This is a genomic window from Kitasatospora sp. NPDC059646, assembly GCF_042734615.1.
Lineage (GTDB): Bacteria > Actinomycetota > Actinomycetes > Streptomycetales > Streptomycetaceae > Kitasatospora.
The window spans coordinates 213,146-259,110 of sequence record NZ_JBHWDS010000002.1; the positions used below are offsets into that span (position 1 = coordinate 213,146).

Annotated in this window: 45 protein-coding genes and 3 tRNA genes (1 of these 48 cut by a window edge); 12 read left to right on the forward strand and 36 right to left on the reverse strand. The window is 73.2% G+C overall.

The window, feature by feature from the left end:
* Nucleotides 1-929, forward strand: partial view of an adenosine deaminase gene (locus ACFV1L_RS02300; protein ID WP_380362115.1) — the 3' portion only. It extends 139 nt beyond the left edge of the window; only the last 929 of its 1,068 coding nucleotides appear in the window; the start codon falls outside the window, past its left edge; the stop codon is at nucleotides 927-929.
* Nucleotides 930-1,088: 159 nt separating this feature from the next.
* Here ACFV1L_RS02300 and ACFV1L_RS02305 read toward each other — a convergent pair whose 3' ends face one another.
* The 6 genes from ACFV1L_RS02305 to ACFV1L_RS02330 all read right to left on the reverse strand — a co-directional run bounded on the left by ACFV1L_RS02305 (nucleotide 1,089) and on the right by ACFV1L_RS02330 (nucleotide 3,590).
* Nucleotides 1,089-2,129, reverse strand: a complete 1,041-nt coding sequence (locus ACFV1L_RS02305) for a UDP-N-acetylmuramate dehydrogenase (RefSeq protein ID WP_380362116.1) — start codon at nucleotides 2,127-2,129, stop codon at nucleotides 1,089-1,091.
* A 54-nt stretch (nucleotides 2,130-2,183) separates the two neighbouring features.
* Nucleotides 2,184-2,612 carry a MaoC family dehydratase gene (locus ACFV1L_RS02310; protein WP_380362118.1) on the reverse strand — a complete coding sequence of 143 codons (429 nt, stop codon included), beginning with the start codon at nucleotides 2,610-2,612 and terminating at the stop codon, nucleotides 2,184-2,186.
* Nucleotides 2,609-3,070: a MaoC family dehydratase N-terminal domain-containing protein gene (locus ACFV1L_RS02315; protein ID WP_380362120.1), complete on the reverse strand. Its 462-nt coding sequence runs from the start codon at nucleotides 3,068-3,070 to the stop codon at nucleotides 2,609-2,611. The genes ACFV1L_RS02310 and ACFV1L_RS02315 overlap by 4 nt, the downstream gene beginning before the upstream one ends.
* Before the next feature lie 84 nt (nucleotides 3,071-3,154).
* Nucleotides 3,155-3,319, reverse strand: a complete 165-nt coding sequence (gene rpmG, locus ACFV1L_RS02320; RefSeq protein ID WP_006604855.1) for a 50S ribosomal protein L33 — start codon at nucleotides 3,317-3,319, stop codon at nucleotides 3,155-3,157.
* Nucleotides 3,320-3,402: 83 nt separating this feature from the next.
* A tRNA-Met gene (locus tag ACFV1L_RS02325) sits at nucleotides 3,403-3,475 on the reverse strand.
* Between the two features lie 42 nt (nucleotides 3,476-3,517).
* A tRNA-Thr gene (locus ACFV1L_RS02330) sits at nucleotides 3,518-3,590 on the reverse strand.
* A 307-nt stretch (nucleotides 3,591-3,897) separates the two neighbouring features.
* Between ACFV1L_RS02330 and ACFV1L_RS02335 the strand changes: the two genes are divergently transcribed.
* The gene (locus tag ACFV1L_RS02335) at nucleotides 3,898-5,163 is read left to right on the forward strand and encodes a hydrolase (protein ID WP_380362122.1); all 1,266 of its coding nucleotides are present in this window, start codon (nucleotides 3,898-3,900) and stop codon (nucleotides 5,161-5,163) included.
* A gap of 62 nt (nucleotides 5,164-5,225) precedes the next feature.
* Here the strand turns inward: ACFV1L_RS02335 and ACFV1L_RS02340 are convergent.
* Nucleotides 5,226-5,306 (reverse strand) — tRNA-Tyr (locus ACFV1L_RS02340).
* A 215-nt stretch (nucleotides 5,307-5,521) separates the two neighbouring features.
* On the opposite strand from ACFV1L_RS02340, the gene ACFV1L_RS02345 reads away from it, so the two are divergent.
* Nucleotides 5,522-6,010, forward strand: a complete 489-nt coding sequence (locus ACFV1L_RS02345; protein WP_035863595.1) for a YajQ family cyclic di-GMP-binding protein — start codon at nucleotides 5,522-5,524, stop codon at nucleotides 6,008-6,010.
* Between the two features lie 105 nt (nucleotides 6,011-6,115).
* On the forward strand, nucleotides 6,116-6,718 hold the full coding sequence (locus ACFV1L_RS02350; RefSeq protein ID WP_380362123.1) for a hypothetical protein: 603 nt from the start codon (nucleotides 6,116-6,118) through the stop codon (nucleotides 6,716-6,718).
* Between the two features lie 21 nt (nucleotides 6,719-6,739).
* Here ACFV1L_RS02350 and ACFV1L_RS02355 read toward each other — a convergent pair whose 3' ends face one another.
* Complete coding sequence (locus ACFV1L_RS02355; RefSeq protein WP_380362125.1) at nucleotides 6,740-7,177, reverse strand: hypothetical protein; 438 nt, start codon at nucleotides 7,175-7,177, stop codon at nucleotides 6,740-6,742.
* A 125-nt stretch (nucleotides 7,178-7,302) separates the two neighbouring features.
* Here ACFV1L_RS02355 and mug point away from each other — a divergent pair, with 125 nt between their 5' ends.
* Entirely contained in the window at nucleotides 7,303-7,884 is a 582-nt protein-coding gene (mug, locus tag ACFV1L_RS02360) for a G/U mismatch-specific DNA glycosylase (protein WP_380362126.1), read from the forward strand.
* On the opposite strand, the gene ACFV1L_RS02365 is transcribed toward mug, so the two are convergent.
* The 15 genes from ACFV1L_RS02365 to ACFV1L_RS02435 form a co-directional block, all read right to left on the reverse strand.
* On the reverse strand, nucleotides 7,870-8,640 hold the full coding sequence (locus tag ACFV1L_RS02365) for a phosphotransferase enzyme family protein (protein WP_380362128.1): 771 nt from the start codon (nucleotides 8,638-8,640) through the stop codon (nucleotides 7,870-7,872). The two genes, mug and ACFV1L_RS02365, sit on opposite strands and share 15 nt — an antisense overlap.
* An 82-nt stretch (nucleotides 8,641-8,722) precedes the next feature.
* A complete protein-coding gene (locus ACFV1L_RS02370) occupies nucleotides 8,723-9,121 on the reverse strand; it encodes a YccF domain-containing protein (protein WP_380362130.1) in 399 nt (132 codons plus the stop codon).
* A gap of 123 nt (nucleotides 9,122-9,244) precedes the next feature.
* On the reverse strand, nucleotides 9,245-9,667 hold the full coding sequence (locus tag ACFV1L_RS02375; RefSeq protein WP_380362132.1) for an SHOCT domain-containing protein: 423 nt from the start codon (nucleotides 9,665-9,667) through the stop codon (nucleotides 9,245-9,247).
* Nucleotides 9,668-9,779: 112 nt separating this feature from the next.
* Nucleotides 9,780-11,486 carry a cytochrome c oxidase subunit I gene (ctaD, locus tag ACFV1L_RS02380; RefSeq protein ID WP_380362188.1) on the reverse strand — a complete coding sequence of 569 codons (1,707 nt, stop codon included), beginning with the start codon at nucleotides 11,484-11,486 and terminating at the stop codon, nucleotides 9,780-9,782.
* Between the two features lie 104 nt (nucleotides 11,487-11,590).
* Nucleotides 11,591-12,448 (reverse strand): zinc metalloprotease HtpX, encoded by an 858-nt coding sequence (gene htpX, locus ACFV1L_RS02385; protein WP_380362134.1) that lies wholly within the window; start codon nucleotides 12,446-12,448, stop codon nucleotides 11,591-11,593.
* 105 nt (nucleotides 12,449-12,553) lie between these two features.
* Nucleotides 12,554-14,053, reverse strand: coding sequence for an NADH-quinone oxidoreductase subunit N (locus tag ACFV1L_RS02390; protein ID WP_380362189.1), 1,500 nt, complete (start codon nucleotides 14,051-14,053; stop codon nucleotides 12,554-12,556).
* Nucleotides 14,054-14,085: 32 nt separating this feature from the next.
* Nucleotides 14,086-15,612: a NuoM family protein gene (locus ACFV1L_RS02395; RefSeq protein ID WP_380362135.1), complete on the reverse strand. Its 1,527-nt coding sequence runs from the start codon at nucleotides 15,610-15,612 to the stop codon at nucleotides 14,086-14,088.
* A 43-nt stretch (nucleotides 15,613-15,655) separates the two neighbouring features.
* On the reverse strand, nucleotides 15,656-17,620 hold the full coding sequence (locus tag ACFV1L_RS02400) for an NADH-quinone oxidoreductase subunit L (RefSeq protein ID WP_380362137.1): 1,965 nt from the start codon (nucleotides 17,618-17,620) through the stop codon (nucleotides 15,656-15,658).
* Nucleotides 17,617-17,973 carry an NADH-quinone oxidoreductase subunit NuoK gene (nuoK, locus tag ACFV1L_RS02405; protein WP_380362139.1) on the reverse strand — a complete coding sequence of 119 codons (357 nt, stop codon included), beginning with the start codon at nucleotides 17,971-17,973 and terminating at the stop codon, nucleotides 17,617-17,619. The genes ACFV1L_RS02400 and nuoK overlap by 4 nt, the downstream gene beginning before the upstream one ends.
* Before the next feature lie 2 nt (nucleotides 17,974-17,975).
* The gene (locus ACFV1L_RS02410) at nucleotides 17,976-18,593 is read right to left on the reverse strand and encodes an NADH-quinone oxidoreductase subunit J (RefSeq protein ID WP_380362140.1); all 618 of its coding nucleotides are present in this window, start codon (nucleotides 18,591-18,593) and stop codon (nucleotides 17,976-17,978) included.
* On the reverse strand, nucleotides 18,590-19,150 hold the full coding sequence (locus tag ACFV1L_RS02415) for a NuoI/complex I 23 kDa subunit family protein (RefSeq protein WP_380362190.1): 561 nt from the start codon (nucleotides 19,148-19,150) through the stop codon (nucleotides 18,590-18,592). Before ACFV1L_RS02415 ends, ACFV1L_RS02410 begins: the two co-directional genes overlap by 4 nt.
* Nucleotides 19,147-20,106 (reverse strand): NADH-quinone oxidoreductase subunit NuoH, encoded by a 960-nt coding sequence (gene nuoH, locus ACFV1L_RS02420; RefSeq protein WP_380362142.1) that lies wholly within the window; start codon nucleotides 20,104-20,106, stop codon nucleotides 19,147-19,149. The genes ACFV1L_RS02415 and nuoH overlap by 4 nt, the downstream gene beginning before the upstream one ends.
* On the reverse strand, nucleotides 20,103-21,353 hold the full coding sequence (locus ACFV1L_RS02425) for an NADH-quinone oxidoreductase subunit C (RefSeq protein ID WP_380362143.1): 1,251 nt from the start codon (nucleotides 21,351-21,353) through the stop codon (nucleotides 20,103-20,105). The genes nuoH and ACFV1L_RS02425 overlap by 4 nt, the downstream gene beginning before the upstream one ends.
* Nucleotides 21,350-21,982 (reverse strand): NADH-quinone oxidoreductase subunit B, encoded by a 633-nt coding sequence (locus ACFV1L_RS02430; protein WP_380362145.1) that lies wholly within the window; start codon nucleotides 21,980-21,982, stop codon nucleotides 21,350-21,352. Before ACFV1L_RS02430 ends, ACFV1L_RS02425 begins: the two co-directional genes overlap by 4 nt.
* On the reverse strand, nucleotides 21,973-22,380 hold the full coding sequence (locus tag ACFV1L_RS02435) for an NADH-quinone oxidoreductase subunit A (RefSeq protein ID WP_380334388.1): 408 nt from the start codon (nucleotides 22,378-22,380) through the stop codon (nucleotides 21,973-21,975). Before ACFV1L_RS02435 ends, ACFV1L_RS02430 begins: the two co-directional genes overlap by 10 nt.
* Nucleotides 22,381-22,653: 273 nt before the next feature.
* Here ACFV1L_RS02435 and ACFV1L_RS02440 point away from each other — a divergent pair, with 273 nt between their 5' ends.
* On the forward strand, nucleotides 22,654-23,805 hold the full coding sequence (locus ACFV1L_RS02440) for a sensor histidine kinase (protein WP_380362146.1): 1,152 nt from the start codon (nucleotides 22,654-22,656) through the stop codon (nucleotides 23,803-23,805).
* Between the two features lie 72 nt (nucleotides 23,806-23,877).
* On the opposite strand, the gene ACFV1L_RS02445 is transcribed toward ACFV1L_RS02440, so the two are convergent.
* The gene (locus tag ACFV1L_RS02445; protein ID WP_380362192.1) at nucleotides 23,878-24,927 is read right to left on the reverse strand and encodes a S1C family serine protease; all 1,050 of its coding nucleotides are present in this window, start codon (nucleotides 24,925-24,927) and stop codon (nucleotides 23,878-23,880) included.
* A 175-nt stretch (nucleotides 24,928-25,102) separates the two neighbouring features.
* Here ACFV1L_RS02445 and galE point away from each other — a divergent pair, with 175 nt between their 5' ends.
* The gene (gene galE, locus ACFV1L_RS02450; protein WP_380362148.1) at nucleotides 25,103-26,077 is read left to right on the forward strand and encodes a UDP-glucose 4-epimerase GalE; all 975 of its coding nucleotides are present in this window, start codon (nucleotides 25,103-25,105) and stop codon (nucleotides 26,075-26,077) included.
* Between the two features lie 18 nt (nucleotides 26,078-26,095).
* Here galE and ACFV1L_RS02455 read toward each other — a convergent pair whose 3' ends face one another.
* Entirely contained in the window at nucleotides 26,096-28,387 is a 2,292-nt protein-coding gene (locus ACFV1L_RS02455) for a serine/threonine-protein kinase (RefSeq protein ID WP_380362150.1), read from the reverse strand.
* 307 nt (nucleotides 28,388-28,694) lie between these two features.
* Between ACFV1L_RS02455 and ACFV1L_RS02460 the strand changes: the two genes are divergently transcribed.
* Nucleotides 28,695-29,336: a TetR family transcriptional regulator gene (locus ACFV1L_RS02460; protein ID WP_380362151.1), complete on the forward strand. Its 642-nt coding sequence runs from the start codon at nucleotides 28,695-28,697 to the stop codon at nucleotides 29,334-29,336.
* 188 nt (nucleotides 29,337-29,524) lie between these two features.
* On the opposite strand, the gene ACFV1L_RS02465 is transcribed toward ACFV1L_RS02460, so the two are convergent.
* From ACFV1L_RS02465 to ACFV1L_RS02490, 6 genes are all read right to left on the reverse strand, one after another.
* Nucleotides 29,525-30,469 carry a beta-ketoacyl-ACP synthase III gene (locus tag ACFV1L_RS02465; RefSeq protein WP_380362153.1) on the reverse strand — a complete coding sequence of 315 codons (945 nt, stop codon included), beginning with the start codon at nucleotides 30,467-30,469 and terminating at the stop codon, nucleotides 29,525-29,527.
* 95 nt (nucleotides 30,470-30,564) lie between these two features.
* The gene (locus ACFV1L_RS02470) at nucleotides 30,565-31,473 is read right to left on the reverse strand and encodes a L,D-transpeptidase family protein (RefSeq protein ID WP_380362155.1); all 909 of its coding nucleotides are present in this window, start codon (nucleotides 31,471-31,473) and stop codon (nucleotides 30,565-30,567) included.
* 194 nt (nucleotides 31,474-31,667) lie between these two features.
* Nucleotides 31,668-32,831, reverse strand: a complete 1,164-nt coding sequence (gene mqnE, locus ACFV1L_RS02475; RefSeq protein WP_035863635.1) for an aminofutalosine synthase MqnE — start codon at nucleotides 32,829-32,831, stop codon at nucleotides 31,668-31,670.
* A 53-nt stretch (nucleotides 32,832-32,884) separates the two neighbouring features.
* The gene (locus ACFV1L_RS02480) at nucleotides 32,885-33,850 is read right to left on the reverse strand and encodes a threonine/serine dehydratase (RefSeq protein WP_380362157.1); all 966 of its coding nucleotides are present in this window, start codon (nucleotides 33,848-33,850) and stop codon (nucleotides 32,885-32,887) included.
* Nucleotides 33,851-33,913: 63 nt separating this feature from the next.
* Nucleotides 33,914-34,375 (reverse strand): Lrp/AsnC family transcriptional regulator, encoded by a 462-nt coding sequence (locus ACFV1L_RS02485; RefSeq protein ID WP_030462120.1) that lies wholly within the window; start codon nucleotides 34,373-34,375, stop codon nucleotides 33,914-33,916.
* 117 nt (nucleotides 34,376-34,492) lie between these two features.
* Nucleotides 34,493-35,179, reverse strand: a complete 687-nt coding sequence (locus ACFV1L_RS02490; protein ID WP_380362159.1) for a UbiX family flavin prenyltransferase — start codon at nucleotides 35,177-35,179, stop codon at nucleotides 34,493-34,495.
* Nucleotides 35,180-35,237: 58 nt separating this feature from the next.
* On the opposite strand from ACFV1L_RS02490, the gene ACFV1L_RS02495 reads away from it, so the two are divergent.
* Together ACFV1L_RS02495 and ACFV1L_RS02500 are read left to right on the forward strand one after the other, a co-directional pair.
* Nucleotides 35,238-35,978 carry a cyclase family protein gene (locus ACFV1L_RS02495; RefSeq protein ID WP_380362161.1) on the forward strand — a complete coding sequence of 247 codons (741 nt, stop codon included), beginning with the start codon at nucleotides 35,238-35,240 and terminating at the stop codon, nucleotides 35,976-35,978.
* Nucleotides 35,979-36,057: 79 nt separating this feature from the next.
* Nucleotides 36,058-36,768, forward strand: coding sequence for an MOSC domain-containing protein (locus tag ACFV1L_RS02500; protein ID WP_380362163.1), 711 nt, complete (start codon nucleotides 36,058-36,060; stop codon nucleotides 36,766-36,768).
* 15 nt (nucleotides 36,769-36,783) lie between these two features.
* Here the strand turns inward: ACFV1L_RS02500 and ACFV1L_RS02505 are convergent, their stop codons facing one another.
* The 5 genes from ACFV1L_RS02505 to ACFV1L_RS02525 form a co-directional block, all read right to left on the reverse strand.
* Complete coding sequence (locus ACFV1L_RS02505) at nucleotides 36,784-37,161, reverse strand: VOC family protein (RefSeq protein ID WP_380362164.1); 378 nt, start codon at nucleotides 37,159-37,161, stop codon at nucleotides 36,784-36,786.
* 70 nt (nucleotides 37,162-37,231) lie between these two features.
* On the reverse strand, nucleotides 37,232-39,940 hold the full coding sequence (locus ACFV1L_RS02510) for an RNA repair domain-containing protein (protein ID WP_380362166.1): 2,709 nt from the start codon (nucleotides 39,938-39,940) through the stop codon (nucleotides 37,232-37,234).
* Nucleotides 39,941-41,644: an RNA ligase family protein gene (locus ACFV1L_RS02515; RefSeq protein WP_380362168.1), complete on the reverse strand. Its 1,704-nt coding sequence runs from the start codon at nucleotides 41,642-41,644 to the stop codon at nucleotides 39,941-39,943. It lies immediately after the preceding gene.
* Nucleotides 41,645-41,798: 154 nt separating this feature from the next.
* Nucleotides 41,799-42,701 carry a menaquinone biosynthesis prenyltransferase MqnP gene (gene mqnP / locus ACFV1L_RS02520; protein WP_380362170.1) on the reverse strand — a complete coding sequence of 301 codons (903 nt, stop codon included), beginning with the start codon at nucleotides 42,699-42,701 and terminating at the stop codon, nucleotides 41,799-41,801.
* Nucleotides 42,698-44,149 carry a menaquinone biosynthesis decarboxylase gene (locus tag ACFV1L_RS02525; protein WP_380362171.1) on the reverse strand — a complete coding sequence of 484 codons (1,452 nt, stop codon included), beginning with the start codon at nucleotides 44,147-44,149 and terminating at the stop codon, nucleotides 42,698-42,700. Before ACFV1L_RS02525 ends, mqnP begins: the two co-directional genes overlap by 4 nt.
* A 73-nt stretch (nucleotides 44,150-44,222) precedes the next feature.
* Between ACFV1L_RS02525 and ACFV1L_RS02530 the strand changes: the two genes are divergently transcribed.
* Together ACFV1L_RS02530 and ACFV1L_RS02535 are read left to right on the forward strand one after the other, a co-directional pair.
* Entirely contained in the window at nucleotides 44,223-44,636 is a 414-nt protein-coding gene (locus ACFV1L_RS02530) for a PLD nuclease N-terminal domain-containing protein (protein ID WP_380362173.1), read from the forward strand.
* Between the two features lie 351 nt (nucleotides 44,637-44,987).
* A partial coding sequence (locus tag ACFV1L_RS02535) for an acyl-CoA carboxylase subunit beta (protein ID WP_380362194.1) occupies nucleotides 44,988-45,965 on the forward strand: 978 nt, incomplete at its 3' end.

Here is a 45,965-nt window from a genome sequence, read left to right on the forward strand (position 1 = left end):
ACCCGCCGAAACTGCGGGCGACCGACGAGCGCGGCTGGTTCCGGTTCCAGCGCCTGTACGACACCGCGCGCTCCTGCCTGCGCGACGAGTCGGACATCCGCCGCCTGGTCCGGGAGACCGCCGAGGACGAGCGGGCCGACGGCTCCCGCTGGCTGGAGATCCAGGTCGACCCGACCTCGTACGCGCCGCTGCTGGGCGGCCTCACGCCGACCCTGGAGCTGATCCTGGACGCCGTCCGGGAGGCTTCCGAGGCGACCGGGGTGGGCATCCGGGTGCTGGTCGCGGCGAACCGGATGAAGTCGCCGATGGACGCCCGCACGCTGGCCCGCCTCGCCGTCCGCTACACCGACCGGGGCGTCATCGGCTTCGGCCTGTCGAACGACGAACGGCGGGGCCTGGCACGGGACTTCGACCGCGCGTTCGCGATCGCCCGGAACGGCGGGCTGCTGGCCGCGCCGCACGGCGGGGAGCTGGCCGGGCCGGGTTCGGTCCGCGACTGCCTGGACGACCTGGGTGCCGGGCGGATCGGCCACGGCGTGCGGGCCGCCGAGGACCCGCGGCTGCTGCAGCGGCTCGCCGACCGGCAGGTGACCTGCGAGGTCTGCCCCGCCTCGAACGTCGCGCTCGGCGTCTACGAGCGGCCCGAGGACGTCCCGCTGCGCACCCTGTTCGAGGCCGGGGTGCCGCTGGCGCTGGGCGCCGACGACCCGCTGCTGTTCGGCTCCCGGCTGGCCGACCAGTACGCGCTGGCCCGCGAGTCGCACGAGTTCACCGACGCCGAACTGGCCGAGCTGGCCCGGCAGTCCGTCCGCTCGTCGCGGGCTCCGGAGCACGTCGCCAAGGAGCTGCTGGCGGACATCGACGCCTGGCTGGTCGAGGAGCCGAACCCGACCGTCCCGGCCCCGGCCGGCGAGCGGGTTTCGCTCTGAGGGTCTGTCGTCGAACCCGCGCCGCAGCCCCTCAGCGTCCGGTGCGTGCTCTCGGCGTGCCGGGTGCAAGGCCTCGTAGCGGGTGCACTCGGCCTTTCGCCCGGCGCGGCGAGCGTGCGCGCCGGGGGCGCGGGGCAGGCGGGGGTGCGAAGACGGACCCTAGAGGCTGACGCCGACCATCACCGGCTCGTTGACCAGCTCCACCCCGAAGGCCGCCCGCACGCCGTCCCGCACCTCGCGGGCGAGGGCGAGCAGGTCCTCGGTGGTGGCCGAGCCGCGGTTGGTGAGCGCCAGGGTGTGCTTGGTGGAGAGGGTGGCGGGGCCGGAGCCGTGGCCCTTGCGGAAGCCCGCGTTGTCGATCAGCCAGGCCGCCGACGTCTTGGTGCGGCCCTCGCCGGCCGGGTAGCTGGGGGCCTTCAGCCCGCCCAACCGGGCGGTGAAGGCGGCGAACTGGGCGTCCGTCAGGATCGGGTTGGTGAAGAACGAGCCGGCCGACCAGGTGTCGTGGTCGGCCGGGTCGAGCACCATGCCCTTGCCGGCCCGCAGCCGCAGCACCTCGGCGTGGGCCTCGGCCAGCTTGACGCGGCCGCCGGCCTCGACGCCGAGCGAGCGGGCCACCTCGGCGTACTTCACCGGGGAGGACAGCCCGCCCTCGTCCGCGAGCCGGAAGCGGACCCGCAGCACCACGTAGCGGTCCGGGTCGGCCTTGAAGCGGCTGTGCCGGTAGGAGAACCCGCAGTCGGCGCCGGCCAGCGTGACGGTCTCGCCGAGCAGCCGGTCGTAGGCGACCACCTCGGTGATGGTCTCGGCGACCTCCTGGCCGTACGCGCCGACGTTCTGCACCGGGGTGGCGCCCGCGGAGCCGGGGATGCCGGCCAGGAACTCGATGCCCGCCAGGCCCGCGTCGACGGTGCGGGCCACCGCGTCCGACCAGACCTCGCCGGCCGCGAGTTCGAGCAGCGTGCCGTCGAGGGTGAAGCCGGTGGTGGCGATCCGCAGCACGGTGCCGGGGAAGCCGGCGTCGCCGATGACCAGGTTGGAGCCGCCGCCGATCACCAGCAGCGGCTCGCCGGCCCGGTCGGCCGCACGGACCGCCTCGACCACTTCGGCGTCCGTCCCGGCCGTCACCAGCCGACGGGCCGGGCCGCCCAGGCGCAGCGTCGTCAACGGGGCCAGCGGTGCGTCCATCTGCTCAATCACCGCCCCAGCGTAACCGCCCTCCGGCGGCCGGAGGGCGGTCGCGGCGGGTGGGCCTCAGCCCAGTCGGACCACGGCCCGGGCCATGCCCAGCACCTTCTGGCCGTCGCTGGTCGCCACCAGGTCCACCCGGACCCGGTTGTCGTCGAGCAGTGCGGCGACCTTGCCGGTGACCTCGATGGTCGCGCCGACGCCGTCGTTCGGGACGATCACCGGCTTGGTGAAGCGGACGCCGTACTCGACCACCGCGGCCGGATCGCCGACCCAGTCGGTGACCACCCGGGCGGCCTCGGCCATGGTGAACATGCCGTGCGCGATGACGTCGGGCAGGCCGACCTCGCGGGCGAACTTCTCGTTCCAGTGGATCGGGTTGAAGTCCCCCGACGCCCCCGCGTACTGGACCAGGGTGGCCCGGGTCACCGGGAACGACCGGGCCGGCAGCTCGGTGCCGACCTGGACCTCGTCAAAACGGACCGCCACGGTCACTCCTCCCCGGCTTCGTCGGCGGCGCGGGCCACCAGCGTCATGATCGACGTCACCACGTGCTCGCCGCCGGCGTCGTGCACCTCGCCACGGACCGTCAGCACGTCGTTGCCGGCCAGCGACTTGATCGCGTCGATGGAGATCGTCACCGACAGCCGGTCGCCGGCCCGCGCCGGGCGGGAGTAGACGAACTTCTGGTCGCCGTGCACCACCCGGCTGTAGTCCAGGCCCAGCTCCGGGTCGTTGACGACCTGCGCCGCCGCCTGGAAGGACAGCATGAACGGGAAGGTCGGCGGGGCGATCACGTCCGGGTGGCCGAGCGACTTGGCCGCCTCGACGTCGGTGTACGCCGGGTTCGCGTCGCCGATCGCGGCCGCGAACTCGCGGATCTTCTCCCGGCCGACCTCGTACGGCGCGGTGGGCGGATAGGTGCGCCCGATGAACGAGGGGTCGAGCGGCATGGGCAACTCCTCTGGTGTTCCGTCATGCAGAAATGACTCCAGGCCGCGCCCCGTGATGGGGTGCGGCCTGGAGTCGAGGCAAAGTCAGCGGGTCTCGCGGTGCGCCGTGTGAGAGTTGCAACGCGGGCAGTGCTTCTTCATCTCAAGACGGTCCGGGTCGTTGCGCCGGTTCTTCTTGGTGATGTAGTTCCGCTCCTTGCACTCCACGCAGGCCAGCGTGATCTTCGGGCGGACGTCGGTGGCAGCCACGGGAGTGCCTTCCTGGGACAACGAATAAGAACACAGACAAGAGTAGCCGATCGGGAGTAGTCCCCCCGATCGACTACGCGGGGTAGCGGTGACCGGACTTGAACCGGTGACACAGCGATTATGAGCCGCTTGCTCTACCAACTGAGCTACACCGCTTTGATGATCGGAACCTCACCGGAGCGAGGAGCCTTTCACCAGAGCCCCCATGCGGAATCGAACCGCAGACCTTCTCCTTACCATGGAGACGCTCTACCGACTGAGCTATAGGGGCGAACGAGGAAGAGATTACACGGTTCCGGGCCAGAGGTGAAATCCGTATCCGCGACGGATCTCCGCAGGTCGGCGGGGCCGCACTGACGAACCGTCACCCGACACCCGTTCGACCCCCGCCGCAACCGGAACCGGGCCTCCACGAGCGCCTCCCGGCCACGACACGGGCGGCGGCCCGCATCCGAGCGTCCCGGCCGGGCGCGGCCTAGGCTCGACCGTCAGCGCTTTCTCGCGGATGCGCCGCGGGCGGCGCCCGCGACCGGGCCCCGGGCCCGCCGGGCGGTCAACGGGACTGGAGGAGCGGGCCGATGAGCGAACGCAGCGAGGGCGCCCAGCCGCCGCCGGCCGCCAACCCGCTCGGGCACGGGCCGGTCCTGCTGCTCACCGGGGCCCGCCTGATCGACGGCCGGGTGGTGGACGTCCGGATCAGCGGGGACCGGATCCAGGCCGTCGGCACCGTCGGCAGCCTCGGACCGCTGCCCGCGATGCCCGGCCAGCCCACCGTCACCACCGGCGCCCGGATCGACCTCTCCGGCTACCTGCTGCTGCCCGCCCCCGCCGAACCGCACGGGCACTACGACAGCGCGTTCTCCGCCGCCCTGCCCGCCCCTCCCCCGGACGGGCCGGCCGACCTGGTCCGCCGGGCCACCGAGGCGGCGCTCACCTCGCTCGGCTACGGCGCCACCGCCCAGCGCACCCACGTCCGGATCGGCGACGTGCACGGGCTCGGCCGACTGGAGGCCGTCCTCACGGCCCGTCAGTCCCTGCGCGGGCTCGTCGAACTCCAGGCCGTCGCGATGCCCCGGCTGCTCACCGGCCTGGCCGGCGCGGACGGCCGGGCCCAGTTGCGGGACGCGCTCAAGCTCGGCGCGAGCGCGGCCGGCGGCTGCCCCGACCTCGACCCCGACCCGGTCGGCTACGTCCAGGTGCTGCTGGCCGCGGCCGCCGACGCCGACTGCCCCGTCGACCTGCACACCAACGCCGCCGACCGGGCCCAGCTCGCCCGGCTGGTCGCCGCGCTGGCCCCGCACCGGCCGCGGGTCGCCCTCGGACCGTGCAGCGCGCTGCCGCCCGGCGGCTCCACCGTGCTCGCCAACTCCGGGATGCGGGTGGTCTGCCTCCCGCAGAACGGCGGCTGCACCGGGATCGAAGGCCGGCCGATCGGCCTGCGACCGTCCCTGGTCCGCGAATTGGCGCACGCCCGGGTCGCCCTCACGGCCGGCGCGGGCTGTCTCCGCGACCCCGCCAACCCGGTCGGCCGGGCCGACCCGCTCGACACCGCCCGACTGCTCGCCGCCACCGGCGCGCTCTCCCCCGAGGCGGCCTACGACGCCGTCTCCACCCAGGCCCGCGCCACCCTCGGCCTGCCCCCGGTCCGGGTCGACGCCGGCTTCCCCGCCGAACTCCTCGCCGTCCGCGGCGACAGCCTGAGCGGCGCCTTCTCCGGCGGCCACTCCCGCCTGGTCGTCCACACCGGCCGCGTCGTCTCCCGCACCAGCGCCGTCCGCGAATTCGCCGACACCGTCGCCCTCGCCCTCCCCCGCCAGACCCATCCGGGCCGCACCGAGAACTAGCGGGCACACGAAACAGCCCCCGGTCTGCGTCTCCGCAGCTCGGGGGCTGTTTCACTATCCAGTGGCGGGTGCAGGGTTCGAACCTGCGTAGCTTGCGCGACAGATTTACAGTCTGCTCCCTTTGGCCGCTCGGGCAACCCGCCAGGGATGGTGTCTTGCGGGGCGCTGCCCCGTTCGACGTCGTAAACGATACCTGATGTTGGGGGGTGGTCTGCCACTCCTTAAGTCACGTGACGATCAAGGTCGGGGGCGCGGCTGTTGCGGGCGGCGGCGCGGGGGGCTGGATAGGCTGGGGCGTCGCCCGCCGGTGGCGGGTGGCGCAGACCGTGCAGCCAGTAGTTCAAGGAGACCAACACCCATGGCCGACTCCAGTTTCGACATCGTCTCGAAGGTCGAGTGGCAGGAGGTCGACAACGCGATCAACCAGACCTCCCGCGAGATCGCCACCCGCTTCGACTTCAAGAACGTGGGCGCCGAGATCAAGCGGACCGGCGAGAAGATCGAGATGAAGGCCAACGGCGAGGAGCGGGTCCGGGCGATCCTGGACGTGCTGCAGACCAAGTTCGTGAAGCGCGGGCTGTCGCTGAAGGCGCTGGACGCGGCGGAGCCGCACCTGTCCGGTAAGGAGTACAAGATCTTCGCCGACATCAAGGAGGGCATCACCACCGAGGATGCCAAGAAGGTCGCGAAGATCATCCGCGATGAGGGCCCCAAGGGCGTCAAGGCCCAGGTCCAGGGCGACGAGCTGCGGGTCACCTCGAAGTCGCGCGACGACCTGCAGGCGGTGCAGGCCCTGCTGAAGGGCAAGGACCTGGACTTCGCGCTGCAGTTCGTCAACTACCGCTGACCCGACGGCAGCGGCACGTCGGCACTCCGGCACGGGAGGGCGCACCGGTCGACCGGTGCGCCCTCCCGGCGTTCTCGGGCCCGCCGGCCGTGGGAGGGTAGGGAGATGACATACGGTCAGGTCCTGCCGGAGGGGTGGCTCAGGCCGGCGGTGCCGGCGCCGCTGGACGGGAGCGAGGTGTTCCGGGGGGCCGAGGCCGGCTCGGTGCTGGACTTCTGGCGGTACGCGATGCCGGACCTGCGGACCAACACCACCCGCGGGCTGCTGGCGGAGTTCCTGGTGCACCGCGCGGTCGGCGCGACGACGCGGAACGCGGAGTGGGAGAGCTTCGACGTGCTGGCGCCGGACGGGCTCCGGATCGAGGTGAAGACCAGCGCCTACCTGCAGGCCTGGGGCCAGCGGGAGTTGTCGCGGATCCAGTTCTCCCGGCTGCGCGGGCGGGTCTGGACGCCCGCCGGCGGCACCGCCGAGGAGCCGTCGTACAACGCGGACGTCTACGTGTTCGCCCTGCACACCGCGCGCAGCCACGCCGACTACGACCCGCTGGACGTCGCCCAGTGGGCCTTCTACGCGTCCTCGCGCGCGGGCGTGGAGCGCGGCGGCCGGGCGAGTGCGGGGCTGGCCGCCGTGCAGCGGTTGTGCGGGGAGCCGGTCGGTTTCCCGGGGCTCGCCGGTCTGATCTCCCGGTGCCGCCCGGACGCCTCCTGACCGGACGTCAGCGGCGGGTCGTCAGGGCTCCGTCGGGGTGCGGCGGTGGGCGTCGAGGGCTTCGGCGAGTTCGGCCAGCGCGGCGGCGGGGGCGCCGAGGGCGTGCAGGATCCGGGCGAGCGGGGCGCCGTCGGCGGGGGAGAGCGGACCGAGGGTGATGCGGCCGTCGTACCACAGGGCGGCGCGCCGGCCGGTGGGGTGTTCGGCGTCGATCTCGGCGTAGGCGATCGGTGCCGCCTTGGACCAGCCGGCGATCCGCATGGCGAATCCGGACGGGAACCGCTTGAAGTCGTAGTCGGGCGCGGTGGACGGCTGGTGCAGCGCCTGGTGGAGTTCGTCCGTCATCGGGATGAGTGCCAGCCCGTGGGGCAGGCGGGCGATCCGCGCGATCGGGAGCTCGGCCGCCACGACGGTGATCAGCTCATCGGTGGCGATCAGGGCGTTCAGTTCGTATGGCACCTCCCCATTCTCCGTCCGAGAAGTCGTCAGGTCTGGAAAACAATCGAACTGGCTATCCATCGGATATTGCCGGACATGCACGGATCAAGTGCCCGTCGCCGCCCGAGGTGCGGCAGAGTGGTCCGGTGACCCGTACTCCCCCACCCCGCCCGACCGCCGAGCAGTTGGCCGCCGCCCAGGACACCACGATTCCGGACGTGGCCGGGCCGGGTCTTCGGGTGCTGTTCTGCGGCATCAATCCGGGCCTGTGGTCGGGTGCCACGGGCCACCATTTCGCCCGGCCGGGCAATCGGTTCTGGCCGGCCCTGCACCGGTCCGGTTTCACACCGCGGCAGTTGGGGCCGGCGGAGCAGGACGAGCTGCTCGCGCTCGGGCTGGGCATCACCAACGTGGTGGGCCGGACCACCGCGAAGGCGGCCGAGCTGTCCGCCGAGGAGTACCGGGCGGGCGGCGAGGCGCTGGTGGAGCGGGTGCTGCGACTGCGCCCGCGCGCCCTGGCGGTGCTCGGGATCGGCGCGTACCGGGCCGCGTTCGGGCGGCCGAAGGCGGCGGTCGGCCGGCAGCCGGAGTCGATCGGCGACACCGAGGTCTGGCTGCTGCCGAACCCGAGCGGGCTGAACGCGCACTACACGCTGGACGGGATCGCCGCCGAGTTCCGGGCCCTGCGCGAGCACCTGGAGGGTGCCGGCGCGTCAGCCGGCCAGTAGCGCCCGCTCGAACCGGTCGCGTTCGCGCACCACGTACGCGGCGTCGGCCAGGTACATCAGGTGGTGGCCGTCGGCCAGGTGCGAGGCGAACGCGGCGCTGCCGGCCGCGGCCTCGGCCCGCATGTGGGCGACCAGGGCGTGCAGGCGGGCTTCGAGGGCGTCCACCAGCCCGGCCCGGCCGGCCCGGTCGAGGCCGTAGGCGTCGCAGAACTCGCGGGCGCGGGCTGCCTGTTCGTCGGGGGTGCCGAAGCCGTCGGCGTTGCCGGGCTCGGTGGTGGGGACCCAGCGGTAGACCGCGTACGCGACGTCCCACAGCCGGGGGCCGGGGTGGGCGGTGTCGAAGTCGATGACGCCGACCACCCGTTCGCCGTCCAGCACGCAGTTGTGCGGGGCGTAGTCGCCGTGGCAGATCACCTCGGCGGGCTCACGGGCGGGCAGCATCCAGCCGTCGGCCGTGAAGCCGGCGGTGGCGTCGTGGTAGGCGCGCAGGAGGCGGGCGGCGGTGAGCAGGGCGGTGCGGGAGGCGGCGGCGGGGGTGGCCGGGTAGTCGGAGACCTCGCCGGGCAGGAAGTCGAGGATCTCCCGGCCGTCCGCGGCCGACCCGTGGAACGCCGGGGCGGCGGTGAACCCGTTCGCCCGCAGGTGCCCGAGCAGCCGGTGCACGGCCGGCGACCACGGCCCGGTCGGCCGCAGCACCCGGTCGCCGATCCGTTCCACCCGGTTGACGCCGCCGCTCAGGATCTCGCCGTCCGCCACGCACCCGCTCCTCGTCTGCACCGCCGTCCGGGACGGGACCGGTTGTATCCCGGACGGGCCCGGCCGCCAACCGGTTTTCCGGTCAGGCGCCGAAGCCCTGGTCGGTGGAGACGATGTCGCGGCCGAGCGGGGTGAGCGAGATCGGCACCATCTTGAGGTTCGCCCAGCCGAACGGGATGCCGATGATCGACAGGAACAGCGGGATCGAGGTGACGATGTGGCCGATCGCCAGCCACCAGCCCGCGAACACCAGCCAGATCACGTTGCCCACGCAGGACGGCGCGCCGGCGTCGGCCCGGACCACGGTGGTGCGTCCGAACGGCCAGAGCATGAACCCGGCCAGCCGGAACGACGCGATGCCGAACGGGATGGTGACGATCAGGACGAAGCAGATGATCCCGGCGACGGCGTACCCGATCGCCATCCACAGGCCGCAGAACAGCAGCCAGATGACGTTGAGCAGGAAGTTGACCAGCTTCATGCCTCCAGGCTTGCACACCGGGGCCCCGCTGGGGAGGCGGAGCAGCGGCGTTGTGACAGGCCCGGGACACCGGAAGGCCCGTCCCGGGAACGTCTCCGGGACGGGCCTTCCGGGCGGGGCCGGTCAGGTGAGCAGCTTGTCCTTGGCCCGCTGGTACTCCTCGTCGGTGAGGGCGCCGCTGTTCCTGAGCTCGGCCAGCCGGGCGAGGTCGTCCACGTGGCCGGAGGCGGACGGGGCGGCTCCGCCCTGGCCCGGTCCGGTGCCGGTGCCGGCGGCGCGGCGGATGTAGTCCTGGAAGGCGGCGTCGGCCTGTTTGGCCTGTTCGAGGTCGCGTTCGTGCATGGAGCCGCCGCGGACGATCAGGTAGATCAGGACGCCGAGGAAGGGCAGCAGGATCACCAGGATCGTCCAGCCGGCCTTGGCGCCGCCGCCCATGTCGTGGCTCCGGAAGATGTCCGTGATGATCTTGAAGAGCAGGAAGAACCAGAGGATCCAGAGGAACAGCTCCAGCATCGTCCAGAAGATGTTGAGCAACGGGTAGTCCATGACGCTCCGATCCCGCACGCAGTCAGCCGGAACGTCCCCGCACCTCGCACGGCACAGGGACGAAACGATTCGTATCACCGCAAAACGGACGCCGCATGTCGGGCGGGCGGGGTCACTGCGGGCTGTTCTGCAGCCGGTCGTACTCGGCGACGTCGGGGTGGTGCAGGTCGAACGCCGGGGACTCGGAGCGGATCCGCGGCAGGGTGACGAAGTTGTGCCGCGGCGGCGGGCAGGAGGTCGCCCACTCCAGCGAGCGGCCGTAGCCCCACGGGTCGTCGACGGTCACCCCGGGGGCGGACCGGGCCGTCCGCCAGACGTTGTAGAGGAACGGCAGCGTCGACACGCCCAGCAGGAACGAGCCGATCGAGGAGACGGTGTTCAGCGCGGTGAACCCGTCCGAGGCCAGGTAGTCGGCGTACCGGCGGGGCATGCCCTCGGCGCCCAGCCAGTGCTGGACCAGGAAGGTGGTGTGGAAGCCGACGAACAGCGTCCAGAAGTGGATCTTCCCGAGCCGCTCGTCCAGCATCCGGCCGGTCATCTTCGGCCACCAGAAGTAGAAGCCCGCGAACATCGCGAACACCACCGTGCCGAACACCACGTAGTGGAAGTGGGCGACCACGAAGTACGAGTCGGAGACGTGGAAGTCGATCGGCGGGGAGGCCAGCAGCACCCCCGTCAGGCCGCCGAACAGGAAGGTCACCAGGAAGCCGATCGACCAGAGCATCGGCGTCTCGAAGCTCAGCGAGCCCCGCCACATGGTGCCGACCCAGTTGAAGAACTTCACGCCCGTCGGCACCGCGATCAGCAGCGTCATGAACGAGAAGAACGGCAGCAGGACCTGCCCGGTGACGAACATGTGGTGCGCCCACACGGTGATGGACAGGCCCGCGATGGCGATGGTCGCGCCGATCAGGCCGGAGTAGCCGAACACCGGCTTGCGGCTGAACACCGGCAGGATCTCGGTGACGATCCCGAAGAACGGCAGCGCGATGATGTACACCTCCGGGTGGCCGAAGAACCAGAACAGGTGCTGCCACAGCAGCGCCCCGCCGTTGGCCGGGTCGAAGACGTGCGCGCCGAACTTGCGGTCGGCCTCCAGACAGAGCAGCGCCCCGGCCAGGACCGGGAAGGCCATCAGGATCAGGATCGCGGTCAGCACCACGTTCCAGACGAAGATCGGCATCCGGAACAGCGTCATACCGGGCGCGCGCAGGCAGATCACCGTGGTGACGAAGTTGACCGAGCCGAGGATCGTGCCGAAGCCGGAGAACGCCAGGCCCATGATCCACAGGTCGGCGCCGATGCCGGGCGAGTGCACCGCGTCGTTCAGCGGCGCGTAGGCGAACCAGCCGAAGTCCGCCGCGCCGTTCGGGGTGGCGAACCCGGCGACCGCGATCAGCGAACCGAACAGGTACAGCCAGTACGCGAAGGCGTTGAGCCGGGGGAAGGCGACGTCGGGGGCGCCGATCTGCAGCGGCATGAACCAGTTGGCGAAGCCCGCGAACAGCGGGGTGGCGAACATCAGCAGCATGATCGTGCCGTGCATGGTGAACAGCTGGTTGAACTGCTCGTTCGACACGAGCTGGGTGCCCGGCCGGGCCAGCTCGGCCCGCATGATCAGCGCCATCACGCCGCCGACCAGGAAGAACCCGAACGAGGTGACCAGGTACAGGGTGCCGATCTGCTTGTGGTCCGTGGTGGTCAGCCAGGTCACCAGCGCGCGGCCGCGGCGGGGCCTGGAGGCCCGGCCGAACCGGCGGCGGGGCAGCCGGCGGGCGGGCGGGCCGGTCACCCCCAGTTCGGCATCGCTCGGCAGCATCGTCACCGCACCGCACCTCCGGCCTCGGGTCTGGCAGTGCGTCCAGCACTACCAGCGGGGCCGGGGGCCCGGGCGGACGCTCGCCGAGCCGTCGCCCGAAGGGGTCAGCGGCCGGCCATCCGCTCCAGGCGGTCGATCCGCTCGCGCATCGGCGGGTGGGTGGAGAACAGCTTCGCGCCGACCTCGCCGGGCCGGAACGGGTTGGCGATCATCATGTGGCTGGCGGTCTGCAACTGCGGCTCGGGCGGCAGCGGGAGGCGCTGGGTGCCCGCGTCCAGCTTGCGCAGCGCGCTGGCCAGGGCCAGCGGGTCGCCGGTGATCCGGGCCCCGTCGGCGTCCGCCTGGTACTCGCGGGAGCGGCTGACGGCCAGCTGGATCAGGCTCGCCGCGATCGGCCCCAGGATCATGATCAGCAGCATCCCGAACAGGCCGGGGCCGTCGTCGTCCTCGGAGCGGCCGAACGGGATCAGCCAGGCGAAGTTCACCAGGAACATCACCACCGAGGCCAGCGCGCCGGCCACCGAGGAGATCAGGATGTCCCGGTTGTAGACGTGGCTCAGCTCGTGGCCGAGCACCCCGCGCAGCTCCCGCTCGTCCAGCAGCTGCAGGATGCCGTCGGTGCAGCAGACCGCCGCGTTGCGCGGGTTGCGGCCGGTGGCGAAAGCATTCGGCGCCGGGGTGGGCGAGATGTACAGCCGGGGCATCGGCTGCCGGGCCGCGGTGGAGAGCTCCCGGACGATCCGGTACAGCTGCGGGGCCTCGATCTCGCTGACCGGGCGGGCCCGCATCGCGCGCAGCGCCAGCTTGTCGCTGTTCCAGTACGCGTAGGCGTTGGTGCCGACCGCGATCAGCAGGGCCACCAGCAGGCCGGTGCGGCCGAAGAAACTGCCGATCACCAGGATCAGCGCGGACAGTCCGCCGAGCAGGACGGCCGTCCGCAATCCGTTGTGGTGGCGGTGCACTGCGGGCCCTCCTGTGGTGCCGGGGGAAGCCGTGGAGCCGCTTCCTTCTGCCGGGATCAACGCGCCGAGCTGGCCCGATCGTTCCCTCCGGCATTCGACCACAGGTCAGAACAGGCTGCCCGACACCACCTGGAGCACCAGTTGCGGAGCCACCGACAGCACCACCGCACCGCACGCCGCGAGGCCCAGCGCGGCGCTCAGCGGGGCCGGGGCGCGGCGCGGCGCAGCGGCCCGGTCGGCGGCCGGGGCGAACAGCAGCGCGGTCCACTTCAGGTAGTAGGCGAGCGCGACCACCACGTTCACCGCCATCACCACGGCCAGCCAGCCCAGGCCCGCGTCCACGGCCGCCCGGAACACCACGACCTTGCCGAACAGGCCCACCACGCCCGGCGGCAGGCCCGCCAGGCAGAGCAGGAAGAACGCCAGCGCGAACGCCGCCCAGCGGTTGCGCGAGGCCAGCCCGCGGAACTCCTCCAGCCGGCCCGAACCGCCGACCAGCGCGACCACGCCGAACGCGCCCAGGTTCACCAGGCCGTAGATCAGCGCGTACGCCACCGTCGCGCCCAGCGGGTCGGCGGAGCCGGCGTACCCGGCGGCGGCCAGCGGCACCAGCAGGTAGCCGGCCTGGCCGACCGAGGACCAGGCGAGCAGCCGCACCGCGCCGTACGGGGTGTCGGCGCGCTGGCGCAGCGCCGCCGCGTTGCCGACCGTCATGGTCAGCGCGGCCAGCACCGCCAGCACCAGGCCCCAGGTGTGGCCGTACGGGCGGAACGCGACGGTGGTGACCAGCGCGAGGCCGGACAGGCCGGCCGCCTTGCCGACCACCGACAGGTAGCCGGCCACCGGGAGCGGCGCGCCGACGTAGGTGTCGGGCACCCAGAAGTGGAACGGGACGGCGGCGGTCTTGAAGGCGAAGCCGACCAGGGTGAGCACCGCGCCGGCCTCGGCGAGCGGCTTCAGCTGGGCGGGGGCGTGCGCGAGGCCGTCGGCGATGCCCTGGAGCTGGACCGTTCCGGCGGCGGCGTAGACGAAGCCGACGCCGAGCAGCATCACGGCGGTCGCGGTGACGGAGGACAGGAAGAACTTGAGCGCGCTCTCCGCGCCCCGGCCGTCCCGGCGCAGCGCGACCAGGGCGAACGCGGGCAGGGTGGCGACCTCCAGGGCGATCACCAGGGTGGCGAGGTCGCGGGCGGCGGGCAGCAGGGCGGCGCCGCAGGCCGAGGAGAGCAGCAGGAACCAGTACTCGCCGCCGGGCAGCTTCTCCTCGTCCACGGTGTGCAGGGACAGCAGCACGGTGAGCAGCGCGCCGCCGAGGGCGAGCAGCTGGAAGGCGAGCGCGAAGTTGTCGGCGGTGTAGGAGCAGCCGCCGGTCCGGAAGCAGAACGTGGAGCGGGTGTCGCCCGCCAGGGGCAGCAGCATGGCGAGCGCGGCGAGCAGGCCGACGGCGCTGAACAGGCCGAGCAGGCGCTTGCGGGACTCGGGCAGGAACAGGTCGGCGACCAGCACGGCGAGGGCGGCGAGCGCGGCGATCAGCGGCGGGGCGACGGCCACCCAGTCGACGGACTGGATCAGGCCGCCCGGGTCGGCGACGGCGAGCGAGGTCATGACGGGCTGCCCCAGGTCGTGAGTGGTGGTCATCAGCCGCTCCCGAGGAGGTGCTTGACGGCCGGGTCGGAGAGGCCGAGCAGCAGCGCCGGCCACAGGCCCGCCACCAGGGTGAGCGCGGCGAGCGGCGTCCAGCTGGCGGCCTCGTAGCCGCGCAGGTCGGGCAGGTCGGCGACCGGGGCGGGCTGCTTCGGATCGCCCATGCAGACCCGGCGGACCACGACCAGCAGGTAGGCGGCGGTCAGCAGGGTGCCGAGGCCGGCCAGCACCAGGTAGGTGACGAAGGCGGGCCGGGACAGTCCGGCGGCCGGGTCGAAGGCGCCGTACATGGCGAGCAGTTCGCCCCAGAAGCCGGCCAGGCCGGGCAGTCCGAGGCTGGCGACGGCGGCGAACGCCAGCAGGGCGCCGATCCGCGGGGCGCGGCCGTACAGGGCGGCGCCGGTGGCCCCGGCGAGGGTGTCCAGGTCGGCGGTGCCGTAGCGGTCCTTGATCGCGCCGACGACGAAGAACAGCAGGCCCGTGATCAGGCCGTGTGCGATGTTGGCGAACAGCGCGCCGTTCACGCCGGTCGGGGTGAGCGAGGCGATGCCGAGCAGCACGAAGCCCATGTGGCCGACCGAGGAGTACGCGATCAGCCGCTTCAGGTCGCCGCCGGCGCCGGTCCGGGCCAGGGCGAGGCAGGCCAGCGAGCCGTAGACGATGCCGACGGCGGCGAACGCGCCCAGGTACGGGGCGTACGTGGCGGTGCCGTCCGGGACGATCGGCAGCAGGACGCGGACCAGGCCGTAGGTGCCCATCTTGAGCATGACGCCGGCCAGCAGCACGGAGCCGGCGGTCGGGGCGGCGGTGTGCGCGTCGGGCAGCCAGGAGTGCAGCGGCCAGGCGGGGGCCTTCACGGCGAGGCCGACCAGGATCGCCAGCGCGGCGATCAGCTGGGTGGTGCGGGAGAGGCCGCCGCCGTGCGCGGCGGCGAGCTTCACCATGTCGAAGGTGCCGGCCTCGACGCCGATCAGCAGGAAGCCGAGCAGCATCACGGCGGAGCCGAGCAGGGTGTACAGGATGAACCGGTTGGCGGCCGCGACCTTCTTCCCGCTGCCCCAGCGGGAGATCAGGAAGTACATCGGGATCAGCACGACCTCGAAGGCCAGGAAGAACAGCACCAGGTCGAGCACCGCGAAGGTGGCCAGCATGCCGGTCTCCAGCAGGAGCAGCAGGCCGGTGAAGGCGCGGCCGCCGGGCCCCTCGGGGAGCCGCTTCACCGAGTACACCGCGCACAGGAAGGTGAGCAGCGCGGTGAGCACCAGCAGCGGCAGCGAGATGCCGTCCACGCCGAGGTGCAGGCGGACGTCCAGCGCGGGGATCCAGGACACGTCGGTGACGGCCTGCATCCGGCCGGGCTCGCCGTGGTCGAAGCCGGCGGCGAGCGCCACCGCCAGCAGCAGGGTGCCGCCGGTGACGGTGGTGCCGAGGCGCAGCGCCTGCCGGTCGCCGATCGGGGCGAGCATCAGGGCGGCGCCGAGCAGCGGCAGCGCCAGGAGGGCGATGAGGACCGCGTTCATCGGTGGCTCCTAGGGCGTGCCGGGACGGAGAACTGAGGTCGGGTCACGATCCCACCGCCACCAGGACGGCGAGCAGGACGGCCCCGGCGAGCAGCGCGCTCAGGTAGCCCTGGGCGTTGCCGGTCTGGGCGAAGCGGACGGCGCGGCCGAGCCAGCCGGGTGCGGCGCCCGCGCCGCGGACGTAGGTCTCCACCACGGCGCGGTCCAGGAAGCGGACCAGCCGGGCGGCGGCCTCGGTGGGCCGGACGAACAGCGCGCTGTACAGCCGGTCGACGCCGAAGCCGTGCTGGGCGGGCCGGTACAGCGGGCCGAGCAGCAGGCGGGCCGGGTCGGCGGGCTGCTGCCCGGCGGCGGTGCGGGCGTTGACGGTGCGCCAGGCGGCCCAGGCGATCAGTGCGCCTGCGGCGGCGGTGCCGGTGCCGAGCACGCCGGTGGCGAAGGACACCCGCAGCGACTCGCCGTCGAGCAGCGCGGGCAGCCAGTCGGTGCGCAGCCCGGCGAGGCCGAAGGCCAGCGCGGGGACCGCCAGCACCCACAGCGTCACGCGCATCGCGGCGGGTTCGAGGTGCGCCGGGTCGGCCTCGTCGATCTCCGGGGAGTACGGGGCGCCGGGCTGCGGGGCGAGGCCGTCGCCGTTGCGGGAGCGGCCGTAGAAGACCGCCAGCCACAGCCGGAGCGCGTAGGCGGCGGTGAGCAGGGCGGTGAGCAGGCCGGCCACCAGAACGGTCCAGCCGACGGCGGACGGCACGGCGGAGGCCGGGCCGAGGCCGCCGGTGAGGGCCTCGCCGTGGGCGGCGTGCTCGGCGGCGGTGAGCACGGACTCCTTGGAGAAGAAGCCGGAGAACGGGAACACGCCGGCCAGCGCGAGCAGGCCGATGGCCATCGTCCACTGGGCGTCCTGGATGCGGTGGCGCAGGCCGTCCATCCGCGCCATGGCGCGGAGCGAGTTGGTGTGCGCGGCGTGGATGACCACGCCGGCGCCGAGGAACAGCAGCGCCTTGAACGCGCCGTGCGAGACCAGGTGGAACACCGCGGCCTGCCGGTCGCCGGAGGCCAGCGCGCCGGCCATGTAGCCGAGCTGGCCGACCGTCGAGTAGGCGAGGACGCGCTTCAGGTCGTCCTGGGCGAGCGCGCACAGCGCCGAGCCGACCATGGTGACCGCGGCCATCACGGCCAGCACCACCAGCGCGGCGGAGGACTGCAGGAACACCGGCAGCAGCCGGGCGACCAGGTAGATGCCGGCCGCGACCATGGTGGCGGCGTGGATCAGCGCGGACACCGGCGTCGGGCCGGCCATCGCGTCCGGGAGCCAGGTGTGCAGCGGGAACTGGGCGCTCTTGCCGGCCACCCCGGCCAGCAGCAGCAGGGCGATCAGCGTGGGGTGGTGCAGGCCGCCGTCGGCGGCGGTCCGCAGCACCTCGCCGATCCGGAACGTCCCGGCGTCGGCGCCCAGCAGGAACAGGCCGAACAGGAACGGCACGTCGCCGAGCTTGGTGACCAGGAAGGCCTTCAGCGAGGCGGCCCGGGCGTCCGCGGTCTCCCAGTGGTGGCCGATCAGGAAGTACGAGCAGATGCCCATCACCTCCCAGCCGACCAGCAGCACGATCAGGTCGCCCGAGTAGACGACCAGGAACATCGCGGCGGTGAACAGCGAGACCAGCGCCGCGTACGACGGGTAGCGCGGGTCGTCCTTCAGGTACGCGGTGGAGTAGATCTGCACGCAGGTGGCGACCAGGCCGACCAGCACCGAGATCAGCGAGGTGAAGCCGTCCAGGTGCAGGGCGAGCGAGATCTCCGGGCCGCCGGTGGGGGCGAGCCGGGTGGCGGCGTCCAGGGTGGAGCCGGTGCCCAGCTGCAGGGCCGTCACCAGGGCGAGGACGGCGGCGGTGGCGACCGGCAGCACCGCGAGCGGGCGGGCCAGCGCGGGGTACCGGCGTCCGGTGGCCAGGCCGGCGGCGGCGCCGAGCGCGGGCAGGACGGGGACGAGGATCGGCAGCGCGAGGTTCATGCGGCGGCCTGCTCCTTCGCGGCGTCGGCCAGGTCGTCGGCCTCGTGGCGGTCGCCGAGCGCGGTGACCTCGTCGACGGCGGCGGTGCGGCGGGTGCGGTACACCAGCAGCACGACGGCCAGGCCGAGGCCGATCTCGGCGGCGGCGACGGTGATGGTGAACAGGGTGAGCGCCTGGCCGGCGTGCAGGGTGTCGCGCAGCCACACGTCGAAGGCGACCAGGTTCAGGTTGACGGCGTTGAGCATCAGCTCGACCGACATCAGCACCAGGACGACGTTGCGCCGGGCGAGCACGCCGTAGACGCCGACGCTGAACAGCAGCACGGCGAGGACGGCGGGGTAGGCGAGGTGCACGCTCAGCGCTCCTTCGACTTCGTCAGGGCGGTGCGCAGGTTCCCGGGCCGCGGCTTCGCCCGGTCGCCCTTGGTGCGGGACAGCACGATCGCGCCGACCAGCGCGGCCAGCAGCAGCACCGACAGCGCCTCGAACGGCAGCACCCAGTGCGAGAACAGGAACTCGCCGGTGAGCCGGGTGGTGCCGGCCGGGCCGGACAGGTCGATCCAGGACGAGCGGAACGCGTCCACCACCAGCGTCACCAGGGTCGCGGCGGAGGCCGCGCCCACGGCGAGCGCCGCCGGACGGTTGCCGGAGTCGGCGTCCGGGGAACGGCCGATCGGGGCGCGGGTCAGCATCAGGCCGAACAGCACCAGCACGACCACCGAGCCCAGGTACACCAGCACCTGCACCCAGGCCACGAACTCCGCCGTCAGCAGCAGGAACTCGACCGCCAGCCCGCCGAGCGCGACCACCAGCCACAGCGCGGCGTGCACCAGCTGCCGGGTGGTCACCGAGACGACGGCCGCGCCGAGCACGAGGACACCGACCAGCAGGAAGACGATCTCCTGCCCGGTCGGCGAGAGGTACGAGCGCGCGGCGGGCTCCAGCGAGCCCGCCGCGGCCAGCAGGGCGCTCAACTCTGCTCCCCCTCCTCGGCGGCGGCAGCGGCCGCCGCGGCGGCCAGCTTGTCGGCGGCCTTGCGGGCCATGGCGATCTCCTTGGGCTCCTCCGCCGCGACGTCGAGCGCGGGCGGCGGCGGGACGGTCCACATCCACTCGCGCAGCCGGTCGCGCTCGTGGGTGAGCTCGCGGATGTCGGTCTCCGCGTACTCGAACTCCGGCGACCAGAACAGCGCGTCGAACGGGCACACCTCGATGCAGATCCCGCAGTACATGCAGAGCGAGAAGTCGATGGCGAAGCGGTCCAGCACGTTGCGGGTGCGGGCGCGGGCGTTCGGATCGGCGGCGGGCAGCGTCTCCTTGTGGGAGTCGATGTAGATGCACCAGTCCGGGCACTCGCGGGCGCACAGCATGCAGACCGTGCAGTTCTCCTCCAGCAGCGCGATCACGCCGCGCGAGCGCGGCGGCAGGTCGGGCTGCACGTCGGGGTACTGCGCGGTGACGGTCTTCCGCGTCATCGTCCGCATGGTCACGGCCAGGCCCTTGGCCAGGCCGGATCCGGGAATCTTCATCAGGAGATCGCCACCTTGACGATGCCGGTGAGGGCGAGCTGGGCCAGGGCCAACGGGATCAGCACCGTCCACGCGAAGCGCATCAGCTGGTCCTCGCGAAGCCGCGGGTAGGTCACCCGCAGCCAGAGCACCACGAACGCCAGCGCGAACGTCTTCACCAGCGTCCACAGCCAGCCCAGGCCGTCGGAGAACGGGCCGTGCCAACCGCCCAGGAACAGCACCGTGGTCAGTCCGCAGAGCACCACGATGCCCGCGTACTCGGAGAGCAGGAACAGCGCGAACCGCAGGCCGGTGTACTCGGTGTACGCGCCGAAGATGATCTCCGAATCGGCCACCGGCATGTCGAACGGCGGCCGCTGGAGCTCCGCCAGGCCCGCCGTGAAGAACACGAACGCGCCGATCAGCTGCCACGGCACCCACCACCAGTGGAAGGCGTCCACGATCCCCGGCAGCGAGACGGTGCCCGCCGCCATCGCCACCGACGCGGCGGCCAGCAGCATCGGCAGCTCGTACGACATCAGCTGCGCGGCCGTGCGCAGCGCGCCCAGCAGCGAGAACTTGTTCGCCGACGCCCAGCCGCCCATCAGCGAGCCCAGCACGCCGATGCCCATCACGGCCAGCACGAAGAAGATGCCCGCGTCCACCGCCTGGCCGACCAGCCCGTCCGGACCGACCGGGATCACCAGCAGCACCAGCAGGTACGGCAGCAGCGCGACCGCCGGTGCCAGCCGGAAGATCCGCCGGTCGGCACCCGCCGGGACGATGTCCTCCTTCTGCGCGAACTTCACACCGTCGGCGACCAGCTGCGCCCAGCCGTGGAACCCGCCCGCGTACATCGGACCGAGCCGGCCCTGCATGTGCGCCATCACCTTGTGCTCGGCCTGACCGACCACCAGCGGCAGCACCAGGAACGCCACCAGCGTGCCCACGCAGCGCAGCAGCGTGTCGAGGAGGTTCACGCGCTGTCTCCGTTCTGCGCATCGCCGGGCCGCTCGGGCCGCTGATCGGTTTCGGACTGCTCGGGTGCCGCGGGCTCGGGCCCTGACGGCTCCGCGGAGCCGGGCTCGGGCCCGGATTCCGCCGGCTCAGCCGGTGCGGGCCCGTCCGGCGCGGGCGCGGCGGACGAAGCCTGGGCATCCGCAGCCTCGGGCTGCGCGGCCGCCGGCTCCGGCGCTTCCGGCTTCGCAGGCGCGGCCTCCGCAGGTGCGGTCTTCGGCTCCGCGGGCTTCGCCTCCGGGGCTGGCTTCCCGGTCCCGGCCCCCGTGGCCGGGGCTTGGGCGGCCTCCGGCTGCGGGGGCTCCTGGTGGGCCGGGACGGGGGCGTGCCACGGGGCGTCGGTGGACTGGGTCCGGGCGGTGCGGCGCGGAGTCTCGGGGGTGGCGGGCGTCTCGGGCGTCGCGGCCTGGCTGACCGAGCCCTCGCCGACGCTGCGGGTGCGGCGGGGGCGGTCGGCGCGGACCGGCGGTGCGGCGTCCGCGGCGGGCGCGGCCTGGCTGGTGGAGCCGTCGCCGACGCTGCGGGTGCGGCGCGGGCGGTCGACGCCGGCTGCGGCGCCGGCGCGGGCGGCCCTGGCGGGGCGTTCGGCGACCGGCGGGAGGGTGCCCTTGAGGGGGCCCCACTCGTTCGGGTCGGGGACGCCGGCGGGCAGCATCTTGCGTCGGGCGGGGCCGCCGCCGTGGTCGGACTCGCCGGGTTCCTTGGCGCCGGGCCAGTCCTTGGCGACGCGGGCGGCCAGCACGAAGTCCTTGCGCAGCGGGTGGCCCTCGAAGCCGTCGGGGAGCAGCAGGGTGGCGGGGTAGGGGTGGCCGGCGAAGTCGATGCCGAACATCTCCCGGGTCTCGCGCTCGTGCCAGGCGGCACCGGCGTAGACGTCGACCGCGGTGGGCAGGGCGGCCTTGTCGCGCGGCACCCGGGTGCGCAGCAGGAGTCGCCGCACGGTGCCGGGCTCGCCGACGGCGGCCAGGTGGGCGCAGACGGTGAAGCCCTCGGCGAGTTCGTCGACGGCGCTCAGCCAGTCGAGGAAGGTCAGGCCGAGGCGGTCGCGGGCGGCGGTGAGCGCCTCGGTCCAGTGCTCGGCGGGGACGGTGACGGTGAGCAGTTCGTACGCGTCGACGGCGGTCGCCCACGGGCCGATCGCGGCGGCGGTACGCTCCGCGGGCGTCGGCTCGGCGGGGGCGGCGTCGGGGGTGTCCGGGGTGTCGGTCACCGCTCCCCCTCCTGGGTGGGCGCGGGCTGCAGCGGGCGGCGCAGCGCGGCGGCGGGTGCGGCGTAGCGCTGCGGAACGTCCTCGGCGGCGATCTTCTCCTGGAGCTTGAGGATGCCCTGGAGCAGCGCCTCGGGCCGGGGCGGGCAGCCGGGCACGTAGACGTCGACGGGGATGATCTGGTCGACGCCCTTGGTGACGGAGTAGGAGTCCCAGTAGGGGCCGCCGGAGTTGGCGCAGGCGCCGAAGGAGATGACGTACTTCGGTTCGGGCATCTGCTCGTACAGGCGCTTGACGGCGGGGGCCATCTTGTCGGTGACGGTGCCCGAGACGATCATCAGGTCGGCCTGGCGGGGGCCGGGCGCGAACGGAATGACACCCATCCGGATGAAGTCGTGCTTGGCCATGGACGCGGCGATGAACTCGATCGCGCAGCAGGCGAGACCGAAGTTGAAGCACCAGAGGCTGTAGCGGCGGCCCCAGTTGAGCACCACCTTGACCGGGTCCGGGGCGAGCCGGGCGAGCGGGCCGAGGCGGCGCTGCTCGACGGCGGCGCCGGGGTTGGCCGGGTCGGGGATGCCGAGCGGGACCGGTCCGCCGGCGGGGGTCCCGTGCGAGTGCGTCACGTCCATTCCAGAACGCCCTTCTTCCAGGCGTAGAGCAGTCCGACGGCGAGGAAGCCGATGAAGACGAACATCTCCACCAGCGTGGCCGCCCCGAAGCCGGCGGCGGCGAACACCGTGGCCCACGGGAACAGGTAGATCGCGTCGACCGCGAAGATCACGTACAGGAAGGCGTAGACGTAGTAGCGGATCTGGGTGTGCGCCCAGCCCTCGCCGACCGGGTCGACGCCGCACTCGTAGGCGAGCAGTTTCTCCGGGGTGTCGACCACCGGCCGCAGCAGGCGGTTGGCGGTGAACGCCACCGTGACGAAGAGGACGCCGATGACCGCCAGCAGGCCGATCGCCGCGTAGGCGTCGAAGTAGCCGCTGCCGGCGGCGGGGTCGGCAGCGAGCGGCTGCCACTCCATGCGTTACGCCCTTCTTCTTTGCCCGTCCATAACCATCGCTATCGCGGGAGTCTATGTGCACCGCTCGTCTACTCCTCCATCTGCCCGTCCTGCAAGACGGCCGGTGGACATCCGCGGAATTTCGCTTGCCGGCCGGCCGGGTCCGGGCTGCCGCGCCGGGGGTGGGGATAACCCCCGGTCGAAGACGGAGTGCAGCACCATGGCGGCGCGTGCTCCGCAACCGGGATGCTGTGATCGTCAGGACGCGGCGAGCACGAGGAGAGGGCGCCGACCATGGAGGACGAGGCGAAGCGCCCGTCGTTGTACGGGGCGCAGCTGTGGCAGCGGGTGCAGCACGAGCTGCTGAACCTCCCGATCGGCCTGGCCGGCTTCGCGGTGGCGTCGACGCTGCTGACGGCCGGCCTGGGCCTGGCGGTGACGTTCGTCGGCCTGCCGCTGCTGGCGGCCGGGCTGGTCTGCTGCCGCGGCTTCGGCCGGCTCGGGCGGGTCCGGGCGCGGGCCTCGCTGGGCAGCCGGATCGCCGAGCCCGAGCCGGTGGTGGCCGCCCGGCCGGGTCCGGCGGGCTGGGTGGTCGCCGCGCTGTCCGACGGGCTGAACTGGCGGTCGGCGCTGTACTGCGTGGTGATGCTGCCTTGGGGCATCGTCAGCTTCGTGCTGACGCTGGTGCTGCTGGTGGTCGGCTGGCCGGTGCTGCCGTGGGCGATGCGGGCGATCTCGGCGGTCTCCCGGCTGCTGGCGGAGGGCCTGCTGGCGCCGGGCGTGCTGGCCGAGCGGGTCCGCGAGCTGGAGGACGACCGGGGCGCGGTGGTCGACCACGCGGCGGCCGATCTGCGCCGCATCGAGCGGGATCTGCACGACGGCGCGCAGGCCAGGCTGGTGGCGCTGGCGATGGATCTGGGTCTGGCGAAGGAGAAGCTGACGGAGGATCCGGTGGCCGCGCAGAAGATGGTCGACGCCGCGCACGGCGAGGTGAAGCTCGCCCTGCAGGAGCTGCGCGACCTGGCCCGGGGCATCCACCCGGCGGTGCTGACGGACCGCGGGCTCGATGCGGCGCTGTCCTCGGTGGCGGCGCGCTGCACGCTGCCCGGCGGGGTGAAGGTCCATGTCGAGCTGGGCGGGGAGCGCCCGGATTCGGCGGTCGAGGGCATCGCCTACTTCACCGTCAGCGAGCTGCTCACCAACGCCTCGAAGCACTCCGGCGCCCGCACCGCCTCGGTGGACGTCTGGCGGCAGGACGACCGGCTGATGCTGACGGTCCAGGACGACGGGCGCGGCGGTGCGCAGGTCCGGCCGGGCGGCGGGCTGGCCGGCCTGGCCGAGCGCGCCGAGTCGGTGGACGGCGTGTTCGTGGTGGACAGCCCGGCCGCCGGTCCGACGTCGGTGACGGTCGAGCTCCCGTGGCGCACCCGGGCCGGCCGGGTCTGACGGCCGGCGTGGACGGGCCCGGGGTGCCGCTTCCCTTGCGCGGTGCGGCACCCCGGGCCCGGGCCTGTCGGGCTACAGCGACCCGAGCGTCACGTCCGCGGTCTGGTTCTTGCCCTCGCGCTGGTAGCCGACGGTGACCTTGTCGCCCGGGGAGAACGAGGCGAGCGCGGTGGTCAGCGCGGGCGGGGAGGTGATCGGGGTGTCGTTGATCTTGGTGATCACGTCGCCCGCCTGCAGTCCGGCGGAGGCGGCCGGCCCGCCGTTGGTCACCGAGACGATCGCCGCCCCGGCCGGCTGGAAGTTCGCGTCGAAGAACGGGCGGACGGTCACCCCGAGCCCGGCCCGGCCGGAGTTGGTGACCTTGCCGTCCTTGATCAGCTGGGTGGCGATGCTGTTCACGGTGACGGCGGGGATGGCGAAGCCGATGCCGGGCGCGGCCGAGCCGCCCAGTTCCGGGTCCACCGCGGTCAGCGTGTTGATCCCGATCACCTGACTGGACAGGTTGACCAGGGCGCCGCCGCTGTTGCCGGGGTTGATCGCGGCCGAGGTCTGCACCATGTTGCCGATGGTGGCGCCGGGCGAGCCGGGGCTCTGCGGTTCGGTGACGGTCCGTCCGACCGCGGAGACGATGCCCTCGGTGACGCTGCTGGAGAGGCCGAGCGGGCTGCCCATGGCCAGCGTGACCTGCCCGACGGCGACCTTGGAGCTGTCCGCGAAGGTGGCGGGCTTGAGTCCGCCCGGCGGGTTGGTCAGCTTGATCACCGCGAGGTCGGACTGCGGGTAGCTGCCGACCAGGGTGGCGTCCAGCGGCTTGGTGCTGTTGGCGAGCGTCACGGTGAAGGTCTGGGCGGTGCCGATCACGTGCGCGTTGGTGACGATGTCGCCCTGGTTGTCGAAGACGATCCCGGAGCCGAGGCTGTCGCCCGCGGTGATCTGCACCACCGAGGGCAGCACCTGGGAGATCACCTGCTGGTACTCCTGCTCCAGCTGGCTGTTGGTGGACGGCGCGGGCGCGGTGGTGGCGGCGGGGGCCGCCGAGGAGCTGGGGCCCTTGTCGGCGCCGGAGCAGCCGGTGACCAGCAGCGCCGCGGCGGCGAGCACCGCGGCCGGCCCCGACCACAGCTTGGGCCCGGTCGGACGTGGGCCGGCCGGAAGCGGGCGGGTCTGTTCCTTCTTCGGGCGCACGGGACCACCTCCGGTCGCAGGGCAGAACTTTGTCAGCATTTCAGCGAAATGTCCGAATACCTGCGCCGACACACCAGGGACCACCCGGAAGGCCGCCGTCTAGGATCGGGCCATGACCTGGTTGATCACCGGCGGGGCGGGCTACATCGGCGGCCATGTGGTCCGGGAGCTGGTCGCGGCCGGCGAGTCCGCGGTCGTCCTGGACGACCTCAGCTCCGGCTCGGCCTCCCACCTGCCGCCCGGCGTCCCCCTGGTGACGGGCTCCACGCTGGACCGCCCGCTGCTGGACCGCGTCCTGGCCGAGCACGCCGTCACCGGTGTGCTGCACCTGGCGGCCCGCAAGCAGGTCGGCGAGTCGGTCGCCCAGCCGCTGCGCTACTACCACGAGAACGTGGAGGGCCTGCGGATCGTGCTGGCCGCCGCGGTCGACGCGGGCGTGCGCCGGGTGGTGCTGTCCTCGTCCGCCGCCGTCTACGGCATGCCGGACGTCGACCTGGTCGCCGAGTCCACGCCGTGCGCGCCGATGAACCCGTACGGCGAGACCAAGCTGGCCGGCGAGTGGCTGCTGAGCGCCTGCGCGGACGCGTACGGGCTGTCCACGGTGGCGCTGCGCTACTTCAACGTGGCGGGCGCGGCCTCCCCCGAGCTGTCCGACCCGGGCGCGGCCAACCTGGTGCCGCTGGCGTTCGAGCGCCTCACCGCCGGGCTGCCCCCGCTGATCTTCGGGGACGACTACCCGACCCCGGACGGCACCTGCGTGCGCGACTACATCCACGTCTCGGACATCGCGTCCGCGCACGTCGCCGCCGTCCGCCGGCTGTCCGCCGCCGCGGCCGGCGAGCAGGTCCGGCTGACCCTCAACATCGGCACCGGGCTGGGCGTCTCCGTCCGCGAGATGCTCGCCGAGATCGCCGAGGTCACCGGCCTCGGCACCGCCCCCGAGGTGACCGCCCGCCGGGCCGGCGACCCGGCCCGGGTGGTGGCCTCCGCCGAGCTGATCCGGCGCGAACTCGGCTGGACCGCCCGGTACGGCGTCCGGGACATGGTCGCCTCCGCCTGGGCCGGCTGGCAGCACCGCCACCCGTAGGCGGGGCCGCCGCCGGGCTCAGTGCGGGACGGCGGTGCCGTAGAACGAGTCCAGCGCGTACACGCAGCGGTCCTTGGAGCCGACGAAGACCCGGCCGTCGACGGCGACCGGGGAGCCGGTCAGCTCGCCCTTGGTGCCGAGCTCCCAGCGCAGCCGGCCGGTGGCGAGTTCCAGGGTGTGCAGCGAGTGGTCGCGGCTGCCCAGGTGGACCAGGCCGTCGGCGACCGCCGGGGAGCCGACCAGGTCCGCGCGGGCGGCGTAGCGCCAGCGCTCCCGGCCGGTGGCGGCGTCGAACGCGAACAGGGTGTCGCCGGAGCCCAGCAGCACCGTGCCGTCGGCGACCACGGCGGGTTCGGCGCCCTGCCGGGAGGCGGTGGAGGCGCGCCACAGGCCGTGCCCGGTGACGGCGTCCAGCGCGTACAGGGTGCCGAGGTAGTCGGCGACGTACACCGCCCGGTCGTCCACCGCGGGCGGGGTGAACAGCACCACCGGCGCGTCGAACCGCCAGCGCTCGCCGCCGGTGGCGGCGTCCAGGGCGTGCACCCGCTGACCGGACGTCAGGTACAGCACGCCGCCGCGCTCCACCGGCCGGGCCGGCACCTTGCCGGTGACCGGGAACGCCCAGCGCACCCCGCCGCCGCGCGGGTCGACGCTGTGCAGCCGGCCGGAGCCCTGGTAGTAGGCGGCGCCGGCGATCAGCGCGGGGCCGGACTGCGGGTTCTCGTACTCCTGCTGGGCGTCGTCCGCGCGCCACAGCTCGGCGCCGCTGGCGGCCGAGCGGAGCTGCACGCCGCCGCCGCGGATGCCGCAGCACAGCACGCCGTCGGCGGCGTCCAGCGAGTACACCCAGCCGTCCAGCGAGGTGCGCCAGCGCTCGGTGCCGTCGGAGGCGTCCACGGTGTACAGGTGCGGCCCGTCGGCGGCGTGCACCCGGCCGCCGTCGACGGCCAGCGCCCAGGCGACGTCGCGGGTCTTCCAGCGCCGTTCGCCGGAGCCGATGTCCAGGGCGTGCACCTCGAAGCTGGAGACGAACAGCGTCCCGTCGGCGACGACGGGGGTGCCCCACACGTCGTTGGACATCCGGAACCGCCAGGGCCGCCAGCGCGCGGCGGGCGGCTGCGGCGGGGCGGCGGGGGCGGAGGTGCGGCGCACCCAGTCGGTGCCGACGGGGGCGGCGGACGGAGCGACCGGCTCGACCCGCGGCCCGGGTCCTATCGGCACGTTCGCGCCGGCCAGCCGGATCTCGCCGTCGCCGCCGGGCGCCGGCCGCGCGTGCGGCCGGATCCGCTCGGTGGCCACCTCGGCCTCGGACGGCAGGCCGACCGGCCCGACCGGCGCGGCCTGCGAGACCGGCGGCGCGGAGGGCTGCGGCGGCACCGCGACCGGCTGCGGGGGCTGCGGCGGCTGGCTGACGGGGCGGCGGCTGCTGCGCTTGGCCTCGATCAGGTCGAGTGCGGCGGGCGGCAGCCAGTCCCCGGCCTCGCCGGAGGCGTCGGCCCGGGAGAACAGGTGCGGGGCCATCTCGGCCTGGATCTGGGCGGGCGTCGGCCGGTGCTCGGGCGAGGGGCGCATGCAGGCCCGGACCAGGTCGACCAGCTCGGCGGGCAGCCCGCTCAGGTCGGGCTGGTCGCGCAGCAGCTGGAACACCGTCTCGACCGGGTTGGTGCCCCGGTAGGGCGGGTGCCCGGTGGCGCAGAACACCACCAGCGAGCCGAGCGAGTACACGTCGCTGGCCCCGGTGACGCTGCGGCTGTCGCGGGCCTGCTCGGGCGACATGTAGGCGGGGGTGCCGACCGCGACGTTGGTCATGGTGAGCCGGGTGCTCGACACGCCGGCGGCGATCCCGAAGTCGATCACCCGCGGGCCGTCCTCGACCACCAGCACGTTGGACGGCTTGAGGTCGCGGTGCACCAGTCCGGCGGCGTGGATGGACTGCAGCGCCTCGGCGATGCCGGCGGTCAGCCAGCGCACCGCGTCGGCGGGCAGCGGCCCGCAGTCGGTGACCAGGTCCTCCAGCGAGGGCGCGGGCACGTAGGCGGTGGCCAGCCAGGGCACCGCGGCGTCGGCGTCGGCGTCCACCACGGCGGCGGTGTAGAAGCCGCCGACGGTCTTGGCGGCGGCGATCTCGCGGGCGAAGCGGACCCGGAACAGGTTGTCCTCGGCCAGTTCGCTGCGGACGGTCTTGATGGCGACCCGGCGACCCGAGGCGGAGCGGGCCAGGTACACCAGCCCCATTCCCCCCGCGCCGAGCCTGGCCAGCACCTCGAAGGGCCCGATCCGCCTCGGATCGTGCGCCGTCAGCTGGTCCACTCCGCAGCCACCTCCCCTTCCGCCAACGCCCCCCGGCGGTGGCGCGCCCCCGATTCTCCAATGCCCGCCGTCCTGGAGCCAATCTCCCCCGCCCGTGTCACCCGCCCCGGTCGGCCGGAGCGGCCGCGCCGGCGGGGGTGCGCGGGGTCCGCCGAACCCTTCGGAGCTGACTTGTCGTCACGCTGTGGGGTCATCAGTGCACGGGGGGGCAACAACACACGCTGAAAAGCCGTCGATTCTCCGCACGGGCGGACTAATAGTCGCACTACCGAATCGCGCCAAGATCGTGCCACGGTAAGCTGACGGCATGACAGGACAAGTTCGCACCGTCGACGGTCGCGTCGCCGGGCGGCGCGGACAGGAGACGCGGCAGAAGCTGCTCGACTGCCTCCGCGAGATGCTCAGCACGTCGCCGTACCGGGACGTCAAGGTCATCGACGTCGCCCGTATGGCGGGTACCTCCCCCGCGACCTTCTACCAGTACTTCCCGGATGTCGAGGGCGCAGTCCTTGAGATCGCCGAGGAAATGGCCGAGGACAGCGGCGGGCTCAAAGAGCTCGTCGATGGAAAGTCCTGGGCGGGAAAGACCGGCTTCACCACTTCCGAAGAACTGGTGGACGGATTCCTCGCCTTCTGGCGCAAGAATGACGCCATTCTCCGAGTGGTCACACTCGGTGCCGCGGAAGGGGACAAGCGGTTCTTCAAGATCCGCATGAAGGTCCTCAACTCGGTGGCGGCTCCGCTCGCCGAGGCGGTTCGCAACACCCAGGGCAAGACCGACAAGACGGTCGACGGGTCGGCGGTCGCCGGCTCCCTGGTGACGTTGCTGGCCGCGGCCGCGGAGCACTCGAAGGCGTTCACCTCGTGGGGCGTGAAGGTCAAGGACCTCAAGCCCAACCTGGCGCTCCAGGTGTACCTCGGAGTCACCGGAAAGAAGCCGCCGAAGTAACACTCAGCCCAGTCCAATGGCGCCCGCCCCGGTTCCTGTCCGGGGTGCGTCGGACGCGGCCGTGTCCTCGGGGGAGGTTCGCCGACGTACCGCAGGGCGTCATCCGCACCTACAACGAAACGCAGGGGCGGTCGGGAGAAAGGTCTCCCGACCGCCCCTGCGGCTCGTTCCGGGCCGGTCCGTTCCGGTCAGGGGCAGCGCACCACCTGGCCGGCGTAGGCCAGGCCGCCGCCGAAGCCGAACAGCAGCACCGGGTCGCCGCTGTGCAGTTCGCCGCGCTCGACCAGCTTGGACAGGGCGAGCGGGATGGAGGCGGCGGAGGTGTTGCCGGAGTCGACCACGTCGCGGGCGACCACCGCGTCCTCGGCCAGGCCGAGCCGGCCGGCGATCGCGTCGATGATCCGCAGGTTGGCCTGGTGGGCCACGAAGCCGCGCAGTTCGGACGGGTCCAGGCCGGCCTTCTCGCAGGCCTGCCGGGCCAGCGGGGCGACCTGGGTGGTGGCCCAGCGGAAGACGGTCTGGCCCTGCTGGCTGATGACCGGCTGCCAGCCGCGGATCACCACCGCCTCGCCCTTCTCCGGCTCGGAACCCCACACCACCGGGCCGATGCCGGCCTGCTCGTCGGGGACGGCCTCCAGGACGGCGGCGCCCGCGCCGTCCGCGAAGATCACGCAGGTGGTGCGGTCGGTCCAGTCGAGGACGTCGGACATCCGCTCGGCGCCGATCACCAGGGCGCGGGTGGCGGCGCCGGCCCGGATCGCGTGGTCGGCGGTGGCCAGCGCGTACGAGAAGCCCGAGCAGACGGTGTTCAGGTCGTAGGCGGCCGGGGTGGGGATGCCGAGCCGGGCGGCGACGGAGGCGGCGGTGTTGGGGCTGCGTTCGACGGCGGTGCAGGTGGCGACGGCGACCAGGTCGATCTGGTCCGGGGTCACTCCCGCGTGGGCGAGGGCCTTCTGGGCGGCGCCGGCGGCGAGGTCCACCACGGTCTCGTCCTCGGCGATGTGCCGGGTACGGATGCCGACCCGGCTCCGGATCCACTGGTCGTCGGTGTCGACCATCGCCGAGAGATCGTCGTTGGTGAGGATCTTCGGCGGCTGGTAGTGGCCCAGCGCCACGATGCGGGAGGCGGTCATACTGCCACTCAACCGGGTTACCGACGAGTCGGGCGGTAACGCCCTGGCACAGGATCGGGTGCCGGAACCTGTAGGGCCCTCACAACCGGAACCGGTCAGGCCGCCAGGGACTGGGCGTCGCCCATGGCGATCATCGGGTGCATGGCCGGGTCGAGGGTCTTGATCAGCTCGACCATGTGGTCCTCGGTGAGCGAGATGCAGCCGTGGGTGGGGCCGCCGTGGTCGAGGTGCAGCCAGATGCCGCCGCCCTTGGCCGCGCCCTCGGGGAACCGGCCGTCGAGCGGGGAGGAGCCGACCACCCGGTTGTAGTTGATCGCGACCACGTAGTCGAAGGAGCCGGCCAGCGGCTCGTTGTTGAAGCCGCGGCCGCCCATCACGAACTTGGCGTTCTCGTCGTACGGCAGCTTGGAGCCGGGGTCGGCCTTGCGGCCGCCGGCGTCGGTGAGCGAGAACAGGCCGATCGGGCTGCGCAGGTCGCCGGAGCGGTGGTCGGCGGTCCAGCCCTTGTAGGCGTTGTGGGCGGGCCAGGACTGGCCGGCCTGCCAGCTGCCGTCGTCGCCGCGGGTCCACAGCGTGACGGTGTTGTCCGAGGAGTTCCTGTCCTTGCCGCTGGCGACCAGCAGCTGCCGGGTCTCGGCGGGGATCTTCGCCGTCCAGCTGGGGCCGAGGCCCGGGACGGCGGTGATCCGGTCGCGGCTGGAGCGGTCGGCGGCCGGGGCCTCGGTGTGCCCCTCGGCGGCCTTCATCGGGGTGACCTCGGGTTCGCGGTCCGGGGCGGCGCTGGCGGTGTCGCCCTGGAAGGTCCGGCCGGGGCCGACGGTGAACCAGCCGGCCGCCAGGGCCAGCAGGGTCGCGGTGCCGACGGTGAGCTTGCGGGTGCGGCGCGCCTTCGGCTTGCGACGGCGGCGGCCCGCGGCTCGGCCCTGGGTCTGCTCGGCGTCGCTCCGGGGGGCCGGCGCGGGGGCCGAGCGGCGGTGCGAGGCGGCGCGATGGGAACCGGACATGCGGACGATCCTCCCAGACCCGGGGGACGCGGTGGAACCCGGGCCTTGTGATGAGCCTGTGAGCATACGCGCCCGGAAGCGCTTCTCCGGTGGGGGGAAGCGCCCCCGGTAGTGCGTATTCGTCACGCGCGCCCCCTGTGGAACAGCCGCGCCCGGTGGCCGGAAACCGGCCGCCGGGCGCGGCGGAGCGGGCGTCAGAGGCGCATCGCCTGCGGGGTCTCCCGGCGCATCAGGTCCGGGCCGTCGTACTCGCGGATGACCTCGTACCGGGTGTTGCGCTCCACCGGGCGGAAGCCGGCGTCCCGGATCAGCTGGAGCAGGTCGTCGCGGCCGAGCTTGTTCGGGGTGCCGAAGTTGTCCGCGTCGTGGGTGATCTTGTACTCGACCACCGAACCGTCCATGTCGTCCGCGCCGTGGCTGAGCGCCAGCTGCGCGGTGGTGACGCCGTGCATCACCCAGAACACCTTGACGTGCGGGACGTTGTCGAACAGCAGGCGGGACACCGCGAAGGTCTTCAGCGCCTCGGCGCCGGTGGCCATCTCGGTGCGGTCCATCAGGCGGTTGCGGACCTTGCCGTCCTTCGAGTCGTGGAAGTCGTGCTGGTAGCGCAGCGGGATGAAGACCTGGAAGCCGCCGGTCTCGTCCTGGAGCTCGCGCAGCCGCAGCACGTGGTCGACCCGGTGGCGGGGCTCCTCGATGTGGCCGTACAGCATGGTGGCCGGGGTCTTGAGGCCCTTCTCGTGCGCCAGGCGGTGGATCCGCGACCAGTCCTCCCAGTGGGTGTCGTGGTCGACGATGTGCTGGCGGACCTCCCAGTCGAAGATCTCCGCGCCGCCGCCGGTCAGCGACTCCAGGCCGGCGTCGATCAGCTCGTCCAGGATCTCACTGGCCGTCAGGCCGCTGATCCGCTCGAACCAGTGGATCTCGGTCGCGGTGAACGCCTTCAGCGAGACGTTCGGCAGCGCGGCCTTCAGCTCCTTCAGCGAGCGCGGGTAGTAGCGCCACGGCAGCGTCGGGTGCAGGCCGTTGACGATGTGCAGCTCGGTGAGGGACTCCGACTCCATCGCCTTGGCGAGCCGGACGGCCTCCTCGATGCGCATCGTGTACGCGTCCTTCTCGCCCGGCTTGCGCTGGAACGAGCAGTACGCGCAGGACGCGCTGCACACGTTGGTCATGTTGAGGTGGCGGTTGACGTTGAAGTGGACGACGTCACCGTTCTTCTGCGTCCGCACGTGGTGGGCCAGGCCGCCCAGCCAGGCCAGGTCGTCGCTCTCGTAGAGCGCGATCCCGTCCTCGCGGGTCAGCCGCTCACCGGCGTAGACCTTCGCCTCCAGCTCGCGCTTGAGCCCTGCGTCCATGCGGCGCTCCGCCTCCTCGGGACTTCGATTCGTTGCCGAAGTCGAGACTACGCCTAGGCCGCCAGCAGTTCGGCCAGCAGGGCGGGGTCCAGGTTGCCGCCGCTGACCACGGCCGCGAACACCCGGCCGCCGAGCTCCTCGGCCCGGTGGAAGTACGCCGCGGGGGCGACCGCGCCGGACGGCTCGGCGACCAGCCTGCCGCGGCGGGCCAGTATCGCGACGGTGTCCCGGATCTCCTGCTCGGAGACGGTGACGATGTCGTCCACGTACGCGGTGAGGTGCTCGAACGGGAGCACGCCCACGGACGGGGTGCGCAGGCCGTCCGCGATGGTGCGGTAGGTCTGGTCGACCGTCCACGCCGTGCGCACGCCCTTGCGCAGGCTCTCCTGGGCGTCCGCGGCGAGCTCGGGCTCCACGCCGATCACCCGCACGCCCGGGCAGGCCAGCTTCAGCGCGGCGGCCGTCCCGGAGATCAGGCCGCCGCCGGAGACCGGCACCAGCACGGTGTCCAGCTCGTCCGGGGCGTCCTCGGCGATCTCCAGGCCGACCGTGCCCTGGCCGGCCACGATGTACGGGTCGTCGTACGGCGGCACCCACACGTAGCCGTGCTTCGCGGCCAGTTCGGCCGGGACGGTGTCGCGCTGCTCGGCCGGGACGATCAGCACCTCGGCGCCGAACGAGCGGGTGTTCTCGATCTTCACGGCGGGCGAGGTGTCCGGCATCACGATCACGGCCTTGACGCCGAGCCGCTGCGCCGCGTACGCCACCGCCTGGGCGTGGTTGCCGCTGGACTGCGCCACCACGCCCCGGGACCGCTCCTCCGCGGTGAGCGCCGCCAGCCGGTTCATCGCCCCGCGGATCTTGAACGCCCCGGTCGGCTGGAGGCTCTCCGGCTTCAGCCAGAGCCGGCGCCCGTCCGGCCGCTCCGCCCACGGGCAGGGCAGCAACGGGGTGCGGACCGCCGTGCCGGCGATCCGGCGCTGGGCGGCGCGCAGGTCTTCCAGGTCGACCAGGGTCATTCGGGGGCCATCCTCGGGAGTTGACGGAGCGTTGACGGTTCGTGAGGTGACGACCCTAGTCGGCTACTCGGCGAGGTGCAGCGGCAATTCGCTGACCCGGTTCTCCCACTTCGTGGAGAGCACCACCGTGGTCCGGGTGCGGGCCACGCCCTTGGTGCCGGACAGCCGCTTGACCACCGACTCCAGGCCCTCGACGTCCGGGACCCGGACCTTCAGCATGTACGAGTCGTCGCCGGCGATGAACCAGCAGTCCTCCACCTCCGGGAGGTCCTTCAGCCGGTGCGAGACGTCGTCGTGGTCGGCGGCGTCGGTCAGTTGAAGACCGATCAGCGCCGTCACGCCGTAGCCCAGGGTGGCCGGGTTGACCGTCGCCCGGTACCCGGTGATCACGCCCGCCTGCTCCAGGCGGTTGATCCGGTCCGTCACACTCGGCCCGGAGAGGCCCACCAGACGGCCCAGCTCGGCGTACGAGGCACGGCCGTTCTCACGAAGTGCCTGGATGAGCTGTCTGTCCACAGAGTCCATTACCTGCCGCGTCCTTCCGAACCTCTCCAGAACCAAGATCGTTTTCTGGATTCCAAGGCGCCGAGCGCCGATCGACCGGGGTATCCCAGAGAACATACTCTCCCGTAGCGAGGCCGCTCACTCGCCCCGGCGCGGCCCGGTTTCCGGGGTTCCCCCGGGAGTGCTCGCCGCCTCCCCCAGGCGGCCCGACCAGCGCCGGTACAGCGCGTGCCGGACGCCCACCGCGTCCAGTACCCGGCCCGCCACGAAGTCCACCAGCTCCTGGGCGGTGGAGCCCCCGGCGTAGAACCCCGGCGACGCCGGCAGCACCACCGCGCCCTGCGCGTCCAGCGCCACCAGGTGCTGCAGCGTCGCACCGGTCAGCGGGGTCTCGCGCAGGCACAGCACCAGCGGGCGGCGCTCCTTGAGGGTGACCGAGGCGGTCCGCTGGAGCAGGTCCTTGGACAGGCCCAGCGCGATGCCGGCCGCGGCACCGGTGGTGGCCGGGACGACCAGCATCCCCTTCGCCGGGTACGAGCCGGAGGACGGGCCCGCCGCGAAGTCCCCCGCGGACCAGTGGCGGACGTCGTCGAGCTCCTTCTCGTCCCGGCCCAGCCACTGCGCGAGGTCGGCCCGCCAGTGGGCGTCCCGGAACGAGATGCCGGTCTCGTCCAGGATGGTCAGCCGGGCGGCCCGGCTGACGATCAGGTCGACGGACTCGCCGGCGTCGAGCAGCGCACGGATCACGGACGCGGCGTAGGGGGTGCCGCTGGCGCCGGAGACGCCGACGACCCAGGGGCGACGGGTGTTGCTCATGGGGGACATTGTCGCGGGTGCGCGGGGCGGGCGGACGCGACGCGGCGGCGCCGGGAGAATGGTCGCCATGGCAGCCGTGTTGGTGGATCTGACGCATCCGGTGGTGTCCGGGATGCCGGTGTACCCGGGGGACCCCGAGGTGGAGTTGCGGGCGGCGTTGACGGCCGAGGTGGAGGGGGTGAACGTGCTGGCGGTGCACCTGGGGTCGCAGACCGGGACGCACGTGGACGCGCCGTACCACCTGGACGTGCGGTGGCCGACGCTGGACGGGCTGCCGCTGGAGCTGTTCACCGGGCCCGCCGTGGTGGTGGACCTGCGCGGGCTGCCGGCCCGCGGGGAGGTGACGGCGGACCACCTGGCGGAGGCGCTCGCGGCGTCGGGGCCGGGGACGGTGCTGCTGCTGGCGACGGGGTGGCCCAAGTACTGGGGGACGGACCGGTACTTCGCGCACCCCTACCTGACCGAGGAGGCCGCGGCGGCGATCGTCGCGGCGGGCGTGCGGACCGTCGGGGTGGACGCGCTGTCGGTGGACCCGACGCCGGACCCGGGGCCGTCGGATCCCGAAGTGGCCAGCCTGCTGGCCGAGTTGGCGGACGAGCACGATCCGGCGCCGGAGCTGCCGACGCTGGCGGCGCACCGGGTGCTGCTGGGGCCGGAGGGCGGCGGGGTGATCGCCGAGAACCTGACCGACCTGTCGCTGCTGCTGGAGGCGCAGGCGGCGGGGGCGCCGGTGGAGGTGTCGCTGTTCCCGCTGCGCCTGACGGCGGCGGACGGGGCGCCGGTGCGGGCGGTGGCGCGGATCGGCTGACGGCCCGTCGGGGCCGGGTGGCCGACCCTGGCCGGGACTTGGTCTAGACCACCGGGAGGGGCACCGATAGGCTCCCGCCATGTCTCGGATCGTCGGTGTGGTCGAGCGCCTCTGGCGCTACCCCGTGAAGTCCACGGGCGGCGAGTTGCTCGAATCCGTCGAGGTGGAGGAGCGCGGCCTGGTCGGCGACCGGCTGTACGCGGTGCGCGACGGGTCCGGGAGGTTCGGGTCGGGCAAGAACACCCGGCGGTTCCGGCGGATGGACGGCCTGCTGCGCCTCGGCGCCCGGCTGGGCAGCCGGATCGACGGCCCGGATCTGTTCGACCCGCTGGGCATGCCGGTGCCGGACCCGGACGCCTTCCTGCGCGCCTACCTGGAGCAGGAGGACGTCGGGCTGGCCCGCGAGGACGCGGTGTCGCACTTCGACGAACTGCCGGTGAGCGTGCTGACCACCGCCACCCTGGACTGGGTCACCGAGGCGGTGCCGTCCGCGGTGGTGGACGAGCGCCGGTTCCGGCCGAACGTGCTGCTGCGCACCCCGCCCGGGACGCCGCCGTTCACCGAGGACGCCTGGTACGGCCGGGAGGGCCGGGTGAAGGGCGGCGTCCGGCTGGCGTTCGTCCGGGCCAGCGTGCGGTGCGCGATGGTCGGGGCGGCGCAGCCCGGACTGCCGCACTCGCCGGAGATCCTCAAGACCATCGCGCACGAGCGGGACTGCGAGCTGGGCGCGCTGGCGTCCGTCTCCCGGCCGGGGCGGCTGCGGGTCGGGGACGTGCTGACGCTGGCCTGACGCCGGCGGGCGCGGTCAGCCGGAGCGGCGCGGGATCAGGCAGAACGGGTGCCCGGCCGGGTCGACGAACACCGTCCAGCCGGCCTGCCGGTCCTTGACCTCGGCGCCGAGCTCCACCACCCGCTGTTCGACGGCGGCGACGTCGTCGACCTCGATGTCCAGGTGGAGCTGCTGCGGGTGGCCCGGGTCGGGCCAGATCGGCGGACGGAAGTCCTCGACGCGCTGGAAGCCCAGCACCTGGCCGTTGGGCAGGTGGACGGTGGACCACTCGTCGTCCGTCGACCAGCGCGGGTCGGGCCGGTCGACGTCGCCGCCGAGCAGGGCCGCGTAGAAGTGGGCCAGGCCCGCCGGGTAGTGGCAGTCCAGCACCACGCACTGCAGTGTGCCGATCATCGTGCTCCCCGTCCTGGTCGCGTCGGCCCCTCGTTCCAGCATGGCCCATCGGCGCGGCGGGCGTCCGCTCTCACCGCGGGTCGAGCTCGCCGCCCCGCAGCACCGCGGCGGTGACGCCGGGCAGGCCGCGCAGCCAGTCGGCGGTGACCCGGTCGAGGGCCTCGCGCGAGGGCGGCTGCGGGCCGAGGCCGACGGCCAGGCGGTGGCCCGGCAGCGGGCGGGGCCAGGCGTGCAGGCCGGGGGCGGGTTCGAGGGCGGCGAGCAGGGCGCGCAGCCTGCCCCTGACCGGGCCGAGCCGCTCGGGGGTGGCGGTCAGCACCAGCCAGGCGGCGTGGCGGCGGTGCAGCGGGGGCGGGGAGAGCAGCTCCGGGTGGTCGGGGCCGAGTTCCCAGGCGCGGTAGAGCTCCTCGGCGATCAGGTCGCGGGTGCCGGCGCCGACCTGGGCGGTGCAGCTGCGGACCGGGGCGGTGGGGGTCAGCACGGTGACCGGGTCGGGGTGCGCGGGCGCCGGCTCGCCGAGCAGGGTGACGGGCTGCCGCCAGTCCCAGGCGGCCCAGTCCTCGGTGAAGCGGCGGAACAGCTCGGCGGGGTCGTCGGCGGCGCTCGCCCGGACGGTCCGGGCGGCGAGCACCGTCCAGGCGAGGGAGGGGAGTTGGCCGAACGGTGCGCCGTCCAGGCCACGCGCGCCGGTCCAGGCCTTGACCCGGCGGGCCAGGGCGGCGAACGCCCGGTGGCGGTCGCCGACGGCGGCGAGCACCGCCTCGGCGTCGGTGACGGCGCTGTACGCGACCGCGAAGTCCTCGGCCGGGCCGTCGGCGGGGGCCAGCACCAGGTCGACGGCCAGGCCGCGGACGTCCAGCCGCAGGCCGGGGACGCGGGCGCCGCGCACCTCGCGGAGATTCCGGGCCTCCGGCAGTGCGGCGGCCAACTGCCGTGCCAACGCGGCGGGTTCGACGGGGCCGGGGAGGGCGGCGACCAGGTCGAGGTCGGCGCCGGGCAGGGCGCAGCCGAGCCGGCGGGAGCCCACCAGGTGGACCTCTCCCGGCAGCGCTGCGGCGATCCGGCCCGTCAACTCGGCGGCCGCGACCGGCGGTTCGGCGCGTGCCGGGGCGGGCGGCTCGGGGAGGAGGCGGAGTTCGCCGGTGCCGAGCGCGACCGTGGCGCGCGGGAGCATCGGGCCGTCGCCGCGCCGGGACAGCACGACGAGTTCGCCGACGGGGGCGGTCATCGGCCCGAGCGCGGCGGTGCACTCGGCGACGGCCCGGTGCGGGTCGTCGGTCCGGCCGAGCGTCAGGTGCGGGCGGTACCCCTCGGCGCGGGCGCGGCAGCGCGGGAAGCGGCGCTCCAGGGCGTGCCGCAGGGCTGCCCAGGGGGCGGCGGCGGAGGCGGCCGGGTCGAGCCGGAGGGTGTGGCCGAGCCGCTGCGCGAAGGTCCGCACGCCCGCCGGCCCGGCGGTGAACGGCGGTACTTCGGCGGCGGCCTCGGCCAGCAGCGGCAGCGCGGCGTCCCATTCGTGCTCGGCGACGAATCCGAACAGCAGGTTGACGTGCGGCGGCCACCGGTCGGCCTGCGGGTCGTACACGGCGCGCAGCCGCTGGATCGGCGGCCACAGCTCCTCGGGCGGCAGCCAGGCGACGGCGGTGCGCGCGGTGGGCGGGGCGTCCAGGAACGCGACGGCGGGGGTGGCGCCGAAGCCCAGGCCGACGGCGAGGCCGTAGTGGTCGGACGGGTGCAGGCCGTCGGCGTCCGGGCGGTCGCCGAGCAGACGGGCGGCGGTGGTGCGGGCCCGGCCGGGGCGCAGCAGGACGCGGTCCAGGCGGCCGGCCCGGCCGGTCAGCGAGGAGACCGCGGCCAGCGGGTTGGCGACCGGGTCGAACGTCGGGGTGCGGTCGTCCGGGCCGTGCAGCTCCGTCCAGGCGTCGCGCAGGCCGAGGGCGTCGGCGGGGGTGGCGGTGCTGTCGTTGAAGTCGCCGAGGACCAGCAGGTCGCCCTCGACGGCGGCGAACCCGGCTTCCAGGTCGGCGAGTTCGGCGCGGCGGCGGGCCGCGCCGTCCGCCGAGTGGTCGCTGCTGAGGTGCACGGCGGCGACGGTGAGCGGGCCGGCCGCGGTGCGGACGGCGATCGCGGTGACGGCCTTGTGCGGGCCGAGGGCGTGCCGGCCGGCCTCCAGCACGGGCAGCCGGCTGAGCAGCAGCAGGCCGTGGCCGTCGATCTCCCGGGCGAACGGGTCGGCGCCCAGGGTGTAGCCGTCGCGCACCCACGGCTGGGCCAGCAGCTGCTTCACCAGGGCCGGTTCGACCTCCTGGAGGGCGATCAGGTCGGCGTCGGCGGCTTCGAGTTCGGCGAGCAGCAGCGGGCGGCGGCGGGCGGTGTGGATCCGCTCGGCGTCGTACCTGTCCCACAGGGTGTTCCAGGTGACCACCCGCAACTCCTCTGCCGGGAGCGCCGGTTCGGCGACGGCGGGGCGCCAGCCGCGGTCCGTCCAGGCGTGCGGGGTGCTCGGGGTGAAGAACGGCGCGGGCAGGCCGCGGGGGGCGGTGCGGCGGCCGGCCGTGGTGGTGTCGAGCAGGTCGGTGCCGGTGTCGCGGTCCCAGACCACCTGCCCGTCGGCCTCCACCCGGCGCACCCGGTGCCAGGGCACCTCGCCGGCGGCGGTGAACGACTCCAGCGGGACGGACTTGATCCGGTCGTCGCGCTGCCGGACGCCCAGCACGAACCGGGCCGGGTCGAACCGGTCGTCCCAGCGGATGCGCCGGCAGATCTGCTCGATGGGACGCATTCAGTCCTCCTCGCCGTCCAGGGCGCCCGCCGTGTCCTCGACCGTGCCGTCCGGGCCGACGTACCAGGTGCGGTGCGCCTGCCCGGGGTACGGCGGGCTCCAGCGGTGCAGTTGCGCGGTCAGCACCTCCGCCGGAACGGGGTGCGCGCGGGCCGCGTTGCGGCGGGTCAGCTCCGCCTCGTCGACCACCAGCACCACCTGGGTCAGCAGGGCGTCGCGGCGGCGGGCGACCGCCTGCACGTGGGAGCGCTGGTGGCGGTTGAGCGAGGTGGCGTCCCACACCGCCGTGCCGGCCCCGTCGAGGGCCGTCTCCAGTGCGGCGAGGCCCTCCCGCAGGACGGCGGCGTTGTCGCGCTGGTCGGCGCGCGAGCCGCGGGCCGTGCGCAGGTCGTCCAGGGCGATCCGGGTGCCGGGCAGCGTCGCCGCGAACGTCGACTTGCCGCTGCCCGCCGGGCCGCACAGGTGCACCAGGCGCGGGAACCGGCCGTCCCGCCACGCCCAGGTCGCCGCGACCGCCTCCTCGGCGGTGGCGACCCGGCTCGCCGCGAACGCCTCCCGGGCCTGCGCCCAGCAGCGGTCCCGGACGTCCGGCGGGAGGCCGTCCAGGGCCTCCGCGAGGCCGGTGCGCAGGGCGGACAGCGGATCGGGCGCCAGCAGTCCCGCGTCCTCCGCGTGCAGCGCGGACCACGCCACCTGCTCGCGCTCCTCCGCCGTGCCCGCGACGGTGGCGGCGACGGCGTGCAGCACGCCCAGGTCGGCGGCGGCCGTCAGCCGGACCAGGCCGGCCCGCCGGTCCTCGTCCGGGTACGGCCGGGCGAGCTGCGGGTGCAGCCCGACCAGGTCGGCCACCCGGCGGGCCTGTCGCAGGCCCAGCGCCGGGGCCAGCTGCGGCATCAGCTGCTCGCGGCGGGCGGTGTGCAGACCGGCCGCGAGGATGCCGTTCAGCCGGGCGTCGCCGGTGCGGCCGAGTTCGTCCAGGCGGTCCGCGATCTCGTCCAGCGCGGGGAGTTCGGCGACTTCGACGGCGTCGGCCAGCGCGGACGGGTCGGGTACTCCGCCCGAACGGACGTGCCAGAGCGGGGCGTTGGGGCCGAGACCGTTCTCGACCACGGCCGCGTGCATCCAGTGCGTGTCGGTCTGCACGTGACGCGGGCGGACCCACTTGGCGACCCGGCTGCCGAAATCGGCTCTGCCGAAGCCTTCGGTGGTGCGGACGACGTAGCCCTCGTGGCGGTCCAGGTCGAGCTTCAGGGCGCGGATCGCGCGTTCGTCGTACCGGCCGCGCCAGAGCACGCGGGGCGTCGGCACACCGCGACGGCGCAGGAAGCGGACGGTGGCGTCCCAGTCCAGGCAGCGGTCGTCGGCGGTCCACACCGAGAAGCCGTAGAACCAGCTGTCGAGGCCGGTGTACGGGAGGGAGTGGCGGGCGAACAGGTTCTCGCCGCAGATGCGCCAGCCTTGGGGGATGCGGGAGCCCAGACGGCCCTGGAGCGCTTTCACCCACGTCCGGGAGGGATGGTGCGCGGAGTCGAGGGACCGGGCGTGCAGGCCGTCCCGGTAGAGCGTGGTGTTCTCGCCGTCCAGCTTCTCGGTGACCACCACCTCGCGACCGGCCAGACCGGACAGGTCGCCGCTGCGGATGTCGTCCGCCGCCGCACCCGGTGACCACGGGAGGTGCGGCGTCCGGGGGTAGTGGACGCGCATGCGAGCACCCTAGGGACGGGGTGGGTGGTGGAGCGAGCGAATAACGGGAGGAACCCGCCAGCTCGGTCGCCAACACGTGCAGGTCATTGTCCTGTGTCGCGATCTTGCCGGCGGGTTCCTCCCGTCTCGCGCAGTTCCCCGCGCCCCTCTTTGCTCAGGCCGTCAGGCCACGGCTGATCAGGTCGATCAGGGCGAAGGCGAAGAGGGAGATGCCCACGAAGCCGTTGGTGGAGAAGAAGGCCCGGTTGAGGCGGGACAGGTCGTTCGGCTTGACGATGGTGTGCTCGTAGACGAAGGCGCCGGCGACGACGGCGAGGCCGCACCAGAAGAAGGCGCCGGCGTCGGTGAGGACGGCGTACCAGACCAGCAGGGCGGTGGTGAGGGCGTGGCAGACCCGGGCGCCGGTGATCGCGGCGGGGATGCCGAACTTCGCGGGGACGGAGCGGACGCCCATGCCGCGGTCGGCGGCGACGTCCTGGCAGGCGTAGATGAGGTCGAAGCCGCCGATCCAGATGCCGACGGCGAGGCCGAGGACGACCGCGTCCCAGGACCAGCTGCCGGTGACGGCGAGCCAGGCGCCGATCGGGCCGATCGCCTGGGCGAGGCCCAGGATGGCCTGCGGGAAGTCGGTGAACCGCTTGCCGTACGGGTAGACCACCATCGGGACCACCGCGACCGGGGCCAGCACCAGGCAGAGGGTGTTGAGCAGGGCGGCGGAGCCGAGGAAGACCACCAGGGCGATCGCGGAGCCGACGTACGCGGTGCGCAGCGAGACGGCGCCGGTGACGAGTTCGCGGTTCGCGGTGCGCGGGTTCCGGGCGTCGATCTCGCGGTCGATGATCCGGTTGGCGGCCATCGCGAAGGTGCGCAGGCCGACCATGCAGACGGTGACCAGCAGCAGCTGGCCCCAGTGCACGGACCCGTCGGCGAGGAACATCGCGGTGAGGGCGGCGATGTAGGCGAACGGCAGGGCGAAGATCGAGTGCTCGATCATGACCAGGCGCAGGAACGCCCGGGTCCTGCTCCGCGGCGCCTCGAAAGCGGCAGCGGCTGTCACAGCCCGTACTCCTTCCAGCGGCGGGTGACCCGGGCGGCGGTCGCCGGGTCGGAAGCGACCATCTCGGGCCAGCCGCCGTCGCGGGTGTAGCCCTCCTCGGGGAGCTTGCGGGTGGCGTCGATGCCGGCCTTGCCGCCCCAGAACTGCTGGTAGGAGGCGTGGTCGAGGTGGTCGACGGGGCCTTCGACGACGGACAGGTCGCGGCTGTAGTCGACGTTGCCGAGGGCCCGCCAGGCGACTTCCTGGTAGTCGTGGACGTCGCAGTCGGCGTCCACCACGATGATCAGTTTGGTCAGCGACATCATGTGGGCGCCCCAGATGGCGTGCATGACCTTCTGGGCGTGCTTCGGGTACTTCTTGTCGATCGAGACGATCACGCAGTTGTGGAAGCCGCCGGCCTCGGGCAGGTCGTAGTCGACGATGTCCGGGATGATCACCTTGAGCAGCGGCAGGAAGAAGCGCTCGGTGAACTTGCCGAGCGGTCCGTCCTCGGTGGGCGGGCGGCCGACCACGATGGACTGCAGGATCGGGCGGCGGCGCATCGTCACGCAGTCGATGGTGAGCGCGGGGAACGGCTCCTGCGGCGTGTAGAACCCGGTGTGGTCGCCGAACGGGCCCTCGGGGAGCATCTTCCCGGGTTCCAGCCAGCCTTCGAGGACGACCTCGGCGTCCGCGGGCACCTGCAGCGGGACGGTCTTGCAGTCGACCATGCGGACCCGCTCGCCCGCGACGAAGCCGGCGAACAGGTACTCGTCGATGTCGCCGGGCAGCGGGGCGGTGGCGGCGTAGGTGACGGCGGGCGGGCAGCCGAAGGCGATCGCGACGGGGAGCTTCTCGCCGCGCCTGGCGGCGACCGCGGCGTGGTTGCGGCTGTCCTTGTGGATCTGCCAGTGCATGCCGATGGTGCGCCTGTCGTGCCGCTGGAGCCGGTACAGGCCGAGGTTGCGGATGCCCGAGTCCGGGTCCTTGGTGTGGGTGAGGCCCAGGTTGAAGAAGGAGCCGCCGTCCTCGGGCCAGGTGAACAGCGCGGGCAGCTGCTCCAGGTCGACGTCCTCGCCGGTGAGCACGACCTCCTGCACCGGGGCGTCCTTGACGTTCTTCGGCGGCACGTGCGCCATCGAGGCGAGCTTGCCGAAGGCCTCGCGGAAGCCGGTGAAGCCGTGCGGCAGTTCGGGCTTGAGCAGGCCGCCGATCTTCTCGGCGATGTCGTCGGGGGATTTCAGGCCGAGGGCCTTGGAGAGCCGGCGCTCGGTGCCGAAGACGTTCATGGCCAGCGGCATCGCCGAGCCCTTGACGTTCTCGAAGAGCAGCGCGGGGCCCTTGGCCTTCTGCACCCGGTCGACGATCTCGCCGACCTCCAGATAGGGGTCGACCTCCACCTTGATCCGCTTCAGGTCGCCCTCCCGTTCCAGGGCCCGGAGGAAGGAACGGAGATCGTCGTATGCCATACCTGTCAGTATCCGATACGGGCTAACCTGACCCCGCCAAGGGTCCCTCGAACGTATTTCGGAGTTCTGCGCCGTGCTTCTGCGAGTCGTTCCCACCGTGGCCCTGCTGGCCCTGTGGGTGTGGGCGTTCATCGACTGCCTGACCACCCCGGAGGACGAGATCCGCCACCTGCCGAAGGTGGTGTGGGTGATCATCGTGCTGCTGTTCCCGCTGGTCGGCTCGATCGCCTGGCTGGTGGCCGGAAAGGACCGGGCCCGGGCGCGGGGCCGCCGGGCGCCGTGGCCGGCGGGGCCGACGGCCGGGTTCCCGGAGTACGAGCGGCCGCGGCAGCTCGCGCCGGACGACGACCCGGAGTTCCTGGCGTCGCTGAAGCGCGGCAACCAGCAGCACGAGGAGATGCTCAAGAAGTGGGAGGCGGACCTGCGCCGCCGCGAGGAGGATCTGCGCCGCGAGCGCCCCGAGGACGGCGACGGCTCCCGGGCCTGATCCCGCCTTTTGGCGCATCCCTACGATCCTGGCGTTCTCCAGCGCCTTCCCCGTCGGCCGCCGGCCTTCGCGCCCCCCTTTCGGAGGGTGCCGTTCCGGCGGCCTTCGCATGCCCGCCATCTTGCCGCTGACCTGCCAATTCACCGGTCCCGACCATCCCGGTGGGGGGTATCCCCCGACCCCTGCCCGGAACGACCCGGGAGTAGCCCCGTGCGCCCCCTTCTGTGAGGGCTCTACAGCGATCGGCTTCCGACCTTGTACGGAATCGACGCCGAAACGCGGGTGCACTGACTCGTACTGTCGTAGCAGAAGAGGTGTTCGCTGGCCCACGTGACCTTGGAGTGGTTCGAGATGACGGTCCTGCACGATGCGCCGGTCGGCGGCGAGGCTCCGGCCGACGCCCGTAGCCGGGTCGCCGAACTGCACGAGCTGCGGGAGCAGGTCCGCCGGGGCCCGAGTGAGAAGGCCACCGAGGCGCAGCACGCCAAGGGCAAGCTGACGGCGCGCGAGCGGATCGAGCTGCTGCTGGACGAGGGTTCGTTCCACGAGGTGGAGCCGTTGCGGCGGCACCGTGCGCAGGGTTTCGGCCTGGAGGCGAGGAAGCCGCACACGGACGGTGTGGTGGTGGGCTGGGGGACGGTGCACGGGCGGACGGTGTTCACCTATGCGCACGATTTCCGGATCTTCGGGGGTGCGCTGGGTGAGGCGCACGCGCAGAAGATCCACAAGATCATGGACATGGCGATCGCGGCGGGTGCGCCGCTGGTGTCGTTGAACGACGGCGCGGGGGCGCGGATCCAGGAGGGCGTGACGGCGCTGGCCGGGTACGGCGGGATCTTCCAGCGCAACACGCGGGCGTCGGGGGTGATCCCGCAGATCTCGGTGATGCTGGGTCCGTGCGCGGGCGGTGCGGCGTACTCGCCGGCGCTGACGGACTTCGTGTTCATGGTCCGGGAGACCTCGCAGATGTTCATCACCGGTCCGGACGTGGTGCAGGCGGTGACGGGCGAGAAGATCACCCAGAACGGCCTGGGCGGCGCGGACGTCCACTCGTCGGTGTCGGGCGTGTCGCACTTCGTGTACGACGACGAGCAGTCGTGCATCGAGGAGGTGCGGTACCTGCTGTCGCTGCTGCCGCAGAACAACCGGGAGATGCCGCCGGTGGTGGCGAGCGACGACCCGGTGGAGCGGCGCAACGAGTCGCTGCTGGACCTGGTGCCGGCGGACGGGAACCGGCCGTACGACATGCGCAAGGTGATCGAGGAGATCGTCGACCACGGGGAGTACCTGGAGGTCCACGAGCGGTGGGCGACGAACGTGATCTGCGCG

Excerpts from the sequence above, each read along its gene's own strand:
- ACFV1L_RS02430 (WP_380362145.1), bottom strand. The coding sequence starts at position 21,982 with ATGGACGTGACGCACTCGCACGGGACCCCCGCCGGCGGACCGGTCCCG.
- mqnE (WP_035863635.1), bottom strand. The coding sequence starts at position 32,831 with ATGGACGCAGGGCTCAAGCGCGAGCTGGAGGCGAAGGTCTACGCCGGT.
- ACFV1L_RS02395 (WP_380362135.1), bottom strand. The coding sequence starts at position 15,612 with ATGAACGCGGTCCTCATCGCCCTCCTGGCGCTGCCGCTGCTCGGCGCC.
- ACFV1L_RS02470 (WP_380362155.1), bottom strand. The coding sequence starts at position 31,473 with ATGTCCGGTTCCCATCGCGCCGCCTCGCACCGCCGCTCGGCCCCCGCG.
- ACFV1L_RS02440 (WP_380362146.1), top strand. The coding sequence starts at position 22,654 with ATGGAGGACGAGGCGAAGCGCCCGTCGTTGTACGGGGCGCAGCTGTGG.
- ACFV1L_RS02505 (WP_380362164.1), bottom strand. The coding sequence starts at position 37,161 with ATGATCGGCACACTGCAGTGCGTGGTGCTGGACTGCCACTACCCGGCG.
- ACFV1L_RS02500 (WP_380362163.1), top strand. The coding sequence starts at position 36,058 with ATGTCTCGGATCGTCGGTGTGGTCGAGCGCCTCTGGCGCTACCCCGTG.
- ACFV1L_RS02390 (WP_380362189.1), bottom strand. The coding sequence starts at position 14,053 with ATGACCTCGCTCGCCGTCGCCGACCCGGGCGGCCTGATCCAGTCCGTC.
- ACFV1L_RS02495 (WP_380362161.1), top strand. The coding sequence starts at position 35,238 with ATGGCAGCCGTGTTGGTGGATCTGACGCATCCGGTGGTGTCCGGGATG.
- ACFV1L_RS02400 (WP_380362137.1), bottom strand. The coding sequence starts at position 17,620 with ATGAACCTCGCGCTGCCGATCCTCGTCCCCGTCCTGCCCGCGCTCGGC.
- ACFV1L_RS02370 (WP_380362130.1), bottom strand. The coding sequence starts at position 9,121 with ATGAAGCTGGTCAACTTCCTGCTCAACGTCATCTGGCTGCTGTTCTGC.
- ACFV1L_RS02375 (WP_380362132.1), bottom strand. The coding sequence starts at position 9,667 with ATGGACTACCCGTTGCTCAACATCTTCTGGACGATGCTGGAGCTGTTC.
- ACFV1L_RS02525 (WP_380362171.1), bottom strand. The coding sequence starts at position 44,149 with ATGGCATACGACGATCTCCGTTCCTTCCTCCGGGCCCTGGAACGGGAG.
- galE (WP_380362148.1), top strand. The coding sequence starts at position 25,103 with ATGACCTGGTTGATCACCGGCGGGGCGGGCTACATCGGCGGCCATGTG.
- ACFV1L_RS02485 (WP_030462120.1), bottom strand. The coding sequence starts at position 34,375 with ATGGACTCTGTGGACAGACAGCTCATCCAGGCACTTCGTGAGAACGGC.
- ACFV1L_RS02480 (WP_380362157.1), bottom strand. The coding sequence starts at position 33,850 with ATGACCCTGGTCGACCTGGAAGACCTGCGCGCCGCCCAGCGCCGGATC.
- ACFV1L_RS02490 (WP_380362159.1), bottom strand. The coding sequence starts at position 35,179 with ATGTCCCCCATGAGCAACACCCGTCGCCCCTGGGTCGTCGGCGTCTCC.
- ACFV1L_RS02315 (WP_380362120.1), bottom strand. The coding sequence starts at position 3,070 with ATGCCGCTCGACCCCTCGTTCATCGGGCGCACCTATCCGCCCACCGCG.
- ACFV1L_RS02345 (WP_035863595.1), top strand. The coding sequence starts at position 5,522 with ATGGCCGACTCCAGTTTCGACATCGTCTCGAAGGTCGAGTGGCAGGAG.
- ACFV1L_RS02510 (WP_380362166.1), bottom strand. The coding sequence starts at position 39,940 with ATGCGTCCCATCGAGCAGATCTGCCGGCGCATCCGCTGGGACGACCGG.
- ACFV1L_RS02350 (WP_380362123.1), top strand. The coding sequence starts at position 6,116 with ATGACATACGGTCAGGTCCTGCCGGAGGGGTGGCTCAGGCCGGCGGTG.
- ACFV1L_RS02435 (WP_380334388.1), bottom strand. The coding sequence starts at position 22,380 with ATGGAGTGGCAGCCGCTCGCTGCCGACCCCGCCGCCGGCAGCGGCTAC.
- ctaD (WP_380362188.1), bottom strand. The coding sequence starts at position 11,486 with ATGCTGCCGAGCGATGCCGAACTGGGGGTGACCGGCCCGCCCGCCCGC.
- ACFV1L_RS02465 (WP_380362153.1), bottom strand. The coding sequence starts at position 30,469 with ATGACCGCCTCCCGCATCGTGGCGCTGGGCCACTACCAGCCGCCGAAG.
- ACFV1L_RS02335 (WP_380362122.1), top strand. The coding sequence starts at position 3,898 with ATGAGCGAACGCAGCGAGGGCGCCCAGCCGCCGCCGGCCGCCAACCCG.
- ACFV1L_RS02460 (WP_380362151.1), top strand. The coding sequence starts at position 28,695 with ATGACAGGACAAGTTCGCACCGTCGACGGTCGCGTCGCCGGGCGGCGC.
- ACFV1L_RS02515 (WP_380362168.1), bottom strand. The coding sequence starts at position 41,644 with ATGCGCGTCCACTACCCCCGGACGCCGCACCTCCCGTGGTCACCGGGT.